We start from the raw sequence: 57,671 nt of genomic DNA, 5'->3' as shown, positions 1-57,671 counted from the left end.
TCCCTCATTCAAGGTCACGTGAGGGTGATTGTTCTGGGCAATCCGGGAAAGTGCGGCGCGAGGTTCACCCTGCGATCCGGTGCACAGATAGAGCACGTTTTCCGGCGGAAGAAAGGCAGCGTCCTTTTCGTCCACAAACGGTGCAACATGGTCCAGCAGACCAACTGCTTTCGCCGCAGCAGTGATCTTGTGCATGGAACGTCCGACAAGACAGACATGCCGATCATTCGCTTCCGCGGCCTCAATGATGCTCTGTACGCGTGCAACATTCGACGCAAAGGCGGTTACAGCAACCCGACCGGATTGCTCGCCAATCAGCTCAGTCAGCGCGACCTTGCAACCATATTCCGAACCTGACTCACCTTCTTCGAACACATTGGTCGAATCACAGATCATGGCGAGGACACCGTCGTCTCCGAGGCGCTCAAGAGATTCGCTGTCGAAAGGCGCACCGATGAGAGGATCCGGATCAATCTTCCAGTCTCCGGTGTGGAGAATGGTGCCGAGTGGGCAGGTGATGGAGAGGCCGTTTGGTTCTGGAATTGAGTGCGTCAGCGTCACGTACTCGATGGAGAACGGACCGACTTCCACCTTCCCTCCAACGGGCACTGTATGAAGCTGATAGTCATCATCCGAGATATTGCATTCAGCGAGCTTGCCTTTCACGAGTTCTGCCGTGAAGGGCGTTGCATATAGCGGCTTGCGGAAGCGTTTCCACAAATGGCCCACTGCTCCAATATGGTCTTCATGCGCATGTGTCAGGATGATGGCTTCAATGTTGTCGACCTCATCCTCAAGAAAGGACGGATCAGGACAGATAACATCAATGCCCGGTGTGCGTTCGTCACCAAAGGACACGCCCATATCAACAATGATCCAACGCCGGTTATGGCGGCTGCCATAAGCGTAAGCGTTGAGGTTCATTCCAATTTCGTTGCAGCCACCAAGTGGAAGGAATAGGAGTTCGTTCTTATCTTCTTTTTTCATGCTTGCTCTTATGTGTTCCGTCGATGGATCTCAAGCAAGCCCCGGATTGTGACATCGGGGTCAAATACGTTGATTTCCTGACTTTCGTCCTGGAACAATGATGCGACGCCGCCCGTGCCGATAACGGTCATCGGCTTTCCATATTCGTCTTTGATACGTCGGATCAGACCGTCGATTAGGTCGAGATAACCTAGAAAAACGCCCGACTGCATCGCTGAAACCGTGTCTTGGCCGATTACGCTGGGCGGGCGTTGGATCGCAATTCGCGGCAGGCTGGCCGCTGCGTCGTGCAGCGCTTTCATGGACAGGTTGATACCTGGTGCAATGATGCCGCCTTCAAACCCGCCGTCTTCACCGACGATATCGAATGTGGTCGCAGTGCCACTATCGACAACGATCAAAGCGCCCTCATGCCCATAATGAGCGCCGATAGCATTTACGAGTCGGTCCGCTCCAACCTGCTCTGGTCTCGAAATCCGAATTGGAACTCCGAGTTTGACGTTTTCTTCGCCGATAAACAGAGGGTCTACATCGAGGTAGCGTCGTCCCAGATTGCGAAAGTTGAACTTTGCCTGGGGCACTACCGACGAAATGATGCACGCGTTAATCAGGCCGAACGAAAGGCCCTCCATCCGGCAGAGCTGGCTAAGCCATACCGCGTAATCATCGGCTGTTTTCGTGGAATCGGTTGCACTACGCCATTGCGCGATCCAGTCATCTCCATTGTGGAGGCCAAACACTGTATTGGTGTTTCCAACGTCAATCGCCAGCAACATTCCCGCTCATCTCCCCTTTACCATGTCGACGTCTCCAGCCGTGATGGTTATGATTTTTCCATCATCTTGTTTGATCTGGAGTTGTCCGAATTCGTCTAACCCGTGGTATAGCCCCTCAACGCGCTCGCTACCATGCTGAGCCGCACAACGCTTGCCCTTTTGGTCTGTCGCGTCCATCCAGTCGCGAATAATGCTGGATCGCCCGGCATGGAGTTGGTGTTTGAGGCGCTTTTTAAGCGTTTGGTTCAGTACTGCTATTGCCTCTTCGGGCGTTTTCAATCCGCCCCCTGCATCCACCAGACTGATGGTTTCATAATTGTCGACACTGGGAGCATGAGCGAGATTGATACCAATGCCAATGGCCAGCCAGTAGTCACGTGACGGTGTAAGCCCCGATTCCAGCAAGATACCGCATAGCTTCGCGCCATCAATTCGCACATCGTTTGGCCATTTAAGACCGGGGATCACAAGCCCGTTGGACAAATCAACCACGGCGTCTCGAACTGCGAGCGCTACGCTGAGCGCCATGCAGGGAACATCCGCCGACATACCATCCAGAGGGACTAAAGCGGTCGAATAGAGGTTTCCAGAGCCAGATAACCACTGCCGACCCAAGCGGCCTTTGCCGGCTGTCTGCACACGTCCTACGAGTGAGACAGGTCCTCTCTCGCCAGAAGAGGCGCGGCGGTGCGCCTCTGTATTCGTACTGTCGATTTCGTCGAACCAGACAACAGGCCAATCCTGGTCCAGGCATAGAGCCGATATCATTCAGCGTTAGCCGAAACTAAATCCGCCGCCGGCGATTCCCATCATCCAGCCGATGAAAATAACGAAGATCGGGAATGCCAGAATGGTGGACGCTGTGATCGTCATGGAAACTGTTCCAGAGACAGACTCGAATGCGGGCATCTTATCGCCGCCCCACATCGTCATGATCACACGAAGGTAATATCCAAGAGAAACCACCGATGCGATCACACCAATGATGACGAGCGGCAGGAGGCCTGCTTCAAGACCGGCCATAAAGACGACATACTTCCCGAAGAACCCGCCAAGTGGCGGAATACCCGCAACCGAGAAGATCAGCGCGGTCATACAGACTGCGAGCCATGGCATCGATGTGGAAAGTCCTGACAGTTCTGAGATGTCTTCGACCATGCCGCCCCGACGTCGCATAGAAAGCACAACGCCGAAAATACCGAGCTGAGACAGCGCGTAAATTGCCATGTAAACAAGCAAGGCTGCGGCGCCGACTTCCTCACCGGCAGCGAGCGCGATCAGCGCATATCCCATATTGCCGATGGAAGAATAGGCAAGCAGACGCTTGATGTTTGTCTGACGAAGTGCACCGAACGCACCGATCAGCATGGAAGCACCGGAGATAATCACGATAACATCCTGCCACTGGTCGATCGATGTACCGAACGCTTCAAACAGGATGGTCGCGAAGACGATCATGGCAGCTACTTTTGGGCCTGATGCGAAGAAAGCGACAACCGGTGTCGGCGCACCTTCGTACACATCTGGTGTCCAGACATGCAGCGGCGCAGCTGACACCTTGAACGCAAGACCGGTAATCATGAGAACAAGGCCGAACAACAAGCCGAGAGAATATTCAGCTCCGGCGACCGCGTCGTAATTCGTGGCACCTGTGAAGCCATACACAAGCGACATGCCGTAGAGGATCAGGCCTGATGCGAGCGCACCCAGAACAAAGTACTTCAGTCCGGCTTCTGATGAGCGTTGGCTGTCACGATTGAATGCGGCCAGCACATAGGAAGACAGGCCAAGAGTTTCGATACCCAGATACAGCGTCATGAAGTCGTTTGCAGACAGCATGATGCCCATACCGAGGCTCGCAAAGACGACGAGCAGAGCGTATTCGAAACGGATCAGCTTTTCTCGCGTCAGATAACCTTCAGCGATAACCAGGGACACACCCGCACACACATAAGCGACAGCTTTGGCCAGATTGGTGTATCGATCTGTTTCCCACAATCCGCCAAAGGCCTGGCCACCATCGATCTGCAACAGACTGATAGCAGCCGCGATGAAAAGAACGATCGCGCCGGCAAAAATGGACAGACTGGCGAATTTGTCTTTCAGCCAGGCGCCTGCCAGAACCCCGATAAGGCCTGCGCATACCAGGAAAAGTTCTGATCCTGCAGCGGAGAAAATTTCAGTCCAGTTCATGACTAAGATCCAATCTGGCCAGCAGCAAACGCCATAATGTTCGCGACACTGGTTTCTGTGATGTCAAAGATCAGAGATGGGAAGACACCCAGTACAATGGTCGCAATGATAAGCGGCGTGAAAATGATGATTTCGTTTCGTGTGAGATCCTTGATGCCGTCCAGCTTCTCGTTCGTCATCACTCCAAAAACGGTACGTCGATAAAGTGTGAGCATGTAGATCGCTGAGAAAATGACACCGAGCGCAGCACCCGCAGCAGCAAGCGTATTGGCCTGGAAACTACCGGCCATGGTGAGGATCTCACCAACAAAGCCGCTTGTGCCCGGAAGTCCGACATTTGCCATGGTGAACAGCATGAAGATCGTCGCATAGATTGGCATTTTTCCGACAAGGCCGCCGTAAAATGCGATTTCGCGTGTGTGCATGCGATCATACACGACGCCGACGATGAGGAAGAGTGCACCAGAAATGACGCCGTGCGAAATCATCTGGAAGATAGCACCCTGAATACCGATGTCGGTGAATGAAAAAATGCCCAGCGTGACGAAGCCCATGTGAGCGACTGACGAATATGCAATGAGCTTCTTCATGTCCGTCTGACGGAAAGCGACCAGGGATGCATAGACAATGGCGATCACGCTGAGTGCGAACACGAATGGCTGGAAGAACAAACTCGCATCCGGGAACATCGGCAGAGAGAAACGCAGGAAGCCGTAGCCACCCATTTTCAGCAGAACACCCGCAAGAATGACCGAACCGGCTGTTGGCGCTTGCACGTGAGCATCTGGAAGCCATGTGTGAACCGGCCACATTGGCAGCTTAACTGCAAAGGATGCAAAGAAAGCAAGCCAGAGCCAGATCTGTAGATTGCGGCTGAACTCGTAAGTCTGAAGCACTTCGATATCGGTTGTGCCGACCTGAAGGAACATTACGATCAGCGCAACCAGCAGGAAGAGTGAACCGAGCAGAGTATACAGGAAGAATTTGAATGCCGCGTAGACACGCTCTGCCCCGCCCCAGATACCGATGATGATAAACATCGGGATGAGACCTGCCTCGAAGAAAACGTAGAACACCACGAGATCCAGCGCGCAGAATACGCCAAGCATAAGCGTTTCCAGGATCAGGAATGCGGCAACATACTCTGTCACGCGCTTCTTGATATTGCCCCAGCTCGCAAGAAAGCAGAGTGGTGTCAGGAAGGTGGTCAGAATGACAAGCAGAAGTGACATGCCATCAATGCCGAGCTTGTATCGAATGCCGCCCGTGACCGAGCCGTCATCCTGAAGCGTGCCACCAAACCAGTGAATGTCTTCGACAAGCTGAAAACTGCTGTTGTCGGCATTGAAGAATGCGAGGGCAATCAGTGACAGAACGAAAGTTGCGGCACTGATCAGAATGCCGGACATGTAGGCAATCCGCTCTTCTGAAGCGCTATCGCCATCTGTCGTCGCCGTTAGCTTTTTAACCAGCAGCAGCAGGAGTGCGCCAAATGCTGGAAAAAAGATCATGAAAGAAAGGAGCGCAAACTCGCCCATCAATTCGCTCCTGATGCATTGATCAGCATGACAGCGCCCAGAATGGCTGCCGAGCCGAGAATTACAAACGCATAGTGATAAAGATATCCGGTATGCATCGCTGAAAGTCGCGCTGCGCCCCAGCGGGCCAGTCCGGACAGGCCATCGGGGCCAAGACCATCAATGATTTTCTTGTCACCGACCTTCCAGAAAAAGTCACCCAGCACGCGCGTCCATCGGATAACTGTCGCCTGGTAGATCTCGTCGAAATACCATTTGTTGGCGAATAGCGCGTGCAGCGGACCACCTTTGTCGGCCATACGCTTACCCAGACCTCGGTTGAAGAGGTAGGTGAAGGTCGCGATCAGGAAGCCGAGAACAGTCACGATCAGTGGCATCCAGAAGACCCAGCCAGGAACAATACCGCCATGGTCTGCCGGATATTTGTCCTTCAGAACCGTGTTGTCGGTTGCGACATAGATCGCGCCATCCCAGAACTCTTTCTGGTGGTGTCCGACGAATGAACCATAGAAGGTAAAGCCAGCGGCAACTGCACCAATGCTGAGCAGGATCAGAGGAATGAGCATGACCATTGGAGATTCATGCGGCTTACCGCCATGGTGGTGATGATCATCATGCGCGTCATCGTGGTGATCAGGCTCTGCCATTGGTCCATGGAAGGTCATGTAGATTAGGCGCCATGAATAGAAGCTTGTCAGCAGTGCAGCAAAGATACCGAACCAGAATGCAAGAGGTGCAAAAGAGACGCCCTTCATGCCTGCAGCAAACGTTGTCTCGATAATCGCATCTTTCGAGAAGAAGCCAGCGAAACCAAGTTGCGTATGCGGGACACCGAGGCCGATGATGGCGATCGTGCCGATCATCATCGCTGCATACGTGACTTTCATATACTTCGCGACACCACCCATTTTGCGCATGTCCTGCTCGTGGTGCATGCCGTGGATAACGGAACCTGCACCGAGGAACAGAAGCGCTTTAAAGAACGCGTGCGTGAAGAGGTGGAACATAGCGGCCTGATAGGCACCAATACCTGCCGCGAAGAACATGTAACCGAGCTGAGAACAGGTCGAGAAAGCGATGACACGTTTGATGTCGTTCTGTGCCATGCCGACAGTTGCAGCGTAAAGGGCTGTGATCGCACCGATGAAGGTCACAAATCCGGATGCGACAGGCGCATATTCGAAGATTGGTGACATGAGGCAGACGAGATAGACGCCTGCGGTCACCATAGTCGCTGCGTGGATGAGAGCAGACACAGGCGTCGGCCCTTCCATCGCGTCTGGCAGCCAGACGTGAAGGATGAATTGTGCTGACTTACCCATCGCGCCAATAAACAGAAGGAATGCAATCAGCTCCAATGCGTAGACCCTTACACCGACGAACTCGATCACGGCTTCGCGTGGGCCGATACCTTCAGCGAAGGTCATGATCGGAGCAACCGATTCAAAGCTGTTTTCTTTCACAGCTTCGAGCATCGGGTGGAACTCCACAGTACCAAAGACGAAGAAAGCCGCCATGATGCCGAGCGCTAAACCGAAGTCGCCTACGCGGTTGGTTACAAACGCTTTGATCGATGCGCTGTTCGCGCTCTCTTTGTGATACCAGAAGCCAATGAGGAGATATGACGCCAGGCCTACACCTTCCCAGCCAAAGAAAAGCTGGATGAGGTTGTCTGCTGTCACCAGCATCAACATGGTGAAGGTAAAGAGCGACAAATAGGAGAAGAATCGTGCCCGGTGCGGATCATCGGACATGTAACCCCATGAATAGAGGTGCACGAGTCCGGAAACGCTTGTCACAACCGCCATCATGACGATCGAAAGCGTGTCGACGCGGATTGCCCAGTTTGCCTGGAACTGACCGATGTCGATCCAGCGTGCAAGTTCGATCACATGATGTGCGTGGTGTCCGCCTTCATGATGCCCGCCGAATGCAAATGCAAACAGCTGATAGACAGACAGAATGCCAGCAAGACCGACCGTAGCCGTGGTGATCAACATCGCTGCGCGGTCACCGATGAAACGCTGGAACAGGCCTGCGATCGCCGCTGCAATCCCCGGAGCGAGGATGATGTAGATAATTAGGGGATCTGGAAGAGTCATTTTTGTGATCAGCCCCGCATGAGATTGACGTCTTCCACGGCAATGTCACCGCGGTTACGGAAATAGACGACGAGAATGGCTAGACCCACAGCAGCTTCTGCAGCCGCAACAGTGAGTACCAGCATTGCGAAAATCTGTCCGATCACGGTGCCGTTAAAGACAGCAAATGCGACCAGATTGATGTTCACCGATAGCAGCAGCAGCTCCAGCGCCATCAGAATAACAATGATGTTCTTGCGGTTCACAAAGATGCCAAAGACACCGATTGTGAAAAGTGCTGCCGAAAGAGCCAGGTAGTGCGTGAGGGTAAGTTCCATGATCAGATCCCCTGCCCTGGGCGAACGTCTTTGAGCTGGACGGCTTCTTCACGCGTCCTGCCAACCTGTTTGCTAACCGACTGGCGGCGAACGCCTGGACGGTGGCGAAGGGTCAAAACGATCGCGCCAATCATGGCGATCAGAAGAATAACGCCCGAAATTTGGAACAGCAGCAGGTAGTCAGTGTACATAACCTGACCAATCGCTTCTGCGTTGGTTGGCGCATTCGGTGCTGCGTTGAAGCTGTCACTTTGGTTCTCACCCATAACGGATGCTACGAGTCCGATCTCGGCAAAGAATACAAGAGCCACAATTGCGCCGAATGGCGCGTAGTTGAGAAAGCCTTGTTTCAACTCAACGAAGTCGACATCAAGCATCATGACGACGAAGAGGAAAAGCACGGCGACGGCGCCGACATAAACAACAACGAGCAACATGGCCAGGAACTCGGCTCCGATAAGAACCAAAAGGCCTGCTGATGTAAAAAATGCGAGAATGAGGAACAAAACCGAATGAACCGGGTTCCTTGCTGCGATTACGCAAATCGCAGAAATCAGCACGATCGCTGAAAGAATGCTGAATGCGATAACTTCCAAATCAGCCCCCTGTGCTGATGCCCAACAACCTGAAAACCTTGAAATGACGGAACGAATCTATCCCGCCATCAGCGTCTAACGATACGGCGCGTCCAGTTCAAGATTGCGAGCAATTTCACGCTCCCAACGATCTCCGTTGGCAAGCAGTTTTTCCTTGTCATAATAGAGCTCTTCACGGGTTTCCGTGGCGAACTCGAAATTCGGGCCCTCGACGATGGCGTCTACCGGACAGGCTTCCTGACAGAAGCCGCAATAGATGCACTTCACCATGTCGATGTCATAGCGTGTCGTCCGACGAGATCCATCTTCACGAGGCTCTGCCTCAATTGTAATGGCCTGTGCCGGACAAATCGCTTCGCAGAGCTTACACGCAATGCAGCGCTCTTCTCCGCTTGCGTAGCGCCGCAATGCATGTTCGCCACGAAAACGTGGGCTTAGCGGGTTCTTCTCAAACGGATAGTTGATGGTCGCTTTCCGGGTAAAGATCTTCTTGAAGCCGAGCCCCATGGCTCCGACAAAATCCAGAAGAAGAGCGCCTCGGACAGCCTGTGCAATACGTGACATGTAATCTGTCTCCAATTCCTAGGCTGATAACGCGTTAGAGTAAGCGACGAAACCGCCGATAAGTAGAACAGCGACAAGAGACGTTGGCAGGAAGATCTTCCAGCCAAGACGCATGAGCTGGTCATAGCGGTAACGTGGAACAAGCGCGCGAACGAATGCGAACATGAAGAACACGAACAGTGTCTTCAGAGCGAACCAGAATGCGCCAATCAGGCTCTCAATCGTACCTGGCTCAAATATGCCAAGATCACCGATCGGAGAATTCCATCCACCGAGGAAGAGAATGCTCGTCATTGCGCACATTAGGGTAATGGCAACCTGCTCGCCGAGATAGATCAGAAGAAACGGCGTGCCGGAATACTCGACCTGATAACCGGCAACAAGTTCTGATTCCGCTTCAGGAAGGTCAAATGGTGGACGGTTGGTTTCTGCGAGCGCCGAGATGAAAAAGATGATCATCATAGGAAACATGACAATAATCGTGGGCAGCTTGAATGCATACCAGTTCCAGAAGCCGCCATTCTGCGATTCAACGATGGTCGCAAGGTTCATGGACCCTGACAGCAGGATCACCGTAACTAGGACGAAGCCAATAGAAACTTCATAGGAGACCATTTGCGCGGCTGAGCGAAGGCCGCCCAAAAACGGGTATTTAGAGTTGGATGCCCAGCCAGCCATGATGACGCCATATACACCAAGAGAAGACATGGCGAGGATATAGAGGATACCAACATTCAGGTCCGATACGACCCAACCAGGCGCGATCGGCACGACAGCCCAACAGATGAGTGGCAGAACCGTGGAAAGAATCGGAGCGATAAGGAAGACGGCTTTGTTAGCGCCTGCTGGAATAACGGTTTCCTTTATCAGGAATTTACCGAAGTCGGCAAACGATTGAAGAAGCCCCCAAGGGCCAACAACGTTTGGACCTTTGCGGAGCATGGTGCCCGCAAGAACCTTACGGTCAAAGTAAAGCAGGTACGCGATCGCCAAAAGCAGAACGACTGAAATCAGAATGATTTGGCCAAAAGACAGCAGCACCGCGAGAAGCGCATTGTCATTCGTCCAGGCAAGAAACTGTTGCATGTCGCTTCCCTACTCCGCTGCGGCTGGCATATCCAGCGTTTGTTTTTGCAAAGAGCACTCCGCCATCGTCTTAGAAGCGCGCGCAATCGGGTTCGTGAGGTAAAAGTCCGAAATAGAACCAAACATTGGGTCTGAATTCAGTGAGTCGGTGGAACTTGGAAGAGCTGTTGAAAGTGCTTCTGCGCCAGTTGATCCCGGTGCGAAGTTGAGGCCAGCGAAAACCGGATTGGTTTCACGCATAGCTGCTCGGACTTCTTCAGCTGATTTGTATGGCAGTGATTTACCCATACGATCTGAGATCGCTCGGAAAATCGCCCAAACGTCTTTTGCTTCACCTTTTGGTGCTGTAGCCGCGGTCGTCATTTGTACGCGGCCTTCAGTATTCACGTACGTCGCAGTCTGCTCCGTGTACGCGAGCGATGGCAGTATGAGATCCGCACGGGCTGCACCGGCATCGCCATGACTACCGACATAAATAACGAAGCTGTCGCCGAGATTAGATGTCGGCAGCTCATCGGCGCCGAGCAACACCAATGTCTCAATGGCGGAGCAATTGTCTGACATCAATTCAGCAGCTGATTTGCCGCCGTCTCCAGGACGGAAGCCGATGTCCAGAGCACCAACTTTGGATGCAGCTGTATGCAAGACGCCAAATCCTGCCCAAGAACTATCGCCGGCTTCGATGGCTCCGACCTCAAGAGCGAGATCGTGTGCAGCTTTCAGAGCCGCATATCCGCCCTCGCCCGTCAGCGCTGCCTCGCCAACAACAACCATTGGCTTCTTCGCATTTTTCAGTACGTCTTTGAATGCGCCGAGATCCGTCAGATCGGATGCGGACGAACCAAGGTGTTCATAGTCATATGTAAGATCAACGGCCTCACCCACGACGCCGATTTTCAGTTCATTCCAGAGCCAGGCTTTGCGGATGCGCGCATTCCAGACAGCCCCTTCTACACGTGGGTTGGCGCCAATCAGAAGCAGTGCGTCACATTCTTCTACGCCCATAAGCGTCGGATTCAGAATATAGCTCTCACGCGGAAGCGCTGAACCGTCAGGCGCGACGCCCATGGCTTCGCCTTTGAGGCGGCAGTCCGTGTGCTTGATGCCAGCGGCATCAGCGAGATCTTTCGCTGCTTTGAGATCCTCAACAGCGGACAGCTCGCCTGCGAACATGGCAATCTTTTCCGGATCCGCAGAGAGTTTTGATGCGGCCAATTCCAGAGCTTCGTTCCAATGTGCCGCACGAAGTTTTCCGTTCTCACGAATGTAGGGCTTGTCCAGTCGCTGGCGCGACAGGCCATCCCACACAAAGCGCGATTTATCTGAAATCCACTCCTCATTCACCTCTTCATTGAGGCGCGGCATGATCCGCATAACGGTTGTGCCTTTGGCGTCGATGCGGATTGAGCTGCCAATCGCATCCATCACATCGATGCTTTCCGTTTTTCGCAATTCCCATGGCCGCGCGTTGAAAGCGTAAGGTTTAGATGTCAGAGCACCGACTGGGCAGAGATCGATTACGTTCCCGGACAGTTCTGAAGTAAGAGACTTTTCAAGATATGTCGTGATTTCTGCGTCTTCACCGCGGCTGATCATGCCAATCTCTTCAACACCAGCCACTTCCGCCGCAAAGCGTACGCAACGTGTGCACTGGATGCAGCGGGTCATGATCGTTTTAACGAGCGGGCCCATATTTTTGTCTTCAACAGCACGCTTGTTGAGATCATAGCGCGAACCAGCCCGGCCATAAGCCATGGCCTGATCCTGCAGATCACACTCGCCGCCTTGGTCACAGATCGGGCAATCTAGCGGGTGGTTGATGAGAAGGAATTCCATCACGCCGTTGCGCGCCTTCTCTACATAGTCACCCTTGGTGTTGATATTTGGCGCTGAACCATCCGGGTTCATGCGCATATCACCCACTGTTTGTGCGCAGGATGCGATTGGCTTCGGAGCGCCTACCCATTGAACGAGACACATGCGGCAATTGCCTGCAACCGACAGACGTTCATGAAAACAGAAACGCGGGATTTCCGCCCCTGCTTCCTCACAAGCCTGAAGAAGCGTGTAATGGCGCGGAACTTCCACTTCCTTGCCATCGATATTGAGTTTGAATGTCTCAGACATATGAAATATCCAGCATTTCTAGTGACCTATACACCCGCGCACATCCGCGAAATTCGTTCTTTTACAGACATTGTTCGATCGTCCGCGTAATTCCGCTCATTGTTAGCGAGTCTAAAGTTAGATTTGATGTCGTTGCTCAGTTCGCGACTGCCCGCCAAATTCAAATGAACGCCATCGCTTGTGAGTTCAGCGTTGATTTGCATGCCGTCTATCGTGAAATCATCGTAACTATCTATGAAGTTCACCGATGATTGTGCTGTTTTGATAGAAATATACTCATTAAGTTCATCAACCATCGGATCCAATTCCGCCCCCCTCGGAAGAATGCTGACAAAATAGAATTCCGAAGAATCGAGTGAATTAGCACGCTCTAATATTAAATCGATGTTGTTCTTGATTGCTGCGACATCTCGGTTCCGAGCGATATCGTTTGTACCTATCAGGATGAACACTTGTGACGGCGCCATCGCAATAACCTGATCGAATCGATTGAGAACGCCACTGGTTTCGTCCCCCTCAATTCCGAAATTCACAACGTTTTGTTGCTCATTAAAGAATTCAGCCGGCAGCCTGGCTAGTAAGCTGTCGCCTAAGAGAATCACAGAACCCCGGCGGACAGGACTTTTATTAAACTCATCGATTTTCGATCGGTAATATTCTTCTCGAGGATCGTTATAAACTGTTGGAATTTCGTCATAGCAGTTGAGAACTGCTGTAGTTGTGGCCTCTGAAATCACGGTCGTGGGAGAATCGTTCTGCGCGATGCTCTGACTACGGTCGTCGCCACAAGATGAAACAAGGCTCAACGCCAAGCAGCTCGTAATTACCGTGAATGATGCATTGCGAGACGACATTCGCTTTCTACTCCGCAGCAACCGTTGCGCCCTGAACGAGGGGCTTACCGATGCGATAGGTCGAAATCCGCTCTTCAATCTCATGACGGAAGTGTCGGATCAGACCCTGTACAGGCCACGCAGCTGCGTCGCCAAGTGCGCAAATCGTGTGACCTTCGACCTGTGTCGAAACGTCGAGCAGCATGTCGATCTCGTGATGCTCGGCTTCGCCTCGCGCCATGCGCTCAAGCACGCGCCACATCCAGCCTGTGCCCTCGCGACACGGTGTGCACTGACCACAGCTCTCGTGACGATAAAAATAGCTGATCCGGGCAATCGCCTTAACCACATCCGTAGACTGGTCCATGACAATCATAGCGGCTGTGCCGAGACCGGATTTGACTTCCCGTAGGGCATCAAAGTCCATCAGGACATCATCACAAATTTCACGCGGGATCAGAGGAACGGAAGAACCGCCAGGAATAACGGCTTTCAGGTTTTCCCAACCGCCACGGACGCCGCCACAGTGTTCTTCGATCAGCTGACGCATTGGAATCGACATCGCTTCTTCGACATTGCAAGGCTTGTTCACATGCCCTGAAATGCAGAACACCTTGGTGCCTTTGTTGTTTTCGCGTCCGATTGAAGCGAACCATTCGGCGCCACGACGAAGAATGGTCGGAGCGACAGCAATGGATTCGACGTTATTTACGGTCGTTGGACAGCCATAGAGACCGGCATTCGCAGGGAATGGTGGTTTCAGTCGTGGCTGACCCTTTTTGCCTTCAAGGCTTTCCAGAAGCGCTGTTTCTTCGCCGCAGATGTACGCGCCTGCACCATGGTGGATATAGACGTCGAAGTCCCAGCCATGAATGTTGTTCTCACCAATGAGGCGCGCTTCATAAGCTTCCTTAACGGCTGCTTCCATACGCTCGCGCTCGTAAATGTACTCGCCGCGAAGGTAGATGTAGCATTTGTGTGCGCGCATCGCATAAGAGGCGACCAGGCAACCTTCGATCAGCAGGTGCGGATCGTGACGCATGATGTCACGGTCCTTACAGGTGCCAGGTTCGGATTCGTCAGCGTTTACGACTAGATAGTGAGGGCGTGGACCTTCCTGCTTCGGCATGAATGTCCATTTGAGGCCCGTTGGGAAGCCGGCGCCACCGCGACCGCGCAGGCCGCTCGCTTTGATCTGATCACAAATCCAGTCCTGCCCGCACTCCAGCATTTCGCGAGTGAGATGCCACGCGCCACGTTTTTTCGCGGCCTCTAGAGACCAGTCTTCGCGACCATAGAGATTCGTAAAAATGCGATCTTTATCTTCAAGCATGATCACACTCCTTCAATACATATGTACCGGTCACGACGTCGCCTCATCTGCAAATGTTGTTGCCTGAGCGATCCAGTTTTCGCGCGCCACGCGGCCTTTGAACTTCAAATAGTCATCGATCCAGGCGACTTCCGCTTCTCCCCAAGCCGCAATCTGCGAGAAGTGGAAAATACCGAGCTCATTGAGGATGCCTTCGATCTTAGGTCCGATTCCGCTGATCTTTTTCAGGTCGTCTGGTTCGCCTTTTGGGGCTTCGAGGCCTTCTGGTTTTTGACCTTCCGGAGCGTTATTTTCGGCGGCCGAACCTGTATCCGTTTTTTCTACTGCTTTTTCAGCGGCTTCCGCTTCGGCTTTTACAGACTTCGCCTTCTTCACGGATTTTGGCATCTTGCCGTCACGTGGTTTCAGCGTTGTTTCAGGCAACTCTTCCGGAAGATTAGGAAGAGACGCACTTGCTGCGGCACTTCCATTATACAAGGCAGCATCAACCAGAGTCACAGCATCACCTTCGGGTGCTGACTTGTGACGTTTCACAAAAGTCCCTGGAGCAACATCGACGCCGCTGTCGAGCTTACGAAGCACTTCTTCGAGTGTCTCTGACGTCAGATCTTCATAATAATAGTCATTGATCTGCACGACCGGTGCATTCACGCACGCCCCCAGGCATTCGACTTCTTCCCAGGAAAGGCGACCTGTTTCGTTCACCTGGCCCTTGCTCCCGATGACTTTCTCGCAAACCTCTTTGAGGTCGTTGGCGCCGCGCAGCATGCACGGTGTCGTGCCGCAGAGCTGGATATGGTGTTGCCCAACGGGCTGAAGCCGGAACATCGTGTAGAATGTCGCGACCTCATACACGCGGATATACGGCATTTCCAGACGATCAGCGACTTCACGCATCGCAGGTTCGGAAAGCCAGCCTGCATTATCTTTCTGCGCCAGCCACAAAAGCGGAATCACGGCAGAACGCTTGCGCTCTTCCGGATATTTGGAAAGCCAGAAGCTGATTTTCTCTTCGGTACTGGCGTGGAACGAAAATACGTCTCCACCAGCTGCCAGATCAAAGCGTCTCACGCCCATTCAAGGCTCTCCATTGAAACGTCCAGGCTTCTGCAAGAAGCGGTCATAAGTGGTTGTGCGGTGGGGAAGTTGATCAACGGTCAATTTCCCCGAACACGATATCAAGCGATCCCAGAATAGCGGAAACATCTGCGAGCTGGTGCCCTTTGCAGAGATAATCCATGGCTTGCAAGTGCGGGAAGCCAGGAGCGCGAATCTTGAGGCGATAAGGCCGGTTTGTGCCGTCGGCTACTAGATAGACGCCAAACTCACCTTTCGGCGCTTCTACAGCGGCGTAGATTTCACCTTCCGGCACTTTGAAGCCTTCTGTGTAGAGCTTGAAGTGGTGAATCAGAGCTTCCATCGAACGCTTCATGTCAGCGCGACGTGGCGGAGACACCTTTGTGCCCTCGACCAGAACCGGACCAGGCTCCATCAGCTCAATACACTGCTTCATGATCTTGATGGACTCGCGCATTTCTTCCATGCGGCAGAGGTAGCGATCATAACAGTCGCCATTCTTTCCGATTGGAATCTGGAAGTCGAGTTCGTTGTAGCACTCATAAGGCTGTGCGCGGCGAAGATCCCAGGCCATGCCTGAACCGCGAACCATGACGCCAGAGAAGCCCCAATCCAATGCATCCTGAACAGAGACAACACCGATATCAGCGTTACGCTGCTTGAAGATCCGGTTGTCCGTCAGGAGGGTTTCGATGTCATCCATCGCGGCCGGAAACTCATCACAAAACGTCATGATGTCATCCAGCAACTCTGGCGGCAGGTCCTGGTGGACACCGCCAGGACGGAAATACGCTGCGTGCATACGTGACCCGCATGCACGCTCGTAAAACACCATCAGTTTTTCGCGTTCTTCAAAGCCCCAGGTGATCGGCGTCAGGGCGCCAACATCCATGGCTTGGGTCGTGATGTTCAGGATATGGTTCGAGATGCGTCCAAGTTCGCTGTACAGTACGCGAATGAGACTGGCGCGACGTGGCACTTCAAGACCCAGCAGCTTCTCAATCGCCAGACAGTACGCATGCTCCTGATTCATCGGTGCGACATAGTCGAGACGATCAAAGTATGGCATAGCCTGCAGGTACGTCTTGTACTCGATCAGCTTCTCTGTGCCACGATGGAGAAGGCCAATATGTGGATCGATGCGTTCAACGATCTCACCATCCATTTCAACAACAAGACGCAAAACGCCGTGTGCTGCCGGGTGCTGCGGACCGAAGTTGAATGTGAAGGAGCGATCGTCGGGATCGTGTGTCTGACCGTCAGCCATTTACCCTGCTCCATTCTCTGCTTTTTCGTCGCCCGGGATGATGGCCTGAGCACCTTCCCAAGGCGAGAGAAAATCAAAATTTCGATATTCCTGAACCAGTTTCACTGGCTCGTATACGACGCGTTTTTCGAGTTCGTCATAACGAACCTCAACATATCCGGTCAGCGGGAAGTCTTTCCGCAATGGATAGCCTTCAAAGCCATAGTCGGTCAGCAAGCGGCGGAGGTCGTCATTTCCGGCAAACAGAATGCCATACATGTCGAGCGCCTCGCGTTCGAACCATTGAGCTGCTGGAAAAATATCCATGACGCTCGGCACGGGCGTGTCTTCGTCCGTTGTCGTTTTGACGCGTATGCGCTGGTTCAGGCGCATGCTCAGAAAGTGATAAACCACTTCAAATCGCTCGCGGCGTGACGGAAAATCAACGCCGCAGATATCGACGAGTGTTTCGAACCGGCACTGGCTGTCATCGCGCAGGAATTTCAGCACGGACGGAATCTGCTCGCGCACAACATGGAGCGTCAGCTCGTCATGGGTGATTTCCCATTTCTGAACCGCATGCGGTTCAGCTGCTGAAATATGTTCGCCGAGATCTTTCAAATTGTCATCCATGGCGATCTCCTAGCGCTCAATCGTGCCTTCACGGCGAATCTTCTTCTGTAGCTGAAGAAGGCCGTAGACGAGCGCCTCAGCAGTTGGCGGGCATCCTGGGACGTAAATGTCGACTGGTACGACGCGGTCACAGCCACGTACGACAGCATAGCTATAGTGATAATAGCCGCCACCATTCGCGCATGATCCCATAGAAACCACGTACCGAGGCTCTGGCATCTGGTCGTAAACTTTCCGGAGCGCAGGCGCCATTTTGTTGGTCAGCGTGCCAGCAACGATCATGACGTCGGACTGGCGAGGTGAACCACGCGGCGCCATACCGAAACGTTCGAGGTCGTAACGTGGGTTCCCTGCGTGCATCATTTCAACAGCACAGCAGGCCAGACCGAAGGTCATCCACATCATAGAACCGGTACGAGCCCAGGTGATGAGATCATCCATTGCCGCTACGACAAATCCTTTGTCGGCCAGCTCATCGCTCAGGCCTGCGAAAAATGGATCGTCACCACGAACAGGTCCTGCGCCTTCAACGCCGGCTCGACCAGCGGACAGTGCAGGTTTGTTTTGAGTGTCAGTCACTATTCCCACTCCAGTGCGCCCGAGCGCCATTCGTATACGAAGCCAACCGTCAGGACGCCCAGAAAGACTACCATGGACCAGAAACCCAGGAGACCGATTTCTCCAAGAGAGACTGCCCACGGAAACAGGAAGGCGACTTCAAGGTCGAAAATAATAAACAGAATCGCGACGAGGTAAAAACGAACATCGAACTTCAGGCGAGCATCATCGAATGCTTCAAAGCCGCACTCATATGCCGAAAGTTTTTCCGGGTCAGGCTTGGATGGCGCAAGAACGGCAGAAGCCAACAGCAAAACCAAGCAGAGAATGAGCGCAAACCCGAGGAACAGGACGACGGGCAGATACTCGATTACGACGGACTGTATTTCATTCATTCCGATTCAGCCTTCAATCTTCACGACGCTGAGTATTCAGGTTTTACATCTGTTTCAACCTCGGAAAAGAGGTTCATGCCTCAAACACCCATAAAACCTAAGGAAGTTTTACGCGAACGGCAGCGTCGGGAACACTTTTAACGCGTTCTACGTTGGTATTGTGTCCGAAAGTTTAGCAGCGAACCACCCAGTGGCGCCAGAGCGCATATGATAGCGATATGTTGTGTTGGATGGGCATGATCGTTCCCGGACATGAAGCGGAAGGGAACAATTGTGCCCCATGAAACGTTTTAATTGAAACATATCGTCTCTTTTGGTATGTATCGATAAAAGACATTTTCGGGAGAGAAACATTATGGCGAATTCCGTTTCAGGCATTCAAATTCCCGCTCCGCTATATCGTCCGGGGGATCGCCCGGATTTTGCGCACCTCAATATTCCACAGGCCGGAGGTCTGCCGCGTCCAGACGTCGCGGCTGATGCCAAAGATTTGCGCGACCACGCATTCGGTCTGGTTCGCGTACTCAATCACAATCACTGTGCGATTGGTGACTGGGCACCAGAGCTCAGCCATGACGAGCTGCTGAAAGGGTTGAGAACAATGGTTCTAACCCGCGCGTACGACGAGCGCATGTTGAAGATGCAGCGTACGAAACGTTTGTCGTTTTACATGAAGAGCCTTGGTGAAGAGGCTGTGTCGATCGCAGCCGCGCACGCTCTACGGGATGATGACATGCTGTTTCCATCCTATCGTCAGCAGGGCGCACTTATCTATCGCGGCGCCGATCTGGTCGATATGATGTGTCAGTGCATCTCTAATTCGCGTGACAACCTACTCGGGCGTCAGCTTCCAGTTCACTACGCTCGAAAGGACCTTAACTGGTTCTCTATCTCCGGCAATCTGGCAACACAGTTTCCACAGGCTGTCGGCTGGTCCATGGCCAATCGCCTGAAAGGCAAGGACGGCATTGCTTCTAGCTGGATCGGTGAAGGTTCGACGGCTGAGGGCGATTTCCACTCAGCATGCACACTCGCCTCGACTTACAAAGCACCGACCCTTTTGAATGTCGTGAACAACCAATGGGCGATCTCCATGCACCAGAATATTTCTGGTGGTGCAGCAGAAACCTTTGCTTCTAAGGCGATCGGATTCGGTATCCCGGGGATCCGTGTCGACGGCAATGACTATCTAGCGGTTTATGCCGTGACGAAATGGGCTGCGGAGCGTGCGCGTGCTGGTCATGGTGCGACGTTGATTGAGCTGTTCACCTATCGCGGTGAGGCGCACTCTACGTCAGACGATCCGTCTCGATATCGTCCAAAAGACGAGTGGAAATCCTGGCCTCTCGGCGATCCGGTTGAAAGACTGAAGTCTCACCTGATTATGGATGGCGTGTGGAGCGACGAAGAGCATGCAGATCTCGAGGCCGATTCGAAGAATGAAGTGACGAAAGCCTGGAAGGAAAGCGTCAGCTACGGAACGTTGGAAGACGGTCCACATGCGCCTGTTCAGACCATGTTTGAAGACGTTTTTGCTGAACAACCCTGGCATATTCGACGCCAGCGACAGGCGCTTGGGCACTAATCAGCCGAGCAGGCTGTATAATTACCCTGTCCACTTCTTCCTATTACAGTTCGAGGAGTTTCCATGCCCTCTATGTCGATGATTCAGGCATTGAACAATGCAATGGATCTGAAAATGAAAGACGACCCCACCGTCACGGCCTTCGGCGAAGACGTGGGCTATTTCGGTGGCGTTTTCGGCGTCACAAAAGGACTTCAGGAAAAATACGGTTCGGAACGCGTCTTTGATGCTCCAATCAACGAGGGCGCAATCGTCGCTATGGCCATGGGCATGGCGGTGAATGGCATGCGGCCCGTGGCGGAAATCCAATTTGCCGACTATGTGTTCCCGGGTTTTGACCAGATCTTGTCGGAGCTTTCGCGCATACGTTACAGGAGTGCGAACCAGTACACAGCTCCTGTGACCATTCGTACGCCGTGCGGTGGCGGTATTTATGGCGGCCAGACCCACTCTATGAGTCCGGAGGCGTTCTTTACGCATATCCCGGGCCTCGTGGTTATGATGCCGTCGAACCCGTATGATGCCAAAGGGCTTTTGACATCCGCGATTGAGAGCGATGATCCCGTCATCTTCTTTGAACCGAAGCGGCTGTATAATGGTCCTTTTTTTGGAGACCCTGGTCAGCCCTCGTCGTCCTGGTCGTCTCATGCGAAAGGCGATGTACCGGAAGACCTGTACTCTGTACCGATCGGGAAAGCGGAAACAGTTCGCGCTGGTCAAGAACTCACGGTCATCGCTTACGGCACGATGGTGCATGTGGCGCTGGCTGCCGCTGAAGAACTGGGAGTCGACGCAGATATCCTCGATCTTCGGACATTGATCCCCTACGATGTGGAAGCCGTCACAACATCTGTTCAAAAGACAGGCCGCTGTATGGTGCTCCATGAAGCACCTCGGACATCCGGCTTCGGCGCCGAACTCATTTCACAAATCCAGGAAGACTGTTTTTATTCGCTCGAAGCGCCGATTGTTCGGGTGACCGGGTGGGATACGCCCTACCCGCATGCGCACGAGTGGAGTTATTTTCCCGGAAAATCGCGCGTTATGAAAGCGATGAAAACACTGATGGAGGCGCCGCAATGAGCGAACATACCATCAAAATGCCCGACGTCGGAGAAGGTGTAACAGAAGCCGAAATCGTGGCATGGCACGTTTCTCCAGGCGACGTGGTCGAAGAAGATCAGGACCTTGTTGACGTCATGACCGACAAGGCGACCGTTGAAATTCCCTCGCCTGTTTCGGGAAAAATTGTCAGCATCTCCGGCGATCCCGGAGACATGATATCGGTCGGCTCGCCAATCATTGTCATCGAAACCGATGAAGCTGTCAGTGACAGTCCGGAAGAAGCCGAAGTTTCTGATAACCAGACTGAGAAAACGGCAGAACCAGCTGAACCTCAGTCGCCTTCCGCTCAAGACGTCAGTCCGAGTGGCGACGCAAGCAGTAAAGCTGGCACGTCACCGCGTCATGTCGGCGTTAGCGTTCCCAATGGAGCCAATACCAAAGTTCTCGCTTCTCCTGCCGTTCGTCAGCGCGCACTGGAATTGGATGTGGAGCTTTCTTCGGTAGTTGGCAGCGGCCCAGCGGGGCGGATCTTGCGCGAAGACCTCGACGATTTCGTATCGGCGGGCGGACGCGCAATTGCTAGATCCAGTGCGCCAACAGGGCGTCAAAAAAGGACCCGTGAACACACGACAAATGTCATTGGTTTGCGTCGCAAGATTGCGCAGAACATGGAAAAAGCCTGGTCGGTTCCGATGATCACATACGTTGAGGAAATCGACGTAACGGAACTCGAAGCACTTCGTAAATCGTTGAACGCGTCGCGCCAAGACGACCGAGCCAAGTTGACTCTTCTGCCATTTCTTGGACGTGCCATCGTTAAAACCGTTTCCAGCTTTCCGCACACCAACGCACATTACCGGGCTGATGAAGGTTCGCTGACAGAATTCGAAGCGGTTCACCTCGGAATCGCGACAGCGACAGATAAAGGTCTTGTCGTTCCTGTCCTGAAACATTCAGAAGCCATGACCGTCTGGGATATGGCATCCGAAATCAAACGCCTCTCCGCAGCCGCTCGTGACGGAAAGGCGGGACGCGAGGAAATTACTGGTTCGACAATTACGATTACCAGTCTGGGGGCGATTGGCGGTCTGGTGACGACGCCGATTCTGAACACACCCGAAACCAGCATTGTCGGCGTGAACAAGATCGTTGAGCGGCCGGTTTTTGACGGAGGTGGCCGTGTTGTGCCGCGCCTCTTCATGAACCTCTCATCAAGCTTCGACCACCGAATTGTTGATGGTTATGAGGCCGCGCAATTCGTTCAGAAAATTCGTGCCTATCTGGAAACTCCTGCAACACTATTCATGGAGGAGGATGCGCAATGAACCAGACTCTCGAATGTGACGTCCTCGTCGTCGGAGGCGGCCCCGGAGGTTACCCCGCAGCGATTCGCGCCGGTCAGCTCGGCCTGAAGACGATTCTGGTGGACGCAGAAGGCCTCGGCGGGACTTGCCTGCTCCGTGGCTGTATTCCATCGAAAGCATTCATTCACGCGGCTTCTGAGTTTCAGAGCGTCGCAAGCGCGGCTACCGAGGACAATCCTTACGGCATATCTATCAAATCCGCTCCTGATCTTGATTTCGAAAAGCTTGCAGGCTGGAAAAATTCTGTCGTCGAGAATCTGACTGGCGGCGTTGCGCAGCTTTTGAAGGCGGCGGGTGTCAAAGTCATTTCAGGATGGGCGCGGTTTTCGAATGCCAAGACCTGTACAGTCGAGGGTGGTGACGGTGAATTTGCCATCAAACCACAGCACGTCATTCTCGCGAACGGGTCGAGTGAGATAGAGCTGCCTGATATCCCATTTGACGGGACTCACGTGCTGTCATCAACACATGTACTGGAGCTGCAATCCTTACCAAAATCGGTTGCCATTATTGGTGCGGGTTATATCGGTATGGAACTCGGTATGGCGCTGTCCAAGTTCGGCACCGATGTCACCTTTATTGAAGCTGCTGACCGTATTCTGCCGGGATATGATGCTGAGCTCAGCCGCCCGGTAGCGCAAGCCGCCAAATTGGCTGGCATTGATATCTTGCTGAACACCAAGGCCAAGCAGACCAGGAAGATAGACGACGGTGTTGAGCTGTCTTTTGAGTCAAAAGCCGGTGAGACGAACTCGATCTCCGTCGAGAAAGTCATTGTCGCCATCGGGCGCCAACCCAGAACGCAAGACTGGGGTCTCGAAACGATGGGCGTAGATATGAACGGCCCATTCGTGCAGACCAATGACAAGTGTCAAACGAGCATGAGCGGTGTGTACGCGATTGGCGATCTTACCGGTGAGCCAATGCTCGCCCATAAGGCGACTAGCCAAGGCGAATGTGCTGCTGAAATAATCTCCGGCGCGAAACGTCGGTTTGCCCCGGTTGCGATTCCTGCAGTCTGTTTTACCGACCCGGAGATTGTGAGCGTCGGGCAGACGCCAGACGAGGCGAAAGCAGATGGTGAAGAGACTGTCGTAAGTAAGTTTCCACTCGCAGCTTCCGGACGAGCGCTCTCAATGAATGCAGGCGGCAGTCGAGGCTTTGTGCGGGTCGTTGCGCGCAAGGACGATCATGTAATCCTAGGTGTGCAGGCGGTTGGGCCACATGTTTCTGATCTCTCCGGCGAATTCGTTCTGGCGCTCGAGATGGGGGCCGTTCTCGAGGATATTGCTCAGACTATTCACGCTCACCCGACCTTGTCTGAAATGTTCGCCGAAAGCGCGATGGCTGCTTTAGGCCATCCTATCCATATCACAGCGAAATAGCGTTCGTCATACGCCCTGGCGACTTAGTGCGGCGACGGTCATGCGCCGCACGAGATCTGGAAACGTCATTTGCGCGTGCCAACCCAGTTCGGCTTTTGCCTTCGTAGAATCACCAACAAGTGGGCGGCCATTTTCATCGCGAATGAAGGCTGGATTTACCTCAGCGATCTTTCGCCCCGTGCCGGCATCGAATACGCATTCTTCTGCGCCCTGTCCTTCAAAAACGATTTTTAAATCAAGTGTTTTTGCGGAATAATTGACCCATCCCCTGACGTTATTCACTTCGCCGGACGAGAGAAGATAATCGGTCGGCTTTTCGCTTTGCATGGCCAGTATAATCGCGTCCACAAAGTCGCCTGCATAGCTCCAGTCCCGACGATCATCCAGCGCGCCGAGCTGAAGTAGCTCGCCGCTGCCCTGTTTGATCCGCGTGAGCGTTTGAACGATTTTCTGGCTGACAAACTCATCCCCTCTTAACGGGGATTCGTGATTATAGAGGATCCCGGAAACGGCGAAGGCGCCCTGTTGCCGCAAGGTTTTCAGCTCAAGATCCAAAGCATGTTTTGCTTTTCCATAGTTTGAAACGGGAGCGCGGCTTGTGTTTTCATTTTGCGGCGCGGTCGATGGCTCTCCGAAAACGAATGCAGATGAGGCCTGAAAGATTCGCACGTCAGGGTGAAAATCAAGAGCACGCCGGAACAGATGTAGCGGCCCTTCATAATTTACCGCTCGGGTAAGAATCTTGTCCGTTTCTGTTTTTCCCAACGACGATAAAGCACCAAAATTATAAATCTCGTCCGGACGGATTTCAGCAATCGCCATATCAATTTGCGGATGATTGGTCAGATCGAGTGGGAACAGCAGCACTTGTTTATCAATACCCAGTCGCTTCAAGCGCCAGAGGTCTTGTTGCGGACGACTGATGCCACCGCAGACATCATATCCGGAATCGAGTAGTTTCTTCGCAAGATAGGCTCCGTCCTGACCAGCTATTCCAGTAATCAGCGCTGTCGGCCGTGGCATGTTATTCGTTACCGTCTGCGCGGATGGTTGCCTCAAGCTTTGCGACAATTTGGCGAACGACCTTTTCAGCGACGCTCTGGTCCAATGCTTCGACCATCACGCGAATGACGGGTTCCGTTCCAGATTTTCGGATGACGAGACGCCCCGTCTCACCGAGTTCCGTTTCGGCCTTGGCAAGCGCATCCTTTACGGATGGATCCACCAATGGGTCAGTCTTGCCGTAGTGTACATTCTCGAGGATTTGAGGCACGGGATCGAAAACTGACAAGACATTGCTGGCCGGCTCCCCGCGATCCTTCACGATGGCGAGAAGCTGTAGGGCTGCAATCAACGCGTCTCCGGTGGTGACGAAGTCTGTCAGAACAATGTGACCAGACTGCTCACCACCAATATTGATCTGTTTCTCGCGCATACGCTCCACAACGTGACGGTCGCCGACCTTAGTTCGTTCAAGTGAGATTCCGCGTTGCCTTAGAGCACGTTCCAGACCGAGATTGGACATTATGGTCGCTGCAACCGCCTTGCCGTTCAGCATACCTTTGGCGGCGAAATGAAGCCCCAGTGCGCCCATGATCTGATCGCCATCAATTTCTGCACCAGTCTCATCTACGACGATCAGCCGGTCTGCGTCGCCATCAAGCGCGAATCCGATATCCGATTTGGTATTCAGAACGGCATTCTGTAGGTGTTTCGTGTGCAGTGCGCCGCAATCGGCATTGATGTTTGAGCCATTCGGTAGGTTGCCGATAACGGAAACCTCTGCACCAAGGCTTTCAAAGACGAGAGGGCCAACATGCGTGCCCGCACCATTCGCACAATCGAGGCACACTTTCAGTCCCCGAAAGGACACACCCTGCCCGACAGAATTTTGTGCAAAAGAGACGTATTCTTCAGCCATGGATGGTGAGCTAGTCGTTGTGCCGAGTTCATCGAACGCAACATGACACGGATCGTCACTGTGAATGCATTGCTCGAGGGTTATCTGGAGCTCTTCAGATATCTTGAACCCGTCGCGTCCGAACAGTTTGATCCCATTGTCCGTGGCCGGATTGTGTGAGGCGGTGATCATCAGCCCCATGTCATATCCGTGCTTCCTGGTCAGAAATCCAATGGCGGGCGTGGGAAGAATTCCACAATTTGTTGCATCCGCACCAGCGTTGACGAGCCCGGCAATAATGGCGGCTTCGATCATGACACCGGAGTTGCGTGTGTCTCGCCCAATCAGAATTCGCGGTTTGCTGTCTCCCTGAGAGCGCAAGACGAATCCAATCGCCTCACCCAGGCGCACAAGATTCTGTGGTGTGATCGCCCCCGCATTCACACGTCCACGAATACCGTCTGTTCCGAACAGGCGTTGTTCCATTACTATCCCTCTGACCGCTACTCGCGGTGTTGCTAGAATTCTGACGTGAGAGCAAGCGCGCGATTATTCAACTGTGACGGATTTCGCCAGGTTCCTAGGTTGGTCCACATCGGTTCCCAAAGCTACGGCTGCGTGATACGCAAGCAGTTGTAGGGCAACCGTCTGCACGATTGGCATGATGATTTCTGGCGTGTTCGGCAGCGCAATTGAGCGAGTTGGCGCACTGCCCGCGTGTGCAATTCCCTTTTCATCGGACAAAAGGAGGACCGGGCCGGAGCGTGCGGCGACTTCCTGTAGGTTCGACAAGGACTTTTCGAACAGGTCATCAAACGGTGCAATAAAAACAACAGGCGTCTTCGCCGTGATCAGAGCAATCGGACCATGTTTCAGTTCGCCCGATGCAAAGCCTTCTGCGTGGATATAGGAAATTTCCTTGAGCTTGAGCGCGCCTTCGAGCGCTAGCGGATAGTAGACGCCGCGCCCAAGGTAGAAAGCATCAGCTGCTTGTTCAAAATGGATGACTTCCTTCTTGATTACGTCATCAAGAGACAAAGCTTTCTCAATTGCAGAGTTGACCGTCAGAATATCATTGCTGAGTGCTGCTACTTCTGCTTCGTCGAGATGCCCCTGTGCTTCTGCAATAGCGACCGCGAAAGCAAGAAGCACCACAAGCTGAGCTGTGAAAGCCTTGGTGCTGGCAACACCAATTTCGGGGCCGGCATATGTCGGCAGCACAACATCAGCTTCACGCGCAATCGTTGACGTCTGAACATTGACGATAGCCACGGTTTTGATCCCCTGCTCTTTGCAGTAACGCAAGGCTGCAAGTGTATCCGCAGTTTCGCCGGACTGGGACACGAAAACCGCGATAGAATTCTTTGCAAGGGCTGGTCTGCGATACCGGAACTCCGATGCGATGTCCGTTTTGCTCGGTACGCCAGCCAGCTGTTCAAACCAGTATTCGCTGACCCGCGTCGCGTAGTGCGCAGTGCCGCAAGACACCATATAGATTGAAGAAACGTCTGCCAGATTGATCTGGTCAGCCGCTGCGCGTGGGAGGCCAAGTGTCTGATGCGCGGGATGCGTATAAACATCCAGCGTGCGTTTCACTGTGCGTGGCTGCTCGAAGATCTCTTTCAACATGAAGTGAGGGTAATTGCCTTTGCCAGCTTCATCTTCTTCGGTCACGACCTCCTGGACCGGGCGGGTTACTTCATCACCTGCTTCATTGTAGATCGTGTAGCTGGCCTTGGTCAGGACGCACCAGTCGCCTTCTTCAAGATAAATGACCTGTTTTGTATAGGGTGAGATCGCCAGAGCATCCGATCCCAGAAACATTTCTCCTTCGCCGACGCCGATGACAAGCGGGCTTCCTTTGCGGGCACCGATCATCATGTCGTCGTGAGATTCAAAGAGAATCGCGAGCGCATATGCACCGCGTAGAAGTTTCAGTGCCTGACGAACAGCATCCTGGGGGCTCACGCCCTCCTTCATCAGAGAAGACAGAAGAACGGGTACAGTTTCGGTGTCCGTGTCCGTTTCGAACGCAAAGCCTTTTTCCGAAAGCGATTTGCGAAGTTCGGTATAATTTTCGATGATCCCATTGTGCACAACTGCAACACCATCATGCATATGCGGGTGCGCGTTGCGTGTGGTTGGTGGACCATGAGTTGCCCAACGGGTGTGGCCTATACCAACGGTGCCATCGAGCGGAGCTGACAAAAGCGCTGATTCGAGATTTGCGATTTTGCCTTCACTGCGTCGACGGTCGAGTTCACCATTAGAAAGTGTGGCAATGCCAGCGCTATCATATCCGCGATATTCCAGCCGCTTCAGTGCCGCCACCAATCTTGGAGATGCAGGGTATCTGCCGACAATGCCTATAATTCCACACATGCTGTCTTTTGCCTGTTCGCAATTGAGATCATTCTGTTTCCAGCATCACTTCGTGAAAAATTCGCGTAAGAAAAGGGTTGAGACCAGCTGAAAACATCACCTTTTCCGACAAAATATTCCGAAATGTTTCGTGTGCGGGGCCGCAATGAGGCGATTTAACGATTGGATGTGCTGATCAAATTGTTTTTCGTTCATTTTCCTTGGAATCGGAATCGCTTTCAGCCACATGTAAGCATATGATCACCATCAATACGGGAGGGTAGACATGGTTGACGCTTCAGCGGAGCAAAAATCCGTCGATGAGCTGATCCGAATTCTGGATCTTGAGCGCATTGAGGTGAATCGATTTCGCGGAATTACACCCCCTTCCCGGTCTATCCGTGTGTTTGGCGGTCAGGTGATCGCACAGGCTCTGGTCGCGGCGTACCGGACGGTTGAGGACAGGCATTGTCATTCGATGCATGCCTATTTCATTCGACCAGGTAATCCGAACATTCCTATTCTTTATGAAGTCGATCAGGCACGTAATGGCCGGAGTTTCACCACCAGACGCGTTGTCGCGATTCAGAATGGCGAACAAATTTTCAATCTCGCAGCATCCTTCCAGGTCGAGGAAGCAGGCTTTGAGCATCAGATCGCGATGCCCGATGTGCCGGGACCGGAAAACCTGATGTCAGAAGATGAGAGCCGATTAGCGCTGGCAAAAACCGCTGATCCCGAACTGGCAAAGCTTCTGTCTGTGCCACGCCCGATTGAGCTTCGTTATGTGAAGCCGCAGGATATGGAACATCCAGCTAAGATGGATACTGACAGCCCAGTCTGGATGAAGCTCAACAAGACGATTGGTGACGATCTGCATCTGCATCACGCCGTGCTTGCCTATGCGTCAGATATGACGCTGCTCGACACATGTGTCCGTCCACATGGTGTGAATTTCTTCACGGACACGGTGCAGATGGCGAGCCTCGACCACGCCATGTGGTTCCACCAGCCTTTCCGGACCGATGAATGGTTGCTGTATGCTCAGGATAGTCCGAGTGCGTCGGGCGGGCGCGGTTTCAACCGTGGTTCGGTCTTTACAAAGGATGGGCGACTGGTCGCGTCGGTCACACAGGAAGGGCTGATCCGCCCGACAAAAAAGAAACAGAATTCATGATGATGACCGGCAGTGCGTTGACTGACGAGGCCGCGGAAGCGGAGACACTGGTTCACTCAACGAAAACCGATAAACCGCGCAGGATTGCAATTCTCTCCTATCGCTCGACGCCGCATGTTGGTGGTCAGGGAATCTATCTGGACTATCTGAGCCGCGCCCTGGTGGAGCGCGGTCATGATGTGGATATCATTTCCGGCCCACCCTATCCGGAGGTTGATGAGCGGGTGAAGGTGATCGAGATTCCCTCTCTGGACCTCTATGCTCAGCCACATAATGGGCATTTTGCATTGCGCCCGCGGCATTTTAAACGCGGTGAAGATCTCTATGAGTATTTCGCTCATCTGACGGGCAAATTCGCTGAACCGTTGACGTTTGGGGAAAGGCTGAAGCGCTATTTTGCAGAGCAGAAGCCGCAGTATGATGTCATCATCGACAATCAGACACTGACTCCGGGCCTCCTGTCTGATGCGCTTCAGAAGACACCAATTATCGGGATCATCCATCATCCTATTACACAGGATCGTCAGCTTGCACTGGATGCAGAAAAAAGCTTCCGCAAGCGCCTGCTGATCCGCCGCTGGTACGGCTTTATTGCGCCGCAAATCAAGGTCGCATGCCAGATGCCGATCCACATCACCTCTTCCGGCGCGATCAAGAAGGATATAATGCGCGAGTTCGGGCTGAAATCTGAGCAATTGCGGGTGATCCCGCTGGGCGTTGCGCAGGAAGACTTTCACCCTCGCGATGACGTTAAACGCGAACCGCTTCAGATCATCACCACAGCGAGCGCAGATGTGCCTTTGAAAGGGTTGATCTATCTCCTGCGAGCGGTTGCCAAACTTCGTGATGACCTGCCGGACCTCAAATTGAAGGTGATTGGTAAGCTCCGGGAGGGCGCAACGTCCAAGGAACTGGAAGCGCTTAGCATCTCGGACATGGTAAGCTTCGAAAGCGGCCTCACGCGAGAAGAACTCGCGCGCGCATTCTGTGCTGCAAGCATCGCTGTAACACCATCGCTCTATGAAGGGTTTGGTCTACCTTGCGCAGAGGCCATGAGCTGCGGCACACCCGTTCTGACAACGGATGGCGGCGCCCTTCCAGAAGTCGTGGGAGACGCTGGACTTGTCGTTCCGAAAGCCGATCCAGAGGCGCTCGCGACGGCGCTGCGGACATTCTTTAAGCAATCAGACGAACTAAAGGCAGAACTGGGTCGGCGGGCTTTTGAACGCGCGCAACTCACCTTCAATTGGAGCCGGATTGCACCAGTTTATGAAACGGTGATCGAAGAGGCCATTGCACGTTGATGCTGACGGTAAAATTCAAACACCTCGACCTGAAGCCAGGACAGCGCGTGCTGGATCTTGGTTGCGGTGAAGGCCGGCATGTGCACGGCTTTCATATGGTGGACGGTATCAATGTTGTCGGCGTTGATATCGATGAGCCGTCACTCGCTAAAGCGCGCGAAGGGATCGAATATTTAGACAGGCAAAGTTCAGACACGTACCCAACTGGCGACACAAGCTTCATGCAGGCAAGTGCATACGAGCTGCCTTTTGAAGACGACTGCTTCGACGTGGTGATTTGCTCGGAAGTACTGGAACATCTGGACAATTACCCAGCTGCTATTTTGGAAATGCGACGGGTTCTGAAACCCGGTGGGAAACTCGGGATCACAGTGCCACACGGCTGGCCTGAGCGTATGTGCTGGAGACTGGCGCCCCCTCCGGGCGGATATCCATTTGAGCCGGGCGGACATATTCGCATTTTCGATGACACGGCTCTGAAATATGAACTGGTCAATGCGGGCTTTACGTTTCAGCGCAAGCATCATACACACGGCCTTCATTCGCCTTACTGGTGGTTAAAATGTGCGCTTTGGGACCAACGGGACACCCATTGGTTGATCAAGCTCTATCATAACTTCCTTGTCTGGGATCTGATGAAGAAACCCATTCTGACGCGATTTCTGGACGCCATCACTTCCCCAATCATGGGCAAAAGCGTCGCGCTGTATTTTGAGGCCAATGAAAAATGACCACAATCCAGCTCAAGCGAAAGCCTGTTCACCTCGATCGGCGTCTTCAGACCCCCACTCAGTTGCTGCTGGAAATCCAGACTGAAGACGGCGCGATTGGCTGGTTTTCTGACGGGATTTGGGATGCATGGAACCATACCGAAGGGGCAATGGCGCTAGAAGTCATGGGTGAGCACGAAGCAGCCGATCGCGCGTTTTCGTATCTTCAGAAAACGCAGCTCTCGGACGGCGCCTGGGAAGGTGATTATGGCAATACAGTTCCCATGGCGGACCTCTACCATATGAGCCGAGAGTCGAATGGCACCTTCCGCGACACGAATTTCACTGCGTATTGCGCCGTCGGCTTGTGGCACCGCTATGTCAGCCGGAGTGACGCTGCCGATCTTCGTACTTTCTGGCCCATGGTTCGTGCTGCGTTTGAGTTCGTCCTCTCGCTACAATCAGAACATGGCGACATCGCATGGTCGACGGAAGCGAAATCCATGGGGCCGGATGATTCGCTCAGGGCCGGTAATGGGTCTATTCGAAAGAGTCTTGAGTGCGCCATCAAGATCGCGAACGTGCTCGGAGAGACGAAGGAATTGCAAGCCTATCGTCGAGCTTTGAGTATGCTGGATGAGGCTTTGACAAACAAGCCAGAGCGGTTCGATCGTAATGGTGAAGACCGAATGAAGTATGCGATGGACTGGTACTACCCGGCCATGGGCGGCGCGGTCAAAGGGCATGACGCCAACATGTTGTTGCGCCGACATTGGAACGACTTTGTTGTGCCAGATCTCGGGTGCCACTGCGTTCTGACCGAACCTTGGGTAACCATCGCAGAGACCGCGGAGCTCGCGATTACTCTGATCGGACTAGGCGGACGCGACATCGCTGCAGAACTGATCGAACTCCAGTTCAACCACCGAGACGAAGATGGTGCATTCTGGATGGGCTACCAGTATGCTGAAAAGCTGTACTGGCCGCTGGAGAAGCCATCCTGGACACAGGCGGCAATGATTCTTGCAGTTGATGCGTTACGTCGTGGATCTGCTACAGAACGTGTGCTCGCCAGCCACGCCTGAACGTCCCTTCACTCAGAGGCGCCTCAGGAGCCTTAAAGAGCCTGCTTGCTGAATTTCTTCGAACAGGCCCGACTCAATCGCAAGGCAGTAAATTTCATATGGTGGCCGGCCGCCGTCAGCTGGATTCTCGAACACGTCGTGGATGGCGAGAATCCCTCCGCGCATGACCTTGCCAGACCAAACACGATAATCTGTCCTTGCGGGTTCGCGACCATGTCCGCCATCAATGAAGAGCATAGAGAGCGGTGTGAGCCAGTAGCGGCCAATTGTTTCTGATCTGCCGACGACAGGTATAACCGTCTCTTCCAGGCCTGCCCTTCTAAGCGTCGTTCTCAGAAACGGAAGCGTATCCATCGCATTGGCCTGAGAGTCCCAGGTCTCCGGATCATGGTGTTCCCAATCCGGCTGATTCTCCTCAGATCCACGGTGATGATCGATCGCAAACAAATGGCTCTTTGAAAGCTTGCATGCCGTCCCGATATAGACGGCCGACTTTCCACAATAAGTGCCGATTTCCACAATCGGGCCTTTGGCGGCCTGCTCCAAAGCGATGGCGTACAGCGCCTCGCCTTCTGCCTTCGGCATGAAGCCTTTTACGTCACCTATATCGATCGGAAGTTTCACTGAAAATCTGCCATACTCGTGAGGCCCGTATCGGCCATGACGTCTTCAGGAAAATGGTGGGCGGTAACGGGCTCGAACCGCTGACCCTCTCGGTGTAAACGAGATGCTCTTCCAACTGAGCTAACCGCCCCTGAGGCGCGCACAAATCCCTAAAAAAGCACGCGAGGTCAAGAGGCAAGTGAGAAGAATACTCACTTGCCAGCAAGATTTATTCAGTTTCTGTGGATTCAGCGTCTTTTGCCACGTGCGCCTGCTTCACAACATAGGCGCGGATCGCCTCAGCTTCATCCTCTGACAGGACTTCAGCAAACGATACCATGCCGTTAGAAGAAAGATTTCCGTCAATCACTACGGATTTCCACGCCTCTGGGTCGCCAGCGATTGCTGACCACCTCAGATCCGGCAGAACGCCTGAACTCACAGCAAAAGGACCGTGGCAAACAGCGCAGAGACGTGCATACGAGACAGACCCGTCCTTCCACATTTCCTCATCACCAAACACATCCGCATGTGGTTCTCTCGGCATTGGCTCGAGTTCTGGATCAGGAATTTCACCTGTACCGCCGAGCTTGTATGTAACGACTTTCCCCACAATCGGAGGAACTGTTTCGTCATAGCCGAATCCGCCTGCGAGACCGAATGCAGATCCCCAGCCGGTGGTGATGGTTACATACTGCTCGCCATCGATCATGAAAGTGCCAGGACCAGATGCGCCACCTGCCTTGAGATTGGACGTCCATTTTTCTTCGCCTGTCGCCGCATCATAGGCGGAGAATGTCCCATCAAGTTTGCCCTGAAACACCAGGCCACCGGCCGTAGCCAGAACACCGCCATTCCACGCATTGCCGTGCTCAACGCTCCAGCGGGCTTCCTGCTTGATCGGATCCCAGGCAATCAGGCGCCCCTTGAGGCCAGCTCGAGCAGCTTTGAACACTTCTGGTGGCGGTTCGACAGGAACGCCGGCCGCAAAGTCTGAACCTGTATTCCAGATCGCCGGGTTTTCCCAGAACTGGGCGTCCGTCTGATATGCTTGTGGCACCTCCTGCGCCGGTATGTAGGCGAGATTCAATTCTGGATTAAATGCCATTGGTTGCCAGTTATGACCGCCAAGTGGACCTGGCGTTTGAAGGAATGGCGTATCGCCATAACGAGCCTGCGCCAGTTCGATTGGACGACCATTTTCATCCAGACCGGAGCTCCAGTTCTGGGGCACATAATTGTTGCCGGAAATATACTCTCCGCTTGCTGCATCAAGCACATAGAAATTGCCATTCTTCGGTGCCTGCATGACAACGCGGCGCGCCTCGCCTTCCTCTCCGAGTGGAAGATCGGCCAGGATCAGAGTTTGCGTCGCTGTGTAGTCCCAGTTGTCGCCAGGTGTGGTCTGGAAGTGCCAGACATATTCGCCTGTGTCGGGTTTTACGGCCACAATGGATGAAAGGAAGAGATTGTCCTTACCTGACGGGTCGCGGAATTTCTGATTCCATGGCGAGCCATTACCCACCCCGAAAATGATGAGGTCATTTACCTGATCGTAGACGATGGAATCCCAGACAGTGCCGCCACCTCCAGAATTCTTCCAGTCGCCCTCTTCCCCCCAGGAGACATTTCCGACCTTTTCGAACGCGCTATCGGACGCAGCATTGTCCGGTTCTTTTTCCGCGTTGGGTACGGTGTAGAAACGCCAGTCCATGTCTCCGGTATCGACATCATAAGCAGAGATGTAACCGCGCACGCCGAGCTCTGCGCCACCATTGCCGATAAAGACGCGACCATCCACAACCCGTGGGGCGCCAGTGATTGTATAAGGCTTTGACTGATCGACCGTCACCTTACTCCAAACGACATCGCCCGTCTTGGCATCAAGTGCCTCGAGGCGGCCATCAATAACGCCGACAAAGATTTTGCCTTCGTAGACGGCGACGCCGCGGTTCACGACATCGCAACACGCATTCACACCAACGGAGCGATCGACGCCGGGATCATAAACCCATTTTTCTTCGCCGGTTTTTGCATCCAGCGCATGAACGACCGACCAGGCGGATGTGACATACATTGTGCCGTCGACGACAATCGGCGTCGATTCAACGCCGCGATTTGTCGTCAGGTTGTAGGTCCAGGCGACACCAAGCTCTGAGGCGTTCTCAGTATTGATCTGTTCGAGCGGTGAGAAACGTTGTTCGGCATAGTTGAAGCCATATGTCAGCCATTCTTCCGGCGTAGCAGAAGCATTTCGAAGCCGGTCGCTGGTAACATTGGCAAACTCAGCGGAATTCGTCGTTTCGATCGCAGGCGTCGTTTCTGTGACAACGGGCGTATCTTCTGCTTGCTGGTTTTGGCCGCAGGACGCCATCGCCAGTGCTGCCGTACTGGCGAGCACCGCCATACGAAACTTTTGCATTGTTCTCTCCCTCGAGTGCACGATCTTTAAGTCGTTTGGTTCAATTTGAACCGCTTGCTTTAACAAAGCAAGTATTTGGCACGGTCGACGACTATGAAAACCGATAGGTCAGAGGGTTTGGAAGCAAATTAGACGTGTTTAGAGAGTGCCCGCTTTGATAGCGCAGTCTTTGATCATGGATTCAAGGCGCTTTGACTGATTGATTAGGTTGAAGTCAGACAATGCGAATTCTCGTCCGGCTATTCCCATTGCACGCGTCGCGTCGGGGTCAGAGATCATGCGTAGAAACCGGTCCGCCAGAGCAACGCTATCTTTTTCCTCGACCAGATAGCCAGTTTCGCCATCTTTGACGCATTCCGGAATACCCGCATGGTAAGTTGCAGCCAGAGCGCATTCTGAAAGCATAGCTTCAATGCAGACAAGTGGCAGGCCCTCGGCGTCGCCCGAAGACGCTCGCTGTGATGGCACGCAGGCGATCATGGCTTCGGCAAAATGGCTCGGCATCTCGTCGGCTGGAATCCAGCCGGGAAGTTCAGCGGCAACGCCCGCTGCGTTCAAGCGCGCGACCAGCTCTTCCTTCAGCTCGCCGTCGCCAAGGAGCCGAACGCGCCAGTCCGCCAGAGCGGGACCAAGCGTGGCCAATGCGTCAATCAGCGTTTCGATGCCCTTCTTCTCGGTCCAGCGACCCGCAAAGAGAATGATTTTTTGCTTCTCGCCTGGGGAGAAGCGCTCGGGATCCGCTGTGTTGTGATGCACGACCATCTTTTGATCGGGAGCGCCTTTTGACAGGAGCTCGCGTCGGATGAAATCGGAGCATGGCAGGATCAGGTCTGCTTCCTTCCAGAGGTCAGCGCGGCGCCGGTTATAGACGCGGAAGGCTGACTCTTTTGTATTCGACGTCTTGGTCGCATCGCCGCCATAATAAGTGACGATGAGTGGTAGATTGAGTTTTCGGGCGATTGGAAGGGCATAAGCGCCGGACTTGCCAAAACTCGCGTGGATAGCCACGGGATCAAAAGACCGTAGCTTGTCCTCGAGCTCAGCAGAGATGACGCCGAATTGCTTGAAGCCGGCCTCACCGAACATGCCGTGGTAGTCGCCGAGTTGAAGCGCTTCAAACTCTGGCGGCACAGGGCCTTTGAGTTCATGTCCTATGAAGACGGGGCGAAGTTCTGAAAAGGAACGATAACCACGCGGGATAAAGCTCTCCGACGGGGTGAAGAGCTTGTCGGAATAGGCCAGAATATTACGCGGCGATGGCATTATAGTGTCCTGCCTTTTTCGATTTCCATCCATTCCCACGCAGTACGGACAATGGTGTCGATGTCTGACATTTCCGGCTTCCAGCCGAGTACGTCTCCGGCCTTGGCGCAGGAAGCAACTAGAGACGGAGGGTCACCTGGACGTCGATCCACATAGGAGACGTCGAGTGGCCTGCCAATAACCTCGCTGACGGCATTTGCCAGTTCCAGAATGCTCGTCCCCTGCCCTGTGCCGAGATTGACGATCTGCGACGGCTTCCCATCGATCAGATAATCTCCAGCCAGTGCGTGAGCCCGTGCCAGATCGCAGACATGTACATAGTCGCGGACGCAGGTCCCATCCCGAGTATCGAAGTCTCTTCCGTTGATCTGGAACTTGAAGCTTTCGTCTGTCGCTCCTTTGATTGCGAGCGGGATCACGTGTGGCTCTGGATCGTGACGTTCGCCGATCTCATGGTCGGGGTCGCTGCCACCTGCATTGAAGTAGCGTAGAATGAAATGGCGGATGCCATACGCCTGCTCGAAGTCCTGGATCACGCGCTCTGCCATCATTTTGGAGGCGCCATAAGGATTGATCGGCTTTTGAGGTGTTTCTTCGGTGATCAACTGTTCCGAAATGCCATAGGTCGCGCAGCTGGATGAGAAGATGATGTTCTTCACTTCGTTTTCACGCATGGCTTCGAGCAGGTTCACCGTGCCTTGAACATTGTTTTGATAGTACATGCCGGGATGGTTCATGCTCTCAGCGACGTATGCGAAGGCTGCAAAGTGAGCGACCAGGTCCGGCTTGGTATCACGGATTGCTTTCGATAGCGCTTGCCGGTCCAGAAGATCACCCTCGATCAGATCGCCCCATTTGGCGAACTCAGACCAACCGCGGCTTAGATTGTCGTAGACAACAATGTCCCAGCCCGCTTTCGAAAAGGCCTTGCAGCTATGGCTGCCGACGAAGCCGGCGCCACCGGTGACAAATACTTTCTTCGACACGATGATTCCCTGTCTCAAACGAATGCGATCGGACCGAATTCGTCAGAATATGTCTTGTTTCAATAAAGCTCCATTGCACACAGCATAAGTCTCACGCTAGAGCCAGCAGCGAAATGATCTGACTTTTCAGACGCAAAAGAAGAATACCAATGGCTGATTCCTATCGTCTCATACTGTCTTGCAAAGACCGGTCTGGCATTATTGCAGCGATCTCGAACGTATTGTTGAAGCATCATTGCTTCATCAGCCGCTCTCGCTCATTTGGTGATCCAGCGACGCAAACCTTCTTCCTGCGTTTGTCCTTCAAACCCGAGTGTGAGGACTTTTCTCTCGATGCGCTGGAAAAGGACCTGGCCGACACTGGCGTTTTACTGGAGGCCGACTGGCAAATACTGGATGAGGCGCGCAAGATCAAAACCCTGATCATGGTGTCCAAGCTCGATCACTGTGCAAACGCTTTGCTGTATGGCGCCCGCACTGGCGAACTGGCAATCGAGCCGGTCGGAATTCTATCCAACCACCCGGACCTTGCACCGGAGCTGCAGCACTGGGGCCTTCCATTTCACACCGTGCCAGTGTCAGCTGACACGAAGGAAGCGGCAGAGCGCGCCATGTTCGATATTATCGAGCAGAGCGGCGCAGAGCTTGTGGTTTTGGCGCGCTACATGCAAATTCTCACAAATGAGACCTGCGAAAAGCTGGCGGGCAAATGTATCAACATCCACCACTCGTTCTTGCCGAGCTTCAAAGGCGCACGTCCATATCATCGCGCACACCAGCGGGGTGTGAAGATGATCGGCGCGACAGCCCACTTTGTGACGGCGGACCTCGATGAAGGCCCAATCCTTGCGCAGGTCACGCAGGATGTAGACCACACCCATTCACCGGAAGACTTTGTTGCCATGGGACGGTCGCTGGAAGCAGCAGCGCTTGTACGTGCCGTCAAAGCTTATGCTGAGAACCGGGTCTTCCTGAACGGAATGAAAACAGTCGTTCTGTCCTGATGGACTAAACGTCCATCATTCTCATTTCGCTGAAGGCTTCGCGAAGCGCGTTAGACCAGGCGTTCGAAAATTCAAAGAATTTCGGATCGTCTGCCTCAATGCGACGTATCTGCTCAAACTCCAGCGAATCTGTCCGAATAACTGCAAGGTCCAGTGGCATCCCGACCGTCAGGTTGGATCGGATCGTCGAGTCCATCGATAACAAGGCGCAGATGACTCCGTCCTGAATATCCGTGTCAACGTTGATGACACGGTCGAGGATTGGTTTGCCGTATTTGTGCTCACCCAGCTGGAAGAAAGGGGAATCTTCGGTCGCTTCGATGAAATTGCCAGCCGCATAGACCAGAAACAGTCTCGGTGCGCCGCCGACACGTTGTCCGGCAACCAAGATAGTTGCACCGGAGTCGACATTTCGTGCGGCCAAGCCAGGACCATAGCGATTTTGAATTTTGCGCATGGTGTCACCGACAACCTGGGCAACTTCAAACATGGTCGGCGCAGAAAAGATGGTGGGCTCGTTTGGATTCGGTGCTTCGATACGCTCGTTGATCTCACTGATCACAGCCTGAGTGATGGCAAGATTGCCAGCGGTCATCATGGAAATGATGCGCTCACCGGGAACCTGCCAGGTGAACAGCTTCTTGACCTTTGAGATGTTATCGACGCCCGCGTTGGTGCGCGTGTCCGAGAGCAGAACCAGCCCCTGGTTCAGCTTAATGCCCACACAATAGGTCATAGAGACCCCCTTTTATGCAATCTTGTGCGGAAGAAAGCGCAGCTTCGCCCTTTTGTGAACGGGCTATTTTCGCTTTCCATCGACTATTTTGTGAAATTGTCGCTTGCTTCTCGTCCAGAGCCGGAACGTTTGCCTCTAAGACGTCTGTATTTGCGTCTGCCGACCCACTTTGTCCTCTGGTGGTTCATAGGCAGGCACGGGATCGGATGGCACAAAAGCGAAGTCATGCGCGATTCCGCCTGCAAGGCCTGCGTTTCCGACAATGAAATCCGTCAGATACTCGTGCAGTCCTTTATCGAGAACGGCGTCGATATCGACGGTACGCAAAGCCTGCAATGTGTTGCGCGCCGTCTGTGTGGCGGGAGGCTCCTTGCCGTAAATCTGTCCCAGTGCCTCGAGTGAAGACACAAGCCGGAAGGTACAATAAGCCATTGAGCGCGGATTGAATTCGTTCTGTATCAGGAAGCTTGCAACGCCTTTCCGCGAAACGTCCGAGCGCGTCACAAAGTGGTAAGCGCGTTGCACTCCGACCGCTTGCAACAATGAAACCCATTGATACTGGTCGAGCGTTCCACCGATCTCTCCGAGAGATGGCAGCAGAACGTGATATTTCACGTCGAGAATACGTGCGGTGGCATCAGCGCGCTCGATATGACTTCCCAGGCGAAGGAACTCCAGACTGTCGTCTCGCACCATCGTACCCTCTACGGAGCCGCGATATTGGGCTTGAGTGGTTTTCACCCAATCGACAAAGTCGGCGAGATAGGATTTTCGTGCGCGGAGGCTTGCGATCTGATGCGGTAGTTCATTCCATGCCGTGTTGAGGCTGCTCCAAACTTCAGACGTCAGGCCGAAGCGAATGGCGCGAGCGTTTTCGCGGGCGTTTTTAATGCTGTTATAAATGCTCGACGGGTTGGTTGGATCCGCGACCAGGTGTTCGATTGTTTGCTCACGTGTCGCGCCATCGAGGTCACCCTGGAACGTGGTGCTCGCACCTGCGGCAATCAGAATGGAAGACCACTCATTCGAGAGATCACGACCTGTCTTATTCGGAAGCGTCACCATACGGCGCGCCGTATCAATCAATCGGGCGACATTGTCTGCGCGCTCAACGGAGCGCGCAATCCAGAAAAGATTTTCTGCAACTCGGCTCAACATATCAGTTTGTCTCCGTCAGTACCCAAGTGTCTTTCACGCCGCCGCCCTGGCTTGAATTAACAACCAGAGAGCCTTCGCGAAGCGCAACACGGGTCAGCCCGCCTGGTGTCACCTGAACCGTTTCTCCCGACAGTACGAAAGGTCGGAAATCAACGTGACGAGGCGCGACGCCTTCTTCCACCAATGTCGGACAGGTGGAAAGCGATAGGGTTGGCTGGGCAATGAAACCGGCAGGATTGGCCTTCACGCGTGCTGCGTATGCTTCCTGCTCTTCCTTGGTAGATTTTGGTCCAATCAACATGCCATAACCGCCTGATCCATGAACTTCCTTGACCACGAGCTCGCCGATATTGTCGAGCACATGACTGAGTTGAGCAGGATCGCTGCATTTCCATGTTTCGACATTCTTCAGAATTGGCTCTTCGCTGAGATAGAAGCGGATCATATCCTCAACATAGCAGTAGATGGCTTTGTCATCTGCGACGCCAGTTCCAGGCGCATTGATGATCGTCACGCCGCCTGCAAGATACGATTTCATGAGTCCAGGTACGCCGAGCACAGACTCGGGTCGGAACTGGAGCGGATCAAGAAATGCATCATCGATCCTGCGATAGATGACGTGAACCCTTTCCGGGCCACGTGTCGTTCGCATGTAAACCTTGTCATCTTCGACGAACAGGTCCGTTCCCTCAACGAGCGGAATACCCATTTCATCGGCGAGGAAAGAGTGTTCGTAATAAGCGCTGTTGAAGTGACCAGGTGTCAGGATCACGCAGTTCGGTGAGCCGGTGGTATCGGCTGGAGCCACACTTTCCATGGTCTGACGCAGAAGGTCTGGATAGGTATCGACGGGCGCGATGTCGCCCGATGCAAAGAGATCGGGGAACAAGCGGGTCATCATGCGCCGGTTTTCCAGAACATAGGAAACACCGGAAGGTGTCCGGCAATTATCCTCAAGCACATAAAAGCCGTCATCGCTTGTTCGGATGACATCAATTCCGGAGATGTGTGAATACACGTTCTTCGGGACAGCAACGCCCTTCATGACGGGCTCGAACGCTTCATTTCCAAAGATGAACTCTTGCGGAACGATCCGTTCCGCAATGATGCGCCCATCATTATAGACGTCCTGGATAAAGGCATTCAGGGCTCTGGCACGCTGAATGACGCCGGCTTCCATAGTCTCCCATTCGCTGGCAGAAAAGATACGTGGGATCAGGTCGAAGGGAATTAATCGTTCCGGATCACCGCCCTCACCATAAACTGCGAAGGTGATGCCAATCCGTCGAAACAAGGTTTCAGCTTCCGCAGAGGCACGCACGAGGTCTTCATGAGGCGTTTTCGCTATCCAGTCGGCAATGCGTTCATAGCCGGACCGAAGAACCCCATTATGAGACATTTCATCAAACATATAATACGCTCTTCCCACTCACCTTCGGATTTTCAAGCACGCTGACATGGTCAGCGCCACGAACAAAGCCAGCAATGCAAAAAAATTCAGGAAAGTGATTGTTTTGGTTGCAGCTGTCATGATTCCAGCGCTAGCGATTATGCATGAGCATACGCATTGGACTGACACACCGCACCGCTTACTCCTATGATCGCCCTGTGATGATGGGACCTCAGGTCATTCGACTTCGCCCTGCCCCTCACTGTCGCACACCCATTGTGAGCTACAGCCAGATCGTGACTCCGAAAGAGCACTTCATCAACTGGCAACAGGACCCGTTCGGCAACTACCTTGCCCGCGTTGTGATCCCTGAAAAAACAAAAGAATTCTCAGTTGAGATTGATGTGGTCGCCGACATGATCGCGATCAATCCGTTTGACTTCTTTCTCGAGGAAAGCGCCCAGACCGCACCTTTCAAATACGATGCGGATATCAAAAAAGACCTGAGACCATATCTGAAGTCCTATGGGGCGGGCGAGCGTTATAAAGCCTTTCTGGAAGCGGCGCGCATCCTGTGGAAAGGGAGCAAGAAGGACAAACTTTCGACCGTTGATGCGCTTGTTGCGTTGAACCAGATGGTCGAAAGTGAAATCGACTATGTGATCCGGATGGAACCTGGAGTTCAGGACCCGGAAGAAACGCTGACACTGAAGAAAGGCTCTTGCCGCGATTCAAGCTGGTTGCTGGCAAACATCTTCAGAGACCTTGGTGTGGCATCGCGTTTCGTATCTGGCTATCTGGTTCAATTGACCGCTGACATGGCCTCCATTTCCGGTCCATCCGGTCCGGAAGAAGACTTCACCGACCTTCATGCATGGGTTGAAGTGTATGTGCCTGGTGCAGGCTGGATTGGTCTGGACCCGACATCGGGCCTGTTTGCCAGCGAGGGGCACATCCCACTCGCTGCTACACCGGTTCCATCTTCAGCAGCGCCAATTTCGGGCGGACTTGAGCCGTGTGAGGTTGAGTTTGATTTCGAGATGAAAGTCGAGCGGTTGATTGATCCGCCGCGGCACTCGAAGCCGGTCACGGAATCTCAGTCAAAGGCCATCCACATCGCTGGTCTGCAAATCGATGACATTCTGAACGAACATGATGTTCGTCTGACAATGGGCGGAGAGCCGACATTTGTTGCTGAGATCGACCGGGACGCACCCGAATGGACGGTTGATGCCGTCGGTCCTACGAAGCGCACTTACGCGGATAATCTCATTCGACGCCTCAAAACCCGTTTTGCGCCGAACGGCCTGCTGACTCACGGACAGGGCAAATGGTATCCGGGTGAACCTCTGCCGCGCTGGGCATTTGCCTTGTACTGGCGAAATGATGGGGAGCCTCTGTGGAAGAATGACAGCCTGATCCAGCAGGAATCAGCTCCGGCTCAAAACGGGCCGGCCGAGGCTGAGGCACTGGCTCATGCGATTGCAGACCGGCTCGATCTTTCGATCGATTGCGCACAGCCAATCTTCGAAGATCCAGCCGAGTATATTATGGGAGAAGCAAAGCTTCCGATAAATATTGAACCAACCGACCCGAAGCTCAAGAAATCCGAGGAACGCCGCGCCCTCGCCCGTGTGTTTGAGCAAGGCATTGGGAAACCAAAGGGGTTCGTAATTCCGGTTCAGGCCAATCAGGCCAGAAATGCTCGGGGGCGTTCGTTTGACTGGATGTCTGAAATCTGGAGATCGCGGCGTGACAAACTCTTCCTGATCCCGGGCGACAGCCCGGCAGGCTTCCGGCTACCATTGCAGTCCTTGCCGGAGCTTGATCCGATTCTTTATCCCGGCCTGATTCCAATCGATCCATTCGATATTCAAGGGCCGTTGCCATCTTCGGGCTCAAGGGGCGCAGTACCGAAACAACAGAGCGAAACCGCCTCGCCGGAGATGGAGACCGTATGGACCTCCAAGCGAGAGCCGGAACGTGATTATATTCAGGCTGGCATTCGAACAGCGCTTTCCGTCGAACATCGCGACGGGCATCTGTGTGTGTTTCTTCCGCCCGTCTACTCTGCGGAAGCTTATATTGATCTGATTTCGGCCGTTGAAGAAGCGTCTCAAATGACAGGCTTGCCGGTTCGTCTGGAAGGTTATCCTCCACCGCGTGATCCACGTATCAGTGAGATTAAGGTAACTCCGGATCCGGGCGTGATTGAGGTCAATGTTCATCCAACATCGAATTGGGAAGATTTATCTCATCTGACCAAGACGCTCTATGAAGAAGCAAGACGTTGCGGTCTCGATTCTTCTTCCTTCCTGATCAATGGACGCCCAACCGGTTCTGGCGGCGGCGCGCATCTGGTCGTCGGCGGTGCCTCACCAAATGACAGCCCGTTCCTGCGTCGCCCGGATCTCCTTGGCTCGATCATCCGCTATTGGCAGCACCATCCTGCGCTCAGCTATTTCTTCGCGGGTACTTTCATCGGCCCCACCAGTCAGGCGCCTCGAATTGATGAAGCACGTCATGACCAACTCTATGAGATGGAACTGGCGCTCAAGCAATTACCTGCACAGGGGCAATATGCTCCGCCCTGGCTGGTTGATCGTGTGCTGCGCCATCTAATGGTAGATGTGACGGGCAATACGCATAGATCTGAGATCTGCATCGATAAGCTCTATTCGCCGGATGGACCGACCGGGCGGTTGGGCCTCGTCGAGTTCCGCAGTTTTGAAATGCCTCCGCACTCAGAGATGAACCTTGCGCAGCAATTGCTTCTAAGGGCCTTGATCGCCTGGTTCTGGACCACGCCGTACACCGCTCCGTTGAAGCCTCATGGCACTGACCTGAACGACAAGTATATGCTGCCCCACATTCTTTGGCGCGATCTGAAGGCTGTCATTCAGGAGGTCAGCGAGGGCACAGGCGTTGTAATCGATCCGAGCTGGTTCGAGGCACATTTTGAATTTCGCTTCCCATGGATCGGCAAGGTCCGGTACGATGGCTTGACGATCGAACTGCGCCATGCGCTCGAGCAGTGGAACGTTCTGGGTGAGGAAGGTGCCGTTGGTGGTACGACACGGTTCGTGGACTCATCTATGGAGCGTATCGAAGTAAAGGTCGAAGGGGACCTCCATCACAAGCAGCTGCTTTGCAACGGCGTGGTCGTTCCGCTTCGCTTTGATGAACTGAGTGGTTCGCAGTTCTCAGGCGTCCGGTATCGAACGTGGCTACCAGCGTCCTGCCTGCATCCAACGATCTTCCCGCATGGACCGCTGGTGTTTGATCTATATGATCCTCGACTTGGTCGATCGATCGGAGGATGTACCTATTATCCGGCGCATCCGGGCGGTCGCAATTTCGAAACGCGGCCTGTCAATGCGCTGGAGGCGGAAGGCCGCCGAATCGCCGCTTTCAATCCGAATGGACATACGCCAGGCCATTTCGTACCGAGATATATCCATCAGGACCCACGTTTCCCGAACACGCTTGATCTGCGCTGGAGCTAACCAGCGCAGATCGGAACTGTTTTTAAACGAGCGTCGCTTCGGTTTTCTCGCGGATTTCGTCTTCTGTGACGCCGGGAGCGACCTCTACTATTTTCAGGCCACCTTCGACAACGTCGAACACGCCAAGATCGGTGATGATGCGATCAACGACGCCGGTGCCTGTCAGGGGGAGCGTGCAGGCTTTCAGAAGCTTGGTTTCGCCCGCTTTGTTCGTGTGATCCATCACAACAACAATGCGTTTCACACCAGCAACCAGGTCCATCGCTCCGCCCATGCCTTTCACGAGCTTTCCGGGAATCATCCAGTTCGCAAGGTCACCATTCTCAGCGACTTCCATCGCACCGAGAATAGCCAGATTGATGTGACCGCCCCGGATCATGGAAAAGCTGGTTGAAGACGTGAAGTAAGACGTACGGTCCAGTTCGGTTATTGTCTGTTTACCCGCGTTAATCACGTCTGGGTCTTCTTCTCCTTCGAAAGGAAAAGCGCCCATGCCTAGCATACCGTTCTCCGACTGGAGCGTTACGTCCATGCCGTCGGGAATATAGTTCGATACGAGTGTCGGAATGCCAATGCCGAGATTGACATAGAATCCGTCTTCGAGCTCCTGAGCGGCGCGCGCAGCAACTTCGTCACGTGTCCATGGCATGGTTACGCCTCCTCGCGCTTGCGTGTTGTGACTTTTTCGATTCGTTTCTCGTGCGGACCCGAGATCAGGCGCTGGATGAAGATACCAGGCGTGTGAATGTTGGCTGGATCGAAGGTTCCGACGGGTACAATTTCTTCAACTTCCGCAATCGTCACTTTTCCGGCTGTTGCCATATCGTGATTAAAATTGAGCGCGGTTTTATTATAGATCAGATTGCCCTGTGCGTCGCCTTTCCAGGCTTTGATGATCGACAGGTCTGCAACCAGCCCGGTTTCAAGAATATAGGTCTCGCCGTTGAATTCTTTGTGTTCTTTGCCGTCCGCAACCATCGTTCCCACACCGGTTTTGGTATAGAAGCCTGGAATACCAGCGCCGCCAGCGCGGCAACGTTCAGCCAGCGTACCCTGCGGATTAAATTCGAGTTCGAGTTCGCCATTCAGATACTGGCGTTCGAACTCTTTGTTCTCACCGACATAGGACGAGATCATTTTTTTGATCTGGCGCGTTTCGAGCAGCAAGCCGAGACCGAAGTCATCGACACCCGCATTGTTGGAAATGATCGTCAGGTCTTTGACACCTGAGTCGCGAATGGCCGCGATCAGCAGCTCGGGAATGCCGCAAAGTCCGAAACCGCCTGACATGATGGTCATGCCATCAAACAGCAGCCCGTCCAAAGAAGCTTTGGCGTCTGAGTATAATTTGTTCATGCGAAAACAGTCCCTCCGGTATCCTTCATCATTGTTGGCGGCAACATGTCGGATCACTAGCCGTTTTTCAACACCTGTTGAATATCATAGCGGTAGAAAAAAACGCCGGCCCGAGGGCCGGCGAGTTTCAAGAAGGACACAAAGACAAGACGGGCTCAACCACGTCTTGGTCTGTGCTTATGTCTAACAAAACGAATCTGAACGCTTGCTGTTCCCGTTTGTTATGTTCTGTTCAGGAATCGATCAGTCCTCACGATGAAAGATTGCTTCGAGACTGCGAAGGTTCATACCGTGTTTGAGATAGTTCTCAGGCGTTAGATTGATTGATTTGATAATGCGCCGTTCGATCTTGTTGCTATCTCCATCCGGGATGAGATCAAAATCCAGAATATTGATGCACCCGGTATCCTGCTCAAAGCTCGCAGACGCGTTCAGGTCCGCATGACACATCCAGCTCAAAAGGATGCGGTTAATGCCTTCATGAGCGACCACAAGTGCCGTGGCCCAGTTGGGACGACTTAGCAGGTCCCGAATGGCTTCAACGGAACGTTCGAGCGCAACGTCGAACCGCTCTCCCCCATCGAAGAAACTAGCATTCGGCTCGTGCGCATTCTCGAACTGGAAGGTCATGGTAGCAGCGAGCTGCTCGCGACTCTCAAATTCGATGTATTGACCGGAATGGAGTTCTTCTAAACGTGGGTCGTGTTCCAATTGCGCGGCGGACACATTCTGACGATTCAGAACATGCTCTGCAGTTTCACGGGTACGCCTCAAGCCGGAAGAGATCGCGATATCGAACCCGATGTCCGAAAGCGCCTCGCCGGCTGCCTGAGCCTGAGCGATACCTTGAGGCGTCAGTCTTGCAAGACGGGGATCCTTGCTGTCGACGACTTCCTTTGAAAAATAATCAACATGACCGTGACGCATCAAATAGATGCGCCGCCGGCCCGTTGTACCAGGTAAAAATACCAAGATTTACTCCATTAAGACTGGACGCCCCAATCCTTCAGAACTTCATCCGTATGTTCGCCGATCTTTGGAGGCGGTCCTTGAATCTCACCCGGTGTTTTCAGGAAGCGAGGCGCGACGCCCGGTTGGACCACGCCTGACACGGTCTGGAAAGTGCCACGATCGACATTGTGCTTGTAGTTTGGCGCTTCTTCCATGGACAGAACTGGCGCAAAGCAAATGTCGGTGCCTTCCATGATTTCGCACCATTCATCTCGCGTTTTTGTTTTGAAGACTGCTGCGATCTTGTCTTTGAGCTCCGGCCATGAAGCGCGATCCATCTGTTTTTGGAACTGCGGATCGGAAAGCTCTGCTTTCTCCAGCAGGATGGCGTAGAATTGCGGCTCGATCGATCCGATGGAGATGAACTTTCCATCTGAACAAGCATACGTGTCGTAGAAATGGGCGCCGCCATCGAGCATGTTGTTGGCACGCTCGTCTGTCCAGATGCCCGCAGAGCGCATGCCGTAGAACATTGCCAGCAGGGAAGCGGCTCCGTCGCTCATGGCTACGTCGATCACCTGCCCCTCGCCTGTCGATTTTGCATGGAGAAGACCGGCGCATAAGCCGAAAGCAAGGTAGAGCGCGCCGCCTCCATAGTCGCCCACCAGATTGAGAGGTGGTGCAGGTGGCTCACCTGCGCGGCCCATGGCGTGCAGGCCGCCTGTAATTGAAATATAGTTGATGTCATGGCCGGCTGAATGGGAAAGTGCGCCGGTCTGGCCCCAACCTGTCATACGACCATATACGAGCGCAGGATTGCGCTCGAGCGCGACATCCGGGCCGAGACCAAGACGTTCCATGACGCCCGGGCGGAACCCTTCGATCAGGCCATCTGCTTTGCTGATGAGCTGCAAAGCTGTCTCGATGTCCTTTGGATCCTTCAAATCAAGTGCCACAGATCGCCGACCGCGGCCAGGCACATCATGCGGTGCATCTCGGCCCGGGCCTTTGCGATCAATGCGAATAACATCTGCGCCCTGATCTGAGAGCAACATGCCGCAGAAAGGCCCAGGGCCAATACCTGCAAATTCTACAATCTTGAGCCCTGAAAGCGGTCCCTTCCCCATGACGATTTCCTCCATCTTGCAGAGCGCCGCTAACAGAACGAATGCGGGCGCTTGGTCATAATGCTTCTTTTGGACGTTTTTTTTCGAGGAAAATAGTCTGTCGCAACGGAAACTGAGGCAGGAAAATCGTATATCTAACGCCGTATTAACCACAAAGGATAAAATAATCCGACGAGATTTAGCGGATACGAGCGCGATGCCCCCTACGGTTGGTTTAATTTGCCCGAACTCAGAACGCCTTGCGCTTCATGATGCGTTTGAGGGCAGCAATCTGACGATCACGACTGATTTGTCTGAACCTGCATCTCTTGCAGGTGTACTGTATGTTCCCGGCTCACTTACTGCGCGTGAAGAACTGGCTGCGCTATCCTCGCGCTTGCAGTCATTATCGACAGAAAATCATCCCTTCATGGCTGTCCTGACCAATGCGGCGATCAGCCCATCGGACGTGAGACCGTTTCTTCCGGTCTCCAGCTGCAAGAACTTCATCCAGCTGACCCAAATGAAATTGCGGGAACAAAGCCTGAGACAGGAGGCGAAGTTGCGAGCTGAGAGCTTTGCGAAACTTTCCGGTCGTTTCGCGGCACTCCCTGTTTCTTCGGACAAACGGAAGCGTGTGCTTTATCTCGGTCCGCCATCCGTATTTTTTCTGAAATGCCAGAACGCCTTCCAATCTCGCGGCTGGGTATTCGATACCGCACTCACAGAACGCTCAGCCTTTGATCTGATCAATATGTGTCGCCCCGATCTGCTACTTGTTCACGTCGAACAAGGCCAGGCCCCCTTAGAGTTTCTTGATCATGTTGACGGGCGCAATGATCTAGCTCCGATGCCAGTGCTCGCCGTGACCTCGGAGCCGTATCCGGACACTGCCCTGGTTGAACGCGCATCCGTCGTATTGAATATTCGCGCAAATGACGTCGATCAGCTCTTTGAGGTGTATTCGCGCATTCAGCCAGCTGGTGAGCCTGACCTTCTGACGCCTTCTCGTGAATGGGAGATCGTCCGTGACAGATATACCGGCGCGTTCAATCGGGCGTTCGCTGAGGTACACCTTGAAAGCCAGCTGGATGCGGCGAAGTCGGCAAAAGTCACGCCAGTGATCGCTCAGTTGTTCCCGATTGTGGAATCATCAGGTGAAGCAATCGACGCGAAGCTGTTTGCAGCATTTTCAAACCTTTTGCTTCCACTTCTCCGACAGGAAGACTTTCTCGCAAGGCTCGACTGGTCGCGCTTTCTCATCAGTTTTTCCGGTGCCAATCGTGCGCAGGCTGAAGCCTCACTCGCAAGAGTGCGGTCGATTATGGAAACAACCCAGCTTAGTGGTTCAGCGATTTCTCTGACCTTCAGATATCAGTTGGTTCCGGTTTCTTTATCCGTTCCGCCAAAGCAAGCCGTTCGAGCTATTCTGGCAGCTCCGCAAAAAACCAATTCCAATCAATCGGCTGTCGCCTGAATTTCATTCAATAGTTCACGTACGCCGCGCGCTCTTCGCGTCACCGATGACCAGTTGCCAGAGAAGACAAGCTTGAAGTCTGGGCGGAGTTTAAGAACGTTGGGACGGGTTTGGACCAAAGCAACCAGTTTCGCAGGGTCCACACTCGCCTTGTCCCGGAAAGCAAAGACCGCGCCTTTCGGCCCGGCATCGAGCTTCGCGATACCGATTTTCTTACAAGCGACTTTGACTGCGGCAATTTCCAGGAGCTGCTTTGTTTCTTCAGGGATTGGTCCAAAACGGTCAATCAGCTCAGCGGCAAATGCTTCTCTTTCTGCATCGGTCTCAATTTCTGACAAGCGACGATACAGGCTCATGCGGATGTTCAGGTCTTCGACATAGGTGTCCGGGATCAGCGCAGCGAGGCCGAGATTGATCTGCGGTGACCAGTCGTCTTCAAAATCCTGTCCACCCTGCTGAAGCGTACGGACGGCGTCTTCGAGCATGGACTGATAGAGCTCGACACCGACTTCCTTTACATGTCCCGATTGCTGATCACCCAAAAGGTTGCCACCGCCCCGCATGTCGAGGTCATGGCTGGCGAGCATAAATCCGGCGCCCAGACTGTCGAGGGACTGCAGCACTTTCAGTCGTTTCTCGGCCGCTTCCGTCAGGGCCTTGTTCTTTGGCGTGGTGAAATAGGCATAGGCGCGAAGTTTCGAGCGCCCGACCCGCCCGCGCAGCTGATACATTTGCGCCAGACCAAACATGTCCGCTCTGTGCAGGATCAGTGTGTTGGCGCGCGGAATATCGAGGCCGGACTCTACAATCGTCGTGGAGAGCAGAACGTCGTACTTGCCGTCGTAAAAAGCGGTCATCAGTTCATCGAGTTCGCCAGCGGCCATCTGGCCATGAGCTGTGACAAAGCTGACCTCAGGGACCTGATCTCGCAGGAAGGCTTCGATTTCCGGCAAATCCTTGACGCGTGGCGCAACGATAAACGCCTGGCCTCCACGATACCGCTCTCGCAAGAGCGCTTCGCGGATCGTAAGGGCATCAAACTCCGTGATATAAGTACGGACAGAAAGGCGATCGACGGGCGGCGTCGCAATGATAGACAGATCTCGAATACCTGTCAGTGCCATCTGAAGCGTTCGCGGAATCGGTGTCGCAGAGAGCGTCAGCACGTGCACATCGGCTTTCAACTCTTTGAGACGTTCTTTGTGCTTCACTCCGAAGCGTTGCTCTTCATCAATGACGAGCAGCCCCAGACGATCAAATTCGATGTTCTTCGAAAGGACGGCATGTGTGCCGACAATGATGTCGCATTTTCCGCTTTTCAGCGCTTCCTTAGTTTCGTTCGCTTCGGATGTTTTGACGAGACGGGAAAGCTGGCGCACTTCAATTGGCCAACCAGCGAGCCGCTCTTTGAATGTCTGATAGTGCTGTCTGGCAAGAAGCGTAGTCGGTGCGATCACCGCGACCTGAATGCCAGACATGGCTGCGACAAATGCCGTACGCAGGGCGACTTCTGTTTTGCCAAAGCCCACATCGCCGCAGATCAGACGATCCATCGGCTTTCCCGATGCAAGGTCTCCAAGACATTCTTCAATCGCGCGAAGCTGGTCTTCGGTCTCTTCGTACGGGAAGCGCGCCGCGAACTCTTCGTAATAGCCTTCCTGGCCATCAATCACATTCGCCTTTCGAAGCGAACGTTCCGCGGCCAGCTGGATCAGGCCATCCGCCATCTCCATGATGCGTTTCTTGGCTTTAGCCTTCCGTGACTGCCAACCAACACCGCCGAGTTTGTCGAGAACAGATTCGCTTGCGTCCGATCCGTAGCGGCTGACAAGCTCGATGTTTTCTACCGGCAGAAGCAGTTTATCTCCGCCGGAATAGTGCAATTCAAGGCAATCATGCGGCGCTCCCGATACCTCCACGGTGACCAGCCCTTTGTAGAGCGCCACACCATGTTCAACGTGAACGACGAAATCGCCGGGCGTCAGCGCAGACACCTCTGCGATAAAGTTGGTAGCCTTGCGACGCTTTTTTGGGCGGCTCAGACGGTCGCCAAGCATATCCTGCTCGGAAATAAAGGTCAGATCCTGATACTCAAAGCCGGAATCCAGGGGTAATTCCGCGACACACAAGCCGGACGCACGCGCCGCCTCGAGGCTGTAGACGCGCTCAACATGTTCCAGGCCATGGTCGTTGAGTACGTTTTGTAACCGGTCTGCAGATCCAGCAGACCAGGCGGCCAGCACAACGTTCTGATTATCCTTGCGAGCGTCCTGAATGTAGGACACCACCGCATCAAACACATTTTTGCCCTGCACGCGCTCTGGCGCGAAATCCCTGCCGGGTTTTGCATCAAGTGTCAGCAGTCCTGATCCGGGCTCTGCATCGCGGGAGGTAAAGCGTGCTACCTGCCGATCCTGCAGCTCGGCTTTCACCTGATCCCAGGATGAATACAGAGCGCCAGGTGCCAGAACTTTTGCAGATTCCTTGTCCCCTGCGGCAGTGACACGAGCCTGGAAATAGTCTTCGGCTTGCGCGTAACGTTCCAGCACGGCTTCTTGCGCAATTGCATCGAACGTAATGACGGTCTGTTTCGGAAGGTAATCGAACACCGTGTCGAGATGATCGTGAAACAGTGGTAACCAGTTTTCGACCCCCTGTTTGCGTATCCGGGACCTCGTCGCCTCATACATCGGATCCCCGGCCGGAGTGCCGAACATTTCAATGAACTTCGTTCGAAACCGTGACAGCGCATCATCGGTGAAAAGGATTTCGCTGACTGGAGAAAATTCAATCGTTTTGAGCTGTTTCAATGAACGCTGTGTTTCCGGATCAAAACTCCGGATTGATTCGAGCGCATCTCCGAAAAAGTCGAGACGGACCGGGTCGGTGTGACTTGGCGAATAAATGTCGATAATGCCGCCGCGCTGGGCGTACTCCCCCCGCTCCCGAACCGTTGATGTGCGCGTATAACCGTTCGTGATCAGGAATGTTTCAAGGTCTTTCGGCTCGACGATCTGACCGGCTTTCAGGTGCAAAGACGACGCTTGCATTGTCTCCTGTGGAGCGCATTTCTGAATTAGCGCGGCCGCAGTGGTCACAACAACCAGTGCGGAATCACCCGTGTATCGCGCCAGCTTAGCAAGCGTTGAACAGCGTCTCGCCGCAACTGCAGGCGCCGGGCTCACACGATCATACGGAAGGCAATCCCAAGCCGGTAGGTTGAGCACGGGTACTGTTGGAGCAAAGAATGAGACGAGCGCCTGTAATGTCTGCGCTTTTCGTTCGTCGGCCGCGACATAGACAACAGCGCGCTCAGCCTTTTGGGCGTAAGACGCAATAGCCAGCGCTTCGCTGCCGAAAGGTGCACCAGCAATGGTTTCGATCTCACCCGAAGGTGATAACTGAGAAAATATGTCCATAGGCGGAGACGGGCCGTCCTGATTAGCCGGGTTGCGCTGTGTATTCGTAATCGCAGAGTCGTTGGAGAAGTGGACCTTTGCGGTGCGGCGGAATCGCTGCCGTGCCGGTCAACCAGGAGAACATTTCCCAATCCTGTACCTTCAGAAGCTGCTCAAACTCGTCGACTTCCGCTTCCGTCATGGATTCCAGATGCTTGTCTGCGAAACTACCGATGATCAGATCGAGTTCGCGAAACCCTCGACGCCAGGCGCGAAACTGTAATTTTCTGCGACGTTCATCCATCGTCGACACTCCAATGTCTTTGACTTTAATGCGACATAGGACAGATGTTGGGTTCCGACAAATATCAGATGCCAATTATTTTCACGTGACGGAAACAGAAACGCATATCGAATACCTTTTGAAGGATCTTACGACCCTGTCTGGCGTCGGTGAGAAACTGGCAGAGCGCCTGTCACTTCTTATCGGAGGCCGGTGCTTGATCGATCTTGTTTCTCACTTACCAACGCGCTGGGCAAACCGTTCACGTGTCGCTGATATTTCCCATCTTGAAACGGATCAAATTCAGACTGTTGTTGGTGAAGTCCAGCATTTCTCACCAGCGCCCCGTGGTTCGAAATTACAACGCATTCGCCTGAGTGATCCAACAGGGTTCGTGACGCTGGTGTTTTTCAACGGCAATGCCGGGTATCTGAAGAAACAGTTTCCCATCGGTCAGACCGTCGCTGTATCGGGACTTGTCGAAGATTTTCATGGGCAACGTCAAATCACCCATCCTGATTATGTCGTACCCCTCGAACAGTTGGACACAATACCTGCGATAGAGCCGATATATCCGCTGCAGGCCGGCACCACCAATAAGCGGCTGCATGGCCTCATCATGTCAGCGCTCGATGATCTGCCTGTTTTTCCGGAATGGATTACGGCGTCTCTGGTCAAACAACGCAACTGGCCAACCTTCGAGGCGGCCCTTCGCTTGCTCCACTATCCAGCAGACCTGAATGAAACTGAACTGGAATTAGCTCGCGAACGGTTGGCTTATGACGAAGCCTTAGCGCGCGCGCTTACCTTTCGCCTGCAGCGCGCGGTGGAAGCCCGAGATGATGCACCGGGCATGCAGACATCTGCGACGTTTATGTCTGAGTTCCGCAATTCGCTTCCCTTTGATCCAACCGGCGCCCAAACAAGAGCAATGTCAGAAGTATCTGCAGACATGGAAAAGACTGCCCCCATGAAACGCATGCTTCAGGGGGATGTTGGATCTGGTAAAACCACTGTCGCAGGCTTTGCAGCGGCCCTGGCGATCCGTAACGGATTTCAAGTGGCCGTCATGGCACCGACCGAAGTGCTCGCGCGCCAGCTCTACACGTCGCTGTCATCTTTCGTCGAACCCTTGGGGATGTCCACCGCATGCCTTGTGGGAGGCATGAGAGCAAAGGAAAAGCGGGAAACCCAGGAGAAAGTCGCTTCGGGTGACATTCAGCTTATTTGTGGGACCCACGCTCTTTTTCAGGACAAGATCTCGTTTTCGAATCTTGGGCTGGTGATCATTGACGAACAACACCGATTTGGCGTCGCAGACCGGGCACGACTTGCTGATAAGGGATTGGCGCCGCACTTACTGATCATGAGCGCCACGCCGATTCCCCGTTCTCTCGCCATGACGGTTCATGGCGACGTGGATTTGTCCGTGCTCGATGAAAAACCTGCCGGCCGCCAACCTGTGGAAACACGAATCATTCCGGACGCACGCCTGGACGAGGTTGTTGCCGCTGTCGGACGGGCGATTGAACGCGGAGAGCAGGTATTCTGGGTTTGCCCGCGCGTTGAAGACGATGACGATGGTCCATCTGCCGTCGCCCGACATGCCATGCTGAGTGACATCTACCAAAAGCCTGTTGGTCTGGTTCACGGGCGTCTTAGCTCGGAAGAAAAAACAGGAACGCTGGAAACCTTTCGAATGGGACAATCGTCTGTTCTGGTGGCAACGACGGTTATCGAGGTCGGCGTCGATGTTCCCGGCGCTACGATCATGGTCATTGAAGGGGCTGAACGTTTTGGGCTTGCGCAGCTCCATCAGCTCAGAGGCCGGGTTGGTCGAGGCAATCAGAAATCGTTTTGCATTCTGCTCTATAGTCCTCCTCTGGGTGTCACGGCGAAACGGCGCCTTGAAACCTTACGTGAAAGCGAAGACGGCTTCTACATCGCCGAAGTGGACTTCAAGCTGAGAGGACCGGGCGACATTCTTGGACTCGAGCAAAGCGGTGTTCCGAACTTCAGGTTTCTCGACCTGACCCGGCACCAGGGGCTGCTTGCCTTATCCCAAAAGGAAGCAGCAACGCTTCAATTGGAGGGCGCCTCAGACCTCACGCCGCCGCAACAACAGCTCATGCGCCTTCTGGCGACGCACTCTGATCGCGGGCCAAGGCTTTAATGGCGTCAGACATCGTCGCCATCGAGAATGACGACCTCTTCCTTTTCGTTCTTCGGCATGACCACCCCGGCTGAAACAATCAGCTTCGCGCCATCTTCGACAGTCATGTTCAAGCGTCGCACCTCATTCTCGGGGACAAAAATCAGAAAGCCCGATGTCGGGTTCGGGGTCGTCGGAACGAACACGCCAATGTAATTCTTGTTCAAATGGTGCGCGACTTCTTCTCGGGCACGCGTGGTCAGAAAACCGACCGCCCATGTTCCTGGCTTTGGGTACTCAACGAGTACGACTTCCTTGAATGACGAACTGTCTTTGTCAGAAAAGATGTCCACGAGCTGCCGGATCGGCGTGTACAGTGTACGTACGATGGGAACTCGCGTCGCAATCTGTTCGCTGATGCGAATAATCTGACGTCCAAGCCAGTTGGCACCAAACGCGCCAAGAAAAACCAGGCACACGACAGCCACGAGCACGCCCAGCCCTGGAATATAACCAATCAGGGAATTCACTGTGACGTCGAAGAACAGTTCCGTGTTGCGAATTCCAGGCGGAATGGCTGAGCGCACGATCGGCTTAACCCGCTCGTCGATCCAGGAAATGATCAAGACAAGTACGAAGATTGGAACCACAATCGGTGTCGCAATCACCAGTCCTGCGATCAATCTTGAGCGCACCCAGCCGAAAAAGCTCAGCCGATTCTTTTTTGTGGAAGAAGCATCTGATTCTACGGATTTTTCTTCTTCAGACATTCAGAGTTCTCCCTAGGGCACGGCTTGCTGGCCCCGAAAAAGCGCGCATAAAGGTCTGTATGAGGGATGGAAACGAAAACATACTTAACCGGCTAAACGAGATCTCAGATCGTTTAGGCGAAAATGTGACCCATGTGGAAGACCTGAAAAGGCTTTCAGGTGGGGCGAGTCAGGAAACCTGGGCATTTTATGCTTGCTCGCCTAATTCTCGGCAGAAACTGATCCTGCGACGATCACCATTCGCACATGCAGGCGCTGGAGATGGCAGCGCGATTGGTCTTGCGAAAGAAGCTGAGGTTTTAGGAGCGCTGAAGAATACCGGTATTCCAACGCCGGGCGTTCTTTTCGTGGCGGACGAGGATGATCCGCTAGGCTCTTCCTACATCATGACATGCATTGAAGGTGAGACGATTCCGAAACGGATCATGCGCGATGAACGCTTTGCGCCAGGTCGTGACAGGATTTCGGCTCAGTGCGGTACAGCGCTTGCCAAACTACACAGCATGCCACTCAACGACATGCCGGAATTGCCACGGGCAACAGCGGAAGATCAGGTCGCACAGTACGAAGGTGTATTGAGAGCGCGCGGTATCGAGCGTCCGGTTTTCGAGATGGCGCTGCGCTGGCTGAAAGACAACCTGCCCGACGAATCACAGAACAATGTCGTGGTGCATGGCGATTTTCGCATGGGAAATCTCATGATCGATGAAAATGGCCTGTCCGGTATTCTTGATTGGGAGCTCTGTCATATCGGAAACCCACGCGAAGATATTGGCTGGCTTTGCACGAATTCCTGGCGGTTCGGACAGCGCG

Annotated in this window: 48 protein-coding genes and 1 tRNA gene (2 of these 49 only partly in view); 13 read left to right on the top strand and 36 right to left on the bottom strand. The window is 53.6% G+C overall.

Going from position 1 to position 57,671, the window contains the following annotated elements; genetic code table 11:
• From ACFQDM_RS17855 to ACFQDM_RS17770, 18 genes are all read right to left on the bottom strand, one after another.
• Positions 1-987, bottom strand: partial view of a ribonuclease J gene (locus ACFQDM_RS17855; protein WP_377381623.1) — the 5' portion only. 693 nt of this gene lie to the left of the window's left edge; only the first 987 of its 1,680 coding nucleotides appear in the window; its start codon is at positions 985-987; its stop codon lies beyond the left edge, outside the window.
• Between the two features lie 8 nt (positions 988-995).
• On the bottom strand, positions 996-1,763 hold the full coding sequence (locus tag ACFQDM_RS17850) for a type III pantothenate kinase (RefSeq protein WP_377381620.1): 768 nt from the start codon (positions 1,761-1,763) through the stop codon (positions 996-998).
• 6 nt (positions 1,764-1,769) lie between these two features.
• Positions 1,770-2,531 carry a biotin--[acetyl-CoA-carboxylase] ligase gene (locus tag ACFQDM_RS17845; protein ID WP_377381618.1) on the bottom strand — a complete coding sequence of 254 codons (762 nt, stop codon included), beginning with the start codon at positions 2,529-2,531 and terminating at the stop codon, positions 1,770-1,772.
• Positions 2,532-2,537: 6 nt separating this feature from the next.
• Positions 2,538-3,956, bottom strand: coding sequence for an NADH-quinone oxidoreductase subunit NuoN (gene nuoN / locus ACFQDM_RS17840; protein WP_377381616.1), 1,419 nt, complete (start codon positions 3,954-3,956; stop codon positions 2,538-2,540).
• A gap of 2 nt (positions 3,957-3,958) precedes the next feature.
• Positions 3,959-5,494, bottom strand: coding sequence for an NADH-quinone oxidoreductase subunit M (locus ACFQDM_RS17835; RefSeq protein WP_377381614.1), 1,536 nt, complete (start codon positions 5,492-5,494; stop codon positions 3,959-3,961).
• On the bottom strand, positions 5,494-7,596 hold the full coding sequence (gene nuoL / locus ACFQDM_RS17830; RefSeq protein ID WP_377381612.1) for an NADH-quinone oxidoreductase subunit L: 2,103 nt from the start codon (positions 7,594-7,596) through the stop codon (positions 5,494-5,496). The genes ACFQDM_RS17835 and nuoL overlap by 1 nt, the downstream gene beginning before the upstream one ends.
• 8 nt (positions 7,597-7,604) lie before the next feature.
• Positions 7,605-7,913: an NADH-quinone oxidoreductase subunit NuoK gene (nuoK, locus tag ACFQDM_RS17825; protein WP_377381609.1), complete on the bottom strand. Its 309-nt coding sequence runs from the start codon at positions 7,911-7,913 to the stop codon at positions 7,605-7,607.
• Positions 7,914-7,915: 2 nt separating this feature from the next.
• The gene (locus ACFQDM_RS17820; protein ID WP_377381607.1) at positions 7,916-8,509 is read right to left on the bottom strand and encodes an NADH-quinone oxidoreductase subunit J; all 594 of its coding nucleotides are present in this window, start codon (positions 8,507-8,509) and stop codon (positions 7,916-7,918) included.
• A 75-nt stretch (positions 8,510-8,584) separates the two neighbouring features.
• A complete protein-coding gene (gene nuoI / locus ACFQDM_RS17815; protein ID WP_377381604.1) occupies positions 8,585-9,073 on the bottom strand; it encodes an NADH-quinone oxidoreductase subunit NuoI in 489 nt (162 codons plus the stop codon).
• Positions 9,074-9,091: 18 nt separating this feature from the next.
• The gene (gene nuoH, locus ACFQDM_RS17810) at positions 9,092-10,159 is read right to left on the bottom strand and encodes an NADH-quinone oxidoreductase subunit NuoH (RefSeq protein ID WP_377381601.1); all 1,068 of its coding nucleotides are present in this window, start codon (positions 10,157-10,159) and stop codon (positions 9,092-9,094) included.
• A gap of 9 nt (positions 10,160-10,168) precedes the next feature.
• Complete coding sequence (gene nuoG, locus ACFQDM_RS17805; protein WP_377381599.1) at positions 10,169-12,286, bottom strand: NADH-quinone oxidoreductase subunit NuoG; 2,118 nt, start codon at positions 12,284-12,286, stop codon at positions 10,169-10,171.
• Positions 12,287-12,312: 26 nt separating this feature from the next.
• Positions 12,313-13,140: a GDSL-type esterase/lipase family protein gene (locus tag ACFQDM_RS17800; protein ID WP_377381596.1), complete on the bottom strand. Its 828-nt coding sequence runs from the start codon at positions 13,138-13,140 to the stop codon at positions 12,313-12,315.
• A gap of 7 nt (positions 13,141-13,147) precedes the next feature.
• Positions 13,148-14,452, bottom strand: coding sequence for an NADH-quinone oxidoreductase subunit NuoF (nuoF, locus tag ACFQDM_RS17795; protein ID WP_377381593.1), 1,305 nt, complete (start codon positions 14,450-14,452; stop codon positions 13,148-13,150).
• Between the two features lie 30 nt (positions 14,453-14,482).
• The gene (nuoE, locus tag ACFQDM_RS17790) at positions 14,483-15,529 is read right to left on the bottom strand and encodes an NADH-quinone oxidoreductase subunit NuoE (protein WP_377381590.1); all 1,047 of its coding nucleotides are present in this window, start codon (positions 15,527-15,529) and stop codon (positions 14,483-14,485) included.
• A 73-nt stretch (positions 15,530-15,602) separates the two neighbouring features.
• Positions 15,603-16,796 (bottom strand): NADH-quinone oxidoreductase subunit D, encoded by a 1,194-nt coding sequence (locus ACFQDM_RS17785; RefSeq protein WP_377381586.1) that lies wholly within the window; start codon positions 16,794-16,796, stop codon positions 15,603-15,605.
• Positions 16,797-17,408: an NADH-quinone oxidoreductase subunit C gene (locus ACFQDM_RS17780; RefSeq protein WP_377381583.1), complete on the bottom strand. Its 612-nt coding sequence runs from the start codon at positions 17,406-17,408 to the stop codon at positions 16,797-16,799.
• 9 nt (positions 17,409-17,417) lie between these two features.
• Complete coding sequence (locus tag ACFQDM_RS17775) at positions 17,418-18,017, bottom strand: NuoB/complex I 20 kDa subunit family protein (protein WP_377381580.1); 600 nt, start codon at positions 18,015-18,017, stop codon at positions 17,418-17,420.
• The gene (locus ACFQDM_RS17770) at positions 17,987-18,361 is read right to left on the bottom strand and encodes an NADH-quinone oxidoreductase subunit A (RefSeq protein ID WP_377381578.1); all 375 of its coding nucleotides are present in this window, start codon (positions 18,359-18,361) and stop codon (positions 17,987-17,989) included. The genes ACFQDM_RS17775 and ACFQDM_RS17770 overlap by 31 nt, the downstream gene beginning before the upstream one ends.
• A gap of 355 nt (positions 18,362-18,716) precedes the next feature.
• On the opposite strand from ACFQDM_RS17770, the gene ACFQDM_RS17765 reads away from it, so the two are divergent.
• The 4 genes from ACFQDM_RS17765 to lpdA all read left to right on the top strand — a co-directional run bounded on the left by ACFQDM_RS17765 (position 18,717) and on the right by lpdA (position 23,760).
• A complete protein-coding gene (locus tag ACFQDM_RS17765; RefSeq protein ID WP_377381575.1) occupies positions 18,717-19,946 on the top strand; it encodes a thiamine pyrophosphate-dependent enzyme in 1,230 nt (409 codons plus the stop codon).
• A 63-nt stretch (positions 19,947-20,009) separates the two neighbouring features.
• A complete protein-coding gene (locus ACFQDM_RS17760; protein ID WP_377381572.1) occupies positions 20,010-21,029 on the top strand; it encodes an alpha-ketoacid dehydrogenase subunit beta in 1,020 nt (339 codons plus the stop codon).
• Positions 21,026-22,336: a dihydrolipoamide acetyltransferase family protein gene (locus tag ACFQDM_RS17755; protein ID WP_377381569.1), complete on the top strand. Its 1,311-nt coding sequence runs from the start codon at positions 21,026-21,028 to the stop codon at positions 22,334-22,336. Before ACFQDM_RS17760 ends, ACFQDM_RS17755 begins: the two co-directional genes overlap by 4 nt.
• Positions 22,333-23,760, top strand: coding sequence for a dihydrolipoyl dehydrogenase (gene lpdA / locus ACFQDM_RS17750; RefSeq protein WP_377381566.1), 1,428 nt, complete (start codon positions 22,333-22,335; stop codon positions 23,758-23,760). The genes ACFQDM_RS17755 and lpdA overlap by 4 nt, the downstream gene beginning before the upstream one ends.
• A gap of 6 nt (positions 23,761-23,766) precedes the next feature.
• Here the strand turns inward: lpdA and ACFQDM_RS17745 are convergent, their stop codons facing one another.
• The 3 genes from ACFQDM_RS17745 to glmS all read right to left on the bottom strand — a co-directional run bounded on the left by ACFQDM_RS17745 (position 23,767) and on the right by glmS (position 28,042).
• Entirely contained in the window at positions 23,767-24,831 is a 1,065-nt protein-coding gene (locus tag ACFQDM_RS17745) for a GDP-mannose 4,6-dehydratase (RefSeq protein ID WP_377381563.1), read from the bottom strand.
• Positions 24,785-26,146, bottom strand: a complete 1,362-nt coding sequence (gene glmM / locus ACFQDM_RS17740) for a phosphoglucosamine mutase (protein WP_377381560.1) — start codon at positions 26,144-26,146, stop codon at positions 24,785-24,787. Before glmM ends, ACFQDM_RS17745 begins: the two co-directional genes overlap by 47 nt.
• Before the next feature lie 63 nt (positions 26,147-26,209).
• Positions 26,210-28,042, bottom strand: coding sequence for a glutamine--fructose-6-phosphate transaminase (isomerizing) (gene glmS / locus ACFQDM_RS17735; protein WP_377381557.1), 1,833 nt, complete (start codon positions 28,040-28,042; stop codon positions 26,210-26,212).
• A 265-nt stretch (positions 28,043-28,307) separates the two neighbouring features.
• On the opposite strand from glmS, the gene ACFQDM_RS17730 reads away from it, so the two are divergent.
• From ACFQDM_RS17730 to ACFQDM_RS17715, 4 genes are read left to right on the top strand one after another with little or no spacing between them, the layout of a single operon-like run.
• Positions 28,308-29,198: an acyl-CoA thioesterase gene (locus ACFQDM_RS17730; protein WP_377381554.1), complete on the top strand. Its 891-nt coding sequence runs from the start codon at positions 28,308-28,310 to the stop codon at positions 29,196-29,198.
• Positions 29,195-30,502 (top strand): glycosyltransferase family 4 protein, encoded by a 1,308-nt coding sequence (locus ACFQDM_RS17725; protein ID WP_377381552.1) that lies wholly within the window; start codon positions 29,195-29,197, stop codon positions 30,500-30,502. Before ACFQDM_RS17730 ends, ACFQDM_RS17725 begins: the two co-directional genes overlap by 4 nt.
• Positions 30,502-31,233: a class I SAM-dependent methyltransferase gene (locus ACFQDM_RS17720; RefSeq protein ID WP_377381550.1), complete on the top strand. Its 732-nt coding sequence runs from the start codon at positions 30,502-30,504 to the stop codon at positions 31,231-31,233. The genes ACFQDM_RS17725 and ACFQDM_RS17720 overlap by 1 nt, the downstream gene beginning before the upstream one ends.
• The gene (locus ACFQDM_RS17715) at positions 31,230-32,297 is read left to right on the top strand and encodes a prenyltransferase (protein ID WP_377381548.1); all 1,068 of its coding nucleotides are present in this window, start codon (positions 31,230-31,232) and stop codon (positions 32,295-32,297) included. The genes ACFQDM_RS17720 and ACFQDM_RS17715 overlap by 4 nt, the downstream gene beginning before the upstream one ends.
• A 12-nt stretch (positions 32,298-32,309) precedes the next feature.
• On the opposite strand, the gene ACFQDM_RS17710 is transcribed toward ACFQDM_RS17715, so the two are convergent.
• From ACFQDM_RS17710 to galE, 5 genes are all read right to left on the bottom strand, one after another.
• Positions 32,310-32,921: a class I SAM-dependent methyltransferase gene (locus ACFQDM_RS17710; RefSeq protein ID WP_377381545.1), complete on the bottom strand. Its 612-nt coding sequence runs from the start codon at positions 32,919-32,921 to the stop codon at positions 32,310-32,312.
• A gap of 54 nt (positions 32,922-32,975) precedes the next feature.
• Positions 32,976-33,051, bottom strand: a tRNA-Val gene (locus ACFQDM_RS17705).
• A 78-nt stretch (positions 33,052-33,129) separates the two neighbouring features.
• Positions 33,130-35,322 (bottom strand): PQQ-dependent dehydrogenase, methanol/ethanol family, encoded by a 2,193-nt coding sequence (locus ACFQDM_RS17700; protein ID WP_377381543.1) that lies wholly within the window; start codon positions 35,320-35,322, stop codon positions 33,130-33,132.
• Between the two features lie 138 nt (positions 35,323-35,460).
• The gene (locus ACFQDM_RS17695; RefSeq protein ID WP_377381540.1) at positions 35,461-36,585 is read right to left on the bottom strand and encodes a glycosyltransferase; all 1,125 of its coding nucleotides are present in this window, start codon (positions 36,583-36,585) and stop codon (positions 35,461-35,463) included.
• The gene (galE, locus tag ACFQDM_RS17690) at positions 36,585-37,571 is read right to left on the bottom strand and encodes a UDP-glucose 4-epimerase GalE (RefSeq protein WP_377381537.1); all 987 of its coding nucleotides are present in this window, start codon (positions 37,569-37,571) and stop codon (positions 36,585-36,587) included. The genes ACFQDM_RS17695 and galE overlap by 1 nt, the downstream gene beginning before the upstream one ends.
• A 149-nt stretch (positions 37,572-37,720) precedes the next feature.
• Here galE and ACFQDM_RS17685 point away from each other — a divergent pair, with 149 nt between their 5' ends.
• Entirely contained in the window at positions 37,721-38,575 is an 855-nt protein-coding gene (locus tag ACFQDM_RS17685; protein ID WP_377381535.1) for a formyltetrahydrofolate deformylase, read from the top strand.
• 4 nt (positions 38,576-38,579) lie between these two features.
• Here the strand turns inward: ACFQDM_RS17685 and ACFQDM_RS17680 are convergent, their stop codons facing one another.
• The 3 genes from ACFQDM_RS17680 to ACFQDM_RS17670 form a co-directional block, all read right to left on the bottom strand.
• The gene (locus tag ACFQDM_RS17680) at positions 38,580-39,311 is read right to left on the bottom strand and encodes a peptidase (protein WP_377381532.1); all 732 of its coding nucleotides are present in this window, start codon (positions 39,309-39,311) and stop codon (positions 38,580-38,582) included.
• 135 nt (positions 39,312-39,446) lie between these two features.
• The gene (locus ACFQDM_RS17675; protein ID WP_377381529.1) at positions 39,447-40,469 is read right to left on the bottom strand and encodes an alpha-E domain-containing protein; all 1,023 of its coding nucleotides are present in this window, start codon (positions 40,467-40,469) and stop codon (positions 39,447-39,449) included.
• A gap of 1 nt (position 40,470) precedes the next feature.
• Positions 40,471-41,880 carry a circularly permuted type 2 ATP-grasp protein gene (locus ACFQDM_RS17670; RefSeq protein ID WP_377381527.1) on the bottom strand — a complete coding sequence of 470 codons (1,410 nt, stop codon included), beginning with the start codon at positions 41,878-41,880 and terminating at the stop codon, positions 40,471-40,473.
• A gap of 143 nt (positions 41,881-42,023) precedes the next feature.
• Here ACFQDM_RS17670 and ACFQDM_RS17665 point away from each other — a divergent pair, with 143 nt between their 5' ends.
• Complete coding sequence (locus ACFQDM_RS17665; RefSeq protein WP_377381524.1) at positions 42,024-45,365, top strand: transglutaminase family protein; 3,342 nt, start codon at positions 42,024-42,026, stop codon at positions 45,363-45,365.
• Positions 45,366-45,387: 22 nt separating this feature from the next.
• On the opposite strand, the gene ACFQDM_RS17660 is transcribed toward ACFQDM_RS17665, so the two are convergent.
• The 4 genes from ACFQDM_RS17660 to ACFQDM_RS17645 all read right to left on the bottom strand — a co-directional run bounded on the left by ACFQDM_RS17660 (position 45,388) and on the right by ACFQDM_RS17645 (position 48,799).
• Positions 45,388-46,014 carry a 3-oxoacid CoA-transferase subunit B gene (locus ACFQDM_RS17660; protein ID WP_377381521.1) on the bottom strand — a complete coding sequence of 209 codons (627 nt, stop codon included), beginning with the start codon at positions 46,012-46,014 and terminating at the stop codon, positions 45,388-45,390.
• Positions 46,015-46,016: 2 nt separating this feature from the next.
• Entirely contained in the window at positions 46,017-46,721 is a 705-nt protein-coding gene (locus ACFQDM_RS17655) for a CoA transferase subunit A (protein ID WP_377381518.1), read from the bottom strand.
• A 243-nt stretch (positions 46,722-46,964) separates the two neighbouring features.
• Positions 46,965-47,693: a histidine phosphatase family protein gene (locus tag ACFQDM_RS17650; protein WP_377381515.1), complete on the bottom strand. Its 729-nt coding sequence runs from the start codon at positions 47,691-47,693 to the stop codon at positions 46,965-46,967.
• A gap of 11 nt (positions 47,694-47,704) precedes the next feature.
• Positions 47,705-48,799: a CaiB/BaiF CoA transferase family protein gene (locus ACFQDM_RS17645; protein WP_377382498.1), complete on the bottom strand. Its 1,095-nt coding sequence runs from the start codon at positions 48,797-48,799 to the stop codon at positions 47,705-47,707.
• A gap of 196 nt (positions 48,800-48,995) precedes the next feature.
• Between ACFQDM_RS17645 and ACFQDM_RS17640 the strand changes: the two genes are divergently transcribed.
• Positions 48,996-50,255 carry a diguanylate cyclase domain-containing protein gene (locus ACFQDM_RS17640; protein WP_377381512.1) on the top strand — a complete coding sequence of 420 codons (1,260 nt, stop codon included), beginning with the start codon at positions 48,996-48,998 and terminating at the stop codon, positions 50,253-50,255.
• Here the strand turns inward: ACFQDM_RS17640 and mfd are convergent.
• Together mfd and ACFQDM_RS17630 are read right to left on the bottom strand one after the other, a co-directional pair.
• Complete coding sequence (gene mfd / locus ACFQDM_RS17635) at positions 50,237-53,674, bottom strand: transcription-repair coupling factor (RefSeq protein ID WP_377381510.1); 3,438 nt, start codon at positions 53,672-53,674, stop codon at positions 50,237-50,239. The two genes, ACFQDM_RS17640 and mfd, sit on opposite strands and share 19 nt — an antisense overlap.
• A 22-nt stretch (positions 53,675-53,696) precedes the next feature.
• The gene (locus tag ACFQDM_RS17630) at positions 53,697-53,957 is read right to left on the bottom strand and encodes a succinate dehydrogenase assembly factor 2 (protein ID WP_377381507.1); all 261 of its coding nucleotides are present in this window, start codon (positions 53,955-53,957) and stop codon (positions 53,697-53,699) included.
• Positions 53,958-54,042: 85 nt separating this feature from the next.
• Between ACFQDM_RS17630 and recG the strand changes: the two genes are divergently transcribed.
• A complete protein-coding gene (gene recG, locus ACFQDM_RS17625) occupies positions 54,043-56,109 on the top strand; it encodes an ATP-dependent DNA helicase RecG (RefSeq protein ID WP_377381505.1) in 2,067 nt (688 codons plus the stop codon).
• Between the two features lie 5 nt (positions 56,110-56,114).
• On the opposite strand, the gene ACFQDM_RS17620 is transcribed toward recG, so the two are convergent.
• Positions 56,115-56,858 carry a DUF502 domain-containing protein gene (locus tag ACFQDM_RS17620; protein WP_377381502.1) on the bottom strand — a complete coding sequence of 248 codons (744 nt, stop codon included), beginning with the start codon at positions 56,856-56,858 and terminating at the stop codon, positions 56,115-56,117.
• Between the two features lie 59 nt (positions 56,859-56,917).
• On the opposite strand from ACFQDM_RS17620, the gene ACFQDM_RS17615 reads away from it, so the two are divergent.
• Positions 56,918-57,671: the 5' portion of a phosphotransferase family protein gene (locus ACFQDM_RS17615; RefSeq protein ID WP_377381499.1), read on the top strand. 251 nt of this gene lie beyond the right edge of the window; only the first 754 of its 1,005 coding nucleotides appear in the window; the start codon lies at positions 56,918-56,920; its stop codon lies off the right edge, out of view.

The sequence above is a fragment of the Ponticaulis profundi genome, from assembly GCF_042659465.1.
GTDB lineage: Bacteria > Pseudomonadota > Alphaproteobacteria > Caulobacterales > Hyphomonadaceae > Ponticaulis > Ponticaulis profundi.
The sequence above is the reverse complement of the archived record's forward strand: the minus strand, read 5'-3'. Positions and strand labels throughout refer to the sequence as shown.

Excerpts from the sequence above, each read along its gene's own strand:
- mfd (WP_377381510.1), bottom strand. The coding sequence starts at position 53,674 with ATGGACATATTTTCTCAGTTATCACCTTCGGGTGAGATCGAAACCATT.
- nuoG (WP_377381599.1), bottom strand. The coding sequence starts at position 12,286 with ATGTCTGAGACATTCAAACTCAATATCGATGGCAAGGAAGTGGAAGTT.
- nuoE (WP_377381590.1), bottom strand. The coding sequence starts at position 15,529 with ATGGGCGTGAGACGCTTTGATCTGGCAGCTGGTGGAGACGTATTTTCG.
- ACFQDM_RS17845 (WP_377381618.1), bottom strand. The coding sequence starts at position 2,531 with ATGATATCGGCTCTATGCCTGGACCAGGATTGGCCTGTTGTCTGGTTC.
- ACFQDM_RS17660 (WP_377381521.1), bottom strand. The coding sequence starts at position 46,014 with ATGCCATGGACACGTGACGAAGTTGCTGCGCGCGCCGCTCAGGAGCTC.
- lpdA (WP_377381566.1), top strand. The coding sequence starts at position 22,333 with ATGAACCAGACTCTCGAATGTGACGTCCTCGTCGTCGGAGGCGGCCCC.
- ACFQDM_RS17765 (WP_377381575.1), top strand. The coding sequence starts at position 18,717 with ATGGCGAATTCCGTTTCAGGCATTCAAATTCCCGCTCCGCTATATCGT.
- nuoL (WP_377381612.1), bottom strand. The coding sequence starts at position 7,596 with ATGACTCTTCCAGATCCCCTAATTATCTACATCATCCTCGCTCCGGGG.
- ACFQDM_RS17775 (WP_377381580.1), bottom strand. The coding sequence starts at position 18,017 with ATGGCGCTCGGGCGCACTGGAGTGGGAATAGTGACTGACACTCAAAAC.
- nuoH (WP_377381601.1), bottom strand. The coding sequence starts at position 10,159 with ATGCAACAGTTTCTTGCCTGGACGAATGACAATGCGCTTCTCGCGGTG.
- ACFQDM_RS17670 (WP_377381527.1), bottom strand. The coding sequence starts at position 41,880 with ATGTTTGATGAAATGTCTCATAATGGGGTTCTTCGGTCCGGCTATGAA.
- ACFQDM_RS17760 (WP_377381572.1), top strand. The coding sequence starts at position 20,010 with ATGCCCTCTATGTCGATGATTCAGGCATTGAACAATGCAATGGATCTG.
- ACFQDM_RS17665 (WP_377381524.1), top strand. The coding sequence starts at position 42,024 with ATGAGCATACGCATTGGACTGACACACCGCACCGCTTACTCCTATGAT.
- ACFQDM_RS17685 (WP_377381535.1), top strand. The coding sequence starts at position 37,721 with ATGGCTGATTCCTATCGTCTCATACTGTCTTGCAAAGACCGGTCTGGC.
- ACFQDM_RS17675 (WP_377381529.1), bottom strand. The coding sequence starts at position 40,469 with ATGTTGAGCCGAGTTGCAGAAAATCTTTTCTGGATTGCGCGCTCCGTT.
- ACFQDM_RS17640 (WP_377381512.1), top strand. The coding sequence starts at position 48,996 with ATGCCCCCTACGGTTGGTTTAATTTGCCCGAACTCAGAACGCCTTGCG.
- ACFQDM_RS17850 (WP_377381620.1), bottom strand. The coding sequence starts at position 1,763 with ATGTTGCTGGCGATTGACGTTGGAAACACCAATACAGTGTTTGGCCTC.
- ACFQDM_RS17715 (WP_377381548.1), top strand. The coding sequence starts at position 31,230 with ATGACCACAATCCAGCTCAAGCGAAAGCCTGTTCACCTCGATCGGCGT.
- nuoI (WP_377381604.1), bottom strand. The coding sequence starts at position 9,073 with ATGTCACGTATTGCACAGGCTGTCCGAGGCGCTCTTCTTCTGGATTTT.
- ACFQDM_RS17655 (WP_377381518.1), bottom strand. The coding sequence starts at position 46,721 with ATGAACAAATTATACTCAGACGCCAAAGCTTCTTTGGACGGGCTGCTG.
- nuoF (WP_377381593.1), bottom strand. The coding sequence starts at position 14,452 with ATGCTTGAAGATAAAGATCGCATTTTTACGAATCTCTATGGTCGCGAA.
- nuoK (WP_377381609.1), bottom strand. The coding sequence starts at position 7,913 with ATGGAACTTACCCTCACGCACTACCTGGCTCTTTCGGCAGCACTTTTC.
- ACFQDM_RS17725 (WP_377381552.1), top strand. The coding sequence starts at position 29,195 with ATGATGATGACCGGCAGTGCGTTGACTGACGAGGCCGCGGAAGCGGAG.
- ACFQDM_RS17730 (WP_377381554.1), top strand. The coding sequence starts at position 28,308 with ATGGTTGACGCTTCAGCGGAGCAAAAATCCGTCGATGAGCTGATCCGA.
- ACFQDM_RS17620 (WP_377381502.1), bottom strand. The coding sequence starts at position 56,858 with ATGTCTGAAGAAGAAAAATCCGTAGAATCAGATGCTTCTTCCACAAAA.
- glmM (WP_377381560.1), bottom strand. The coding sequence starts at position 26,146 with ATGGAACAACGCCTGTTCGGAACAGACGGTATTCGTGGACGTGTGAAT.
- glmS (WP_377381557.1), bottom strand. The coding sequence starts at position 28,042 with ATGTGTGGAATTATAGGCATTGTCGGCAGATACCCTGCATCTCCAAGA.
- ACFQDM_RS17695 (WP_377381540.1), bottom strand. The coding sequence starts at position 36,585 with ATGCCATCGCCGCGTAATATTCTGGCCTATTCCGACAAGCTCTTCACC.
- ACFQDM_RS17755 (WP_377381569.1), top strand. The coding sequence starts at position 21,026 with ATGAGCGAACATACCATCAAAATGCCCGACGTCGGAGAAGGTGTAACA.
- ACFQDM_RS17770 (WP_377381578.1), bottom strand. The coding sequence starts at position 18,361 with ATGAATGAAATACAGTCCGTCGTAATCGAGTATCTGCCCGTCGTCCTG.
- ACFQDM_RS17700 (WP_377381543.1), bottom strand. The coding sequence starts at position 35,322 with ATGCAAAAGTTTCGTATGGCGGTGCTCGCCAGTACGGCAGCACTGGCG.
- ACFQDM_RS17680 (WP_377381532.1), bottom strand. The coding sequence starts at position 39,311 with ATGACCTATTGTGTGGGCATTAAGCTGAACCAGGGGCTGGTTCTGCTC.
- ACFQDM_RS17780 (WP_377381583.1), bottom strand. The coding sequence starts at position 17,408 with ATGGATGACAATTTGAAAGATCTCGGCGAACATATTTCAGCAGCTGAA.
- ACFQDM_RS17630 (WP_377381507.1), bottom strand. The coding sequence starts at position 53,957 with ATGGATGAACGTCGCAGAAAATTACAGTTTCGCGCCTGGCGTCGAGGG.
- ACFQDM_RS17785 (WP_377381586.1), bottom strand. The coding sequence starts at position 16,796 with ATGGCTGACGGTCAGACACACGATCCCGACGATCGCTCCTTCACATTC.
- ACFQDM_RS17720 (WP_377381550.1), top strand. The coding sequence starts at position 30,502 with ATGCTGACGGTAAAATTCAAACACCTCGACCTGAAGCCAGGACAGCGC.
- nuoN (WP_377381616.1), bottom strand. The coding sequence starts at position 3,956 with ATGAACTGGACTGAAATTTTCTCCGCTGCAGGATCAGAACTTTTCCTG.
- ACFQDM_RS17645 (WP_377382498.1), bottom strand. The coding sequence starts at position 48,799 with ATGGGGAAGGGACCGCTTTCAGGGCTCAAGATTGTAGAATTTGCAGGT.
- ACFQDM_RS17800 (WP_377381596.1), bottom strand. The coding sequence starts at position 13,140 with ATGTCGTCTCGCAATGCATCATTCACGGTAATTACGAGCTGCTTGGCG.
- ACFQDM_RS17835 (WP_377381614.1), bottom strand. The coding sequence starts at position 5,494 with ATGGGCGAGTTTGCGCTCCTTTCTTTCATGATCTTTTTTCCAGCATTT.